This is a genomic window from Pseudomonas sp. 10S4 (genome assembly GCF_034344865.1).
Taxonomy (GTDB): Bacteria; Pseudomonadota; Gammaproteobacteria; order Pseudomonadales; family Pseudomonadaceae; genus Aquipseudomonas.
The window spans coordinates 3,847,641-3,905,311 of record NZ_CP133774.1; the positions used below are offsets into that span (position 1 = coordinate 3,847,641).

Consider the following 57,671-nt stretch of genomic DNA (forward strand, 5'->3'; position numbering starts at 1 on the left):
TTCGTTGATGGCAAAGCCAGCTGCGAAAATTTGGGTGGATGCCAAGGCAGCGGCGAGGCTAAGGGTGGTTTTGAGCATTACTTTTTTCATTATTAGAACTCCTGGTGATCACCGGGGCGAAAATTACCAAGATTTTCGTCTCGGCGCTATAGCCTGTATGGGTTGAGTTAGAGCGCTTTTGTAGGACAATCCGACCAGATTCGCGACCTGTTGCAAGATCTTGTGAAACGGGCCGGTCAGCAAGCGACTTGATTCAGGGATGAAACACAGGTTTGCCAGGCGCAGGTAAAATCGCGAAGGCGTCCTTGCGGTTGAAAGGTCTGGCGCCATATTCGGGCCATTCCCAGCACATCGTCGGGGTCAGGGAGGGAGTGTTTTGTTCTTCTACTAACAGCCAGGCGATGGCCGTGGCGTAGCGCAGGTTGACGGTCAATTCCAGGTGCGGACTGCTTAAAAAGGCGTGCTGGCTGGCCAGGCCACGAACCAGGCTCGCCCGCTCCGGGTCCAGTGCCAGGTAGTCATCCCAGAGTGCCCGGTGACGGGGCTCGGCGATTCGGTACAGGCCGTGTCCACGGCGGTCATGCAGGGCGGAGCCAAGGGCTGACTGGCTGGCGGCGATGCCCAGCAGCAGGGATTCGGCAGTTGCGCTATGGCGCCCGAGGTAAATCAATGTCGGGCGGATCACATAACGGCACAGTTCGCTGGCAGCGATACCCATAAAGCCCTCGAAACATGAAATGGGCGGCGACACCTGAAGGGGGGCTTGGCAGCAGTGAATCGACTCAGGCTCGCCGAAAGCGGATCAAGCCGCTTGAGTTGAAGTGTAGTGTCATATTCGCGCTGTAAAGGACTGTTTTTAAAATATTTCCGGCAGGCAGTTATAACCGTTATATCGGTTAGTGCTTAAGCGTTGAGGGTAAAAAGAGAAATATCAGGCAATAAAAAGCCCTGCTTTTTGAGCAGGGCTTTTGAGGTTTTCAGTCTTTCTGGCGTCTCAGGCAACCAGTGCCTGGCGAGTACGATCGATCACGGCCTGCAGCGGTTCAGCGCTGGAGTATTGATCGGGGTACAGGCGTTCGCTGTGACGAGCGATGCCGTGTTCGTTGACCAGAGTGAAGCTGAAGCAGCCTTTGCGAGCGGCCATGATCAGGCAGTTCATTGGTGCAAAAGCGTTAGTTAGGGTGCGAATGGCATCCTGAGTGTGGATTTGAGTAGACATAGTTATTGGGTGTTCCTACAAGCGACACGGATAAGATCCGTGCAAAATTAAAACGTTCCAGTGACGACGACCACCATTGGTCGAACGAAGAACCCGACTGGAACAAAGCAGCCAGTTTGAAGCGCTGATAATTGGCGCGCTTGGGCTGGCAGGTAGGTACTTAGGAGGGCAGGCAACACATCAAGGGCAAAGGTTCTGGGCCCGGGGTGAAGATCCTGATCAATTTGCAGGCTGGTTCGGTCAGCGTAAGTGAGCTTCGCAACACCCTTTGCTTTCATTTCAAAGGCAGTGTTGACGCAAGGTTTACCTGGAAACCATCGAGGTGGTCGATCCCGCTTTGTCGGTGGAGGCTTCTCAGGGAAGGCTGACCGTGGGGATTTGTTCGACCAGAATTGACTTTCAGCTTGGTACTAACGCCGCGGATACTAACTGATTGAATTTTAGAAAGGAAGTGTGTTAGCAAAAAAAGATCTTGTGCAGGGCCTTTTAGGTGCTTTCGCCAAGCGCTTCGAGGGCTGTAAACACTGGGCTTGCCCTGTAATCGCCGAGGTTTTTACCGTTTGTCGCCGCGCTGGCATGGCCCTGAATGGGTCTGGATCAGGAGTTTGTCGCGGCTTATCCCCAGGCCTGGTCTGCAAAACGCGCCGAAAAAGCGCATTGATATAACCGCCGCAAAGGTACTTGTGCACATTAGTTGCGCAGGCTGTCACACCACTGTCACCTTGGCTTCAAACGCAGTGGGTGCCTGTAATGAAAATTTAAGTCAATGAAAAACATCGCTTTTTTTAACTGGTGAAAAAATCGTCAGTTTGACTGCGAGCCCCATTCCACAGGGCTTTGCGAGAGTTCAAGGGCGGTTGTCCACTGAGTTATCCACAGCTTCTGTGGATTGTCCCGAGCGCTTGCTCTAGGACGGGCGTGCCGGGTTTTTTTCAACTTTACCTGTAGGAAAAAAGAGTAGAGTGGCGCGCCTTCCGATCTGCCCCACAGTGCTTTATGAAGTTTCGCTCAGTATCAACCTCTGTTACCGACACGCCCCCTCCTGTTACCCCACCCAAGCGCTTTTCCATGCGTGTGGCCGAGTGGCTACTGGACAGTCCGCGCCTGGGCGATAACCCCAACGTCAAACACTTTGCCGGACGCTTGCTCAAGCAACCGGCCCGGGAAGGCGTGGTGGCCGCCCAAAGTCGTCTGGGGCAGTTGATGTGCCGCGAGTGTGGCAATGCGCGGGATCGGCGCATCGGTCACGATTTGCTGCGTCAGGCCGCCCGTGCCGGTGACCGGCGCGCTCAGCAGGAACTGGGGTTGATCGAAGACTGAGCTGTCCAAGACCTGACGCCTTGGTTAACCTTCAAGCTTTATCTCATCGGCAGGAGTGGCTATGGCTATGGACTTGACCAGCATATTGCTCGGTCTGGCGGGCGCTGCATTGCCATTGTTGGCACTGGCCTGGCAAATCCAGCGCCGGGCGAGCGCCGGGCAGGCCGACGTGGCGTTGCTGGAAGAGCGGTTGGCCACGGCCCAATTGGCTCAGGACGGTTTGAACGCCCAGCTCGATGCGTGCCGCGACGAAATCGGCGACCTGAGCCAGGCCAATTCCGCCAAGCAGGCCGACCTGGCCGCTGTACGCCGTGAAGTCGAGTTGCTGCAAATCGAGCGCGACGATGCCCGCGACGCGTCCCACGCCTGGAATATCGAGCGCGCCGGCAAAGAGGCTGAGTTGCGTCGCCTCGACGCGCAGGCTGCATCCCTCAACGCCGAGCTGCGTGAGCAACAGGAAAGCCATCAGCAGCGCCTCAACGACCTCCAGGGCTCGCGCGACGAGCTGCGGGCGCAGTTCGCCGAGCTGGCGGGGAAAATCTTCGACGAGCGCGAGCAGCGTTTCGCCGAGACCAGTCAGCAGCGCCTGGGGCAGTTGCTCGATCCGTTGAAGGAACGCATCCAGTCCTTCGAAAAACGCGTCGAAGAAAGTTACCAGGCCGAGGCGCGAGAACGCTTTTCCCTGGCCAAGGAACTGGAGCGCCTGCAGCAGTTGAACCTGCGCCTGAGTGACGAAGCCACCAACCTGACCCGGGCCTTGAAAGGCCAGAAAACCCAAGGCAACTGGGGTGAGCTGATTCTTGAGCGGGTGCTTGAACACGCGGGCCTGGAGAAGGGCCGTGAGTACCAGACTCAGGTCACCCTCAAAGGCCCGGACGGCGAGCGTTTCCAGCCGGACGTCATCATTTATTTGCCCGGCGACAAGCAGGTGGTGGTCGACTCCAAGGTCAGTCTCACGGCTTATCAGCAATACGTGGCGGCCGAAGACGATGCCATCGGCCAGGTCGCCATCAAGCAGCACGTGCTGTCGCTGCGTAATCACGTCAAAGGGCTGTCCGGCAAGGATTACAAGCGACTGGATGGCTTGCATAGCCTGGATTTCGTTCTGCTTTTCGTGCCTATCGAAGCCGCGTTTTCAGCGGCATTGCAAGCCGAGCCGACGCTGTTTCAGGAGGCCTTTGACCGCAACATCGTGATCGTCAGCCCGACCACGTTGCTCGCCACGTTGCGGGTCATAGACAGCCTGTGGAAGCAAGAGCGTCAGACTCAGAACGCCCGGGAAATCGCCGAGCGAGCCGGATGGCTGTACGACAAGTTTGTGCTGTTCATCCAGGATCTGGACGAGGTGGGCAATCGCTTGCAGCAGCTGGATAAAGCCTACAGCTCGGCGCGCAATAAGCTGACAGAAGGGCGCGGTAATCTGGTCAGTCGCAGCGAGCAACTGAAGCTGCTCGGGGCGCGGGCGAGCAAGAGCTTGCCGGCGGATTTACTGGAGCGGGCAATGACCGATGTGGATGGCTTGGCCGAGTTGCCGGAGTAACTGCTTTTGTGGCGAGGGAGCTTGCTCCCGCTCGGCTGCGCAGCAGCCGCAAAGCAGGCAGCGCGGTATGCCTGACAGCCAAAGTGGCAGCATTTGGGGGCTGCTTCTCAGCCCAACGGGAGCAAGCTCCCTCGCCACAGGTTTTGGGTTAGCCCGTAGGCCTCATTTATAACGGCAAATGCCGACTCAACAACGCCCGCAACGCCGCCGGCTTCACCGGTTTCGCCAGATAATCCAACCCCGCCGCATGCACCTGCGCCACCGTCTCCGGCCGCCCATCCGCACTGATCACCACGCCCGGAACCGGTTCACCCAAACGGGTACGCAGCCAGGCCATCAACTCGGTTCCGGTTTCACCGTCGTCCAGGTGGTAATCCACCAGTGCCAACTGCGGCCGTACACCATCGCCGAGCAATGCGGCACACTCTTCACGGTTGCGCGCAGTCCAGACCTGGCAACCCCAGCGCGTCAGCAGGCTGTTCATGCCGATCAGGATGCTGTCCTCGTTATCGATGCACAGCACCTGCGCGCCCGTCGGCAATTTACCGTTCAGTTCGGTGACGTTATGCGGCGCCGCTACAGTCTGCGCCCTAGCCAGCGGCACGCTGACGCTGAACACGCTGCCATGCCCCGGCCAGGAGCGCACGCGCAAGGTATGGCCCAGCACCCGACACAACCCATCGGCAATCGCCAAGCCCAGACCCAGGCCTTTCTCGGCGCGGGTCTGGTGGCTGTCGAGGCGTTTGAACTCTTCGAAAATCACTTTCTGTTTATCTTCCGGTATCCCTGGGCCACGGTCCCAGACTTCCAGGCACAGTTCGCCGTTTCGCCGCCGAACTCCCAGCAGCACCGGGCCTTTGGCATAACGGAGCGCGTTGGTCAGGAAGTTCTGCAGGATCCGGCGCAACAGCTTGATGTCGCTGTCGACCCGCAACGTGCTGCCGCGCAGACGGAATTTCAGCCCTTGTTCCTGCGCCAGTGCCTTGAACTCGGCGCCGAGGATGTCGAACAGTTCATTAAGCACGAACGGCTTGGGGTCCGGGTTGATCTTGCCGTTTTCCAGGCGGGAAATGTCCAGCAAGTCGCTGATCAAGTCCTCGGCGGAACGCAGTGAAGTGTCCAGGTGCTGGATCAGCTTCTGTGCTTCGCTGGACAAGCCATCATCCTGATGAGTCAGGGCCGCAGAGAACAATCGCGCGGCGTTCAGCGGTTGCATCAAGTCATGGCTGACTGCCGCCAGAAAGCGGGTTTTAGACTGGTTGGCCGACTCGGCGGTGCCTTTGGCTTCGGTCAGGGCGACGTTGAGTTGCGAGAGTTCGTGGGTACGTGCGGTCACCCGTTGCTCCAGGCCTTCGTTGGCCTCGGTCAACGCCTGCTCGGCCTCGCGGAACGCGGTGATGTCGGTGAAACTCATGACGAAACCGCCGCCGGGCATCGGGTTGCCGATCAGCTCAATCACACGACCATTGGGGAAAAGTCGTTCAGAGGTGTGGGCACGACCCTGACGCATCCAGTGCAGGCGGCGGGCGACGTGGACTTCCGCTTCGCCGGGACCGCACAGTCCGCGCGTCGGCGTTGTAGCGAATGATGTCGGCAATCGGCCGACCGACGCTGATCAAGCCGTCCGGGTAGTTGAACAACTCCAGGTAACGCCGGTTCCAGGCCACCAGTTTCAGCGACTGGTCGACCACGCTGATGCCCTGGGTGATGTTCTCGATCGCCCCTTGCAGCAAGGCGCGGTTGAACTGCAAAACTTCCGACGCTTCGTCGGCGATACGGACGACGTCCTCAAGCTGCATTTCCCGACCTTCGATGGCGGCTTTTACTACAGCACGCGTCGAAGATGCGCCGAGGACACCGGCCAGCAAGCGTTCGGTATGGGCGATCCATTCACCGTCGGCGTTCTGGTTCGGATTGAAGCCTTTGCCCTGGCGGTAGGCGAAGCGGATAAAGCTTTGGCGGGCGCGTTCTTCACCGACAAAACGTGCGGCCAGTTGCAGCAGATCGTCGATTTGCACCGAAAGCATCGAGCGAGCGCTGGGCCGGGCGCTGATTTCCTGACCAATGAACCGGCCAGCCTGCCAGTGCTCTGACACTCGTGTGCGTGACAGCACCGAGACCCAGGCGAACAGAGTGAAGTTGCCCGCCAGCGACAGCACCACGCCTTGGGTCAGTGGGGTGATGGGCAAGTGCAGTGGGTTGCTGTGCAGCCAGGCCAGTCCGGGAAAACTACTTAGCGACCAACCCAGGCTGAGGGCGGTAATTGGCAAAATCAACGTGTAGAACCAGAGGAACGTCCCGGTGGCGAGCCCGGCAAATACGCCGCGACGGTTGGCCTGTTTCCAGTACAGCGCACCGAGCATGGCTGGGGCTAATTGGGTCACGGCGGCGAAGGCGATCTGGCCGATGGTCGCCAGGCTGGCGGTAGAGCCGAGCAGGCGATAGCTGACGTAGGCGAGCAGCAAAATCACCACGATGCTCACCCGGCGCACCGAGAGCATCCACTGGCGGAACACTTCGAAAGGTCGCTCGGCGTTGTTGCGGCGCAGCAGCCACGGCAACAACATGTCGTTGGAGACCATGGTCGACAGCGCCACGCTGGCCACGATCACCATGCCGGTGGCCGCCGAAGCACCGCCGATAAACGCCAGCAACGCCAGTGCCGGGTGGGCCTGGGCGAGGGGCAGGCTGATGACGAAAGAGTCCGGTAGCACCGAGCTCGGCAGCAACATCTGACCGGCCAGCGCGATAGGGACTACAAACAGCGCCGCCAATGCCAGATAAGCCGGGAATACCCACTTGGCCAGGCGCAAATCCTGAGGTTCGATGTTCTCCACTACCGTGACGTGGAACTGTCTTGGCAGGCAGATGATCGCCATCATTGCGACGCCGGTTTGCACCACCATCGAAGGCCAGTTGATGGTTTCCTTCCAATACTCTTCCAGGCGCGGGGCGAGCATGGCCTGGTCGAACAGGTCGTCGAAACCGTCGTATAAGCCGTAGGTCACGAACGCGCCGACCGCCAGAAAAGCGAACAGCTTGACCAGTGATTCAAAAGCAATCGCCAGCACCATGCCGCGGTGGTGTTCGGTGGCGTCGAGGTTGCGCGTACCAAATACGATGGTGAACAGCGCCAACACCAGCGAGACGATCAGCGCCGTGTCCTGGGCGCGGGTGCCCATGGCATCAGCGCCAGCACCGATCAGCAGGTTCACCCCGAGCACGATGCCCTTGAGCTGCAAGGCGATGTAGGGCAACACGCCGACCAGGCAAATCAGCGCCACCACCACCGCCAGCGACTGCGACTTGCCATAGCGCGCGGCGATAAAGTCGGCGATGGAGGTGATGTTCTCCTGCTTGCTGATAATCACCATTTTTTGCAGGACCCACGGCGCGCACACCAGCAGCAGGATTGGCCCGAGGTAGATCGGCAGGAATGACCAAAGCTGTTCGGCGGCCTGGCCCACGGCACCAAAGAACGTCCAACTGGTGCAATACACGGCCAGCGACAGGCTGTAGACCCAGGCACGCACACGCGGCGGCAACGGCGCGCTGCGACGGTCGCCGTAGAAGGCGATGGCGAACATGATGGCCATATAGGCCAGGGCAACGGCGGCGATCAGCCCGCTGGACAGCGACATGGAAACTCCAGACAAAAGACATCCGGGACTCCTGCCCGGTCAGACAGTCTCGCACGATGGCCGGGGTTCGTCAGTGTCGACCAAGGTCGTGGCGTGGCGGGGTGTCGCAGGCTTTGTGTCAGTTGCAGGTGGGCTGTATTCACTGGCCCCTTCGCGAGCAAGCCCGCTCCCACATTGGATCTTCTGTGAACACATAAATTGTGAACACCCAAGAGCCAATGTGGGAGCGGGCTTGCTCGCGAATGGCGGTATCACTGACTCAACGCAATCTCGATCAACCGATGCAACTCCTCAACCTCCAGCGCCGCCGCCGAGAACAGGATGCGAAACACCGTCGGCGCCACCACCATGTTGATCAGCCGATCAACGCTCGGCTTGGGCTGATCCGGGTAACGATCCAGAATCGTCTGCAACTGCGCGCCAATGATGGTCACGCAATAGCCCGGCGTTGCGCTGCATTGCACATCGCGCAAAATGTTGCGGCCAGGCTCGGAGCTCATTTCGTCCAGATACTGCTCGGCCCAGGCCCGCACATCACCGCAGCAGGCTGCCGGTGTTGGCCGGCTCGCTGTCGGGGCGCAGGCGGGCGAGGGCGACATCCGCCAGCAACACCGACAGATCGCCCCAGCGCCGATAGATTGTCGACGGCGTAACCCCGCGCGCGCGGCGATTTGCGGCACGGTCACGCTCGCGCGGTCCTGCTCTTCGAGGAGCGCGCGGACCGCCGAATGAATCGACTCTTGCACCCTGGCACTGCGGCCACCTGGGCGTAAACTAGGACCTGTCATCACTTATTTCCTGCGTCGCGCCGGGTCTGCTGTTGCGCAGGCCAAGGCGCGAGGAGTGTGGTTTGGTTTTTCCAAATGAACGACGAGCAACGCAGGCCTGCGCAACAGCAGGCCCGGCCCTTCAGGTTGCCACCTGAAAGCTGGCCATGCTGCGTTGCAGTCCTTGGCAAGGAAACGACATTACCTACGGACTGCGCCTTGCCTGGCCAGCTTTCAGGTGGCAACGCGACGCAGGAAATAAGTGATGACAGGTCCCTAATAGCCATGCGGCGGACCTTAACACAAAGAATTTGCTTTAAGCGCTAGCGAGTAGCACACTCCGCAAAAGCAAAAACTTAGCTTTTGTGGAGTGTGCCCATGCCTCATCCAACCTCAAACCGATCGAGCCTGTGGTTTCTGGCGATCACTTTACTCAGTTTTCTCGCCGCCTCCACTGCGCCGACGCCGTTGTATCACCTGTATCAGGAACACCTTCATTTCTCGGCAGCGACCCTGACCCTGATTTTCGGCGTGTACGCTCTCAGCTTGCTGGCGGCGCTGTTGACCGTCGGCTCACTCTCGGATTTCCTCGGGCGTAAACCGGTGATTTTCACCGCGCTATTGCTGAACATGCTCGCGATGTTGCTGTTTATCAATGCCGACAGCGTCGCCTGGCTGATCAGTGCCCGGGTGCTTCAGGGCTTTGCGACCGGGATGGCCACGGCGGTTTTGAGTGCCGCGCTGCTGGATACCGACCGCCAGCAAGGTCCATTGGTCAACAGTGTTGCTCCGTTGCTGGGCATGGCGGCGGGGGCGATGGGCTGCGGTTTGTTGGCCGAATTTGCGCCGCTGCCGTTGCAACTGACTTTTTGGGTATTGTTCGGGCTGTTTGTGCTGCAAGCACTGTACGTCTGGCGCCTGCCGGAAAGTGTCAGTCGGCAGCCGGGTGCCTGGGCTTCGCTGCGCCCGACCTTGCATGTGCCAGTCCAGGCGCGGCGGGCCTTGTGGTCGGTGCTGCCAATCAACACCGCGGTGTGGGCGCTAGGCGGTTTCTTCGCTTCATTGGCGCCGTCATTGGTGCGGACAGCCACCGGCTCGACTTCAAACCTGATTGGCGGCGCGACGGTCGCAGCATTGACGCTCACCGGTGCGCTGATGATCTACACCTCACGTAATCGGCCGGCGGACAAGGTGTTGCGCCTGGGCGCCAGTTTGTTGCCGGCAGGTGTCGCGCTGATTCTGGTCGCTGTTCACATCGCCAGTCTGCCGCTGTTTTTCATCGGCACCCTCATCGCCGGCTGCGGTTTCGGTGCCGGTTTCCTCGGCGCGGTGCGCACCCTGGTGCCGTTGGCCTTGCCCCATGAGCGGGCCGGGTTGATGTCGGCGTTTTATGCGCTGAGTTACCTGGCTTTTTGCTTGCCGTCGTTGCTGGCCGGGACTTTGACCCGCAGCTTTGGGCTGATCGCGACCACCGATGGTTATGGCGCAGTGCTGATCGTCCTGGCGGTGGGGGCATTGCTGGGCTTGGTGCGCCAGCGGTCTGTGAAAGTCTGTGGCGCCGATGTTCGCTGACCGATAGCCTTGGCACCGCCATTCACTATTCATTTCGACGGACCGTACGATGAAGATCATTCGCAGCAAATCCTTCACCGCCGAGCGTGCCTGGGGCGCACTGGACATCGCCAACATGAACGGCATCACCACCCGTTTGCACTGGACCGACCAACCGTACAAGTGGCACGTCAACGATGGTCAGGAAGTGTTCGTCGTGCTCGATGGCCAAGTGCAGATGCACTATCGTGAAGAGGGCATCGAGCAGCAGGCATTGCTCGACGTCGGCGATATTTTTTATGCGTCGGTAGGCACCGAGCATGTGGCGCATCCGCTGGGTGCGGCGCGGATTCTGGTGATCGAGTCTGAAGGCAGCGTATAGGCCTATATCTGCAAAACAGATAACAGTTAGAGATATTACCCGTTATATAGATATTCGATTCAGTTCTACCATGGGTTCCACCTCACCAGAGGACAGGAGTTCGCCATGACATGCCCCAACACTGCCAAACCCGGTTTCAAACCTTTCAGTCATCTACCACGCCCGCTGGAAGCGATTCGCCAGTTCACCCCGAACTGGTTCGCCGCCACCATGGGTACCGGCGTGCTCGCTCTGGCGCTGGCGCAATTGCCGGTCGCGATTCCCGGTGTGCACGCGGTTGCCGAAGCCCTGTGGCTGTTCAACATCCTTCTGTTTGTATTGTTCACTGGGTTGTATGCCGCTCGCTGGGTGTTGTTCTTCGATGAAGCGCGGCGGATTTTCGGGCACTCCACGGTTTCGATGTTTTTCGGCACCATTCCCATGGGCCTGGCGACCATCATCAATGGTTTTCTGCTGTTCGGTTTGCCGCGTTGGGGCGATGGGGTGATTCAGATCGCCGAAGTGCTGTGGTGGCTGGATGTGGCGATGTCTCTGGCCTGCGGCGTGCTGATCCCGTACATGATGTTTACCCGCCAGGAACACAGCATCGACCAGATGACCGCTGTCTGGCTGTTGCCGGTAGTGGCCGCAGAAGTGGCGGCCGCCAGCGGTGGTCTGTTGGCGCCGCACTTGGTCGGAGCCCATTCACAACTGGTGGTGCTGGTTACCAGCTACGTGCTGTGGGCATTTTCCCTGCCGGTGGCGTTCAGCATTTTGACCATCCTGTTGCTGCGCATGGCGCTGCATAAATTGCCTCACGAGAACATGGCCGCATCGAGCTGGTTGGCGCTTGGGCCGATTGGTACCGGGGCGCTTGGCATGTTGCTGCTGGGCGCCGATGCGCCAGCGATCTTTGCCGCCAACGGTTTGCCAGGTATTGGTGAAATCGCCGCGGGGCTAGGCCTAGTGGCCGGGATCACGCTGTGGGGCTTCGGGCTCTGGTGGATGCTGATCGCGGTGCTGATCACCGTGCGTTACCTGCGCGCCGGCATCCCGTTCAACCTTGGCTGGTGGGGTTTTACCTTCCCGTTGGGTGTTTATTCCCTGGCCACGCTGAAGCTGGCCAGCACTTTGAACCTGATGTTTTTCAGTGTGTTTGGCGGCGTATTGGTGGCGTTGTTGACCGTGATGTGGCTGATCGTCGGCAAGCGGACAGTGCAGGGCGCATGGCGCGGAGAGCTGTTTGTCTCGCCTTGTATTGCAGGATTAAAGAAATAACCTGCAAAGATTAGGTAATGTGTGGCCTGGATCCACGTTCGACATTCCAATAACAGTATCCAAGCCACTCTCAACGCCAATCAGGGACACACGGAAGATGAGTCACCCCTCACAGTTCACCTTGCTTCGCACCCGGCGTTTTCTGCCGTTTTTCGTGACACAGTCCCTTGGGGCCTTCAACGACAACATCTTCAAACAGTCGCTGATCCTCGCCATTCTGTACAAATTGACCATCGACGGTGATCGTTCGATCTGGGTCAACTTGTGCGCGCTGTTGTTCATCCTGCCGTTTTTCCTGTTCTCGGCGCTGGCCGGGCAGTTCGGGGAAAAATTCGCCAAGGACGCGCTGATTCGTCTGATCAAGCTTGGCGAAATCGCCATCATGTCGGTGGGCGCGGTGGGTTTCCTGTTCGATCACCTGTCGCTGATGCTGGTGGCGTTGTTCGCCATGGGCACGCACTCGGCGCTGTTCGGGCCGGTTAAGTATTCGATCCTGCCCCAAGCCTTGCGTGAAGATGAGTTGGTCGGTGGCAACGGCCTGGTGGAAATGGGCACCTTTTTGGCGATCCTCGCCGGGACCATCGGTGCCGGGATCATGATGTCCTCCGGTCACTACGCGCCCCTCGTCTCCACGGTCGCCATCATCGGTGTCGCGGTGCTCGGTTACCTGGCCAGCCGCAGCATTCCTCGCGCGGCGGCCGCGTCGCCGGAGATGCGCCTGAACTGGAACATTTTCACTCAGTCCTGGGCCACCTTGAAACTGGGCCTGGGGCAAACCCCGGCGGTGTCGCGCTCGATTGTCGGCAACTCGTGGTTCTGGTTTGTCGGGGCGATTTACCTGACGCAAATCCCGGCCTACGCCAAGGAATGGATGCACGGCGACGAGACCGTGGTGACGCTGATCCTGACCGTGTTCTCGGTCGGTATCGCCCTCGGTTCGATGCTTTGCGAGAAACTCTCCGGGCGCAAAGTCGAGATTGGTCTGGTGCCGTTCGGCTCGTTTGGTCTGACGGTGTTTGGCTTGCTGCTGTGGTGGCATTCCGGCGGAATTCCGGACAGCGTGACTGGCCATGGCTGGATCGAAGTGCTTGGTTTTGGCCACACCTGGCTGGTGTTGATCGACATCCTCGGGCTCGGGGTTTTCGGTGGTTTCTACATCGTGCCGCTGTACGCGCTGATTCAGTCGCGCACCGCTGAGAACGAGCGGGCACGGGTGATTGCCGCCAACAACATTCTCAACGCACTGTTTATGGTGGTCTCGGCGATTGTCTCGATCGTGCTGCTGAGCGTGGTCAAGTTGTCGATCCCGGAGCTGTTCCTGGTGGTGTCAGTGCTGAACATCGGCGTCAACGCCTACATCTTCAGCATCGTTCCCGAGTTCAGCATGCGTTTCATGATCTGGCTGCTCAGCCATTCCATGTACCGCGTGGAGCACCGCAACCTGGACCTGATTCCCGATGAAGGCGCGGCGCTGCTGGTGTGCAACCATGTGTCCTTCGTCGATGCCTTGCTGATTGGCGGTGCTGTGCGTCGGCCGATTCGCTTTGTGATGTATTACAAAATCTACAACCTGCCGGTGCTGAACTTTATCTTCCGCACCGCTGGGACTATTCCTATCGCCGGACGGCAGGAAGACATTCAGATTTACGAAAAAGCCTTCAAGCGGATTGCCCAGTATCTGAAGGACGGTGAGTTGGTATGCATCTTCCCTGAAGGAAAACTGACCGCTGACGGTGAGATAAACGAGTTCAAGGGCGGGCTGACGCGGATTCTCGAAGAGACACCGGTGCCGGTGATTCCGCTGGCGTTGCAAGGGTTGTGGGGGAGTTTCTTCAGCCGCGATCCGGGCAAAGGCTTGTTTCACCGGTTGTGGTCGCGGGTGACGTTGGTGGCGGGGCCGGCGGTGGCCGTTGAAGTGGCGGAACCGGCCGCATTGCAGGCGTTGGTTGGGGAGTTGCGCGGGACTGTCAGGTAGTTAGTGACTGGGCGGGCCTCATCGCGAGCAAGCTCGCTCCCACAGGGAAATGTGTTGTGTCACAAATAGTAGGCACACCATCCATCCACTGTGGGAGCGAGCTTGCTCGCGATAGCGGTCGAAAGATCAGGCGCTGATCTTGAGTCCAACCAACCCGGCAATAATCAACGCCACACTGGCCAGCCTGAACAACGCCATGGATTCCCCAAACAGAATAATCCCGGCGATCACCGTACCCACGGCCCCCACGCCGGTCCAGATTGCGTAGGCCGTGCCCAGCGGCAATTCCTTCATGGCAAGGCCCAGTAAACCAAGGCTGATAGCCATGGCGGCGACGGTTAATGCAGTGGGGAGCGGGCGGCTAAAGCCGTCAGTGTATTTCAGGCCGACGGCCCAGCCGACTTCGAACAGGCCGGCGAAAAACAGAATGATCCAGGACATGAGAGACCTCCATCGATTGACGGGGTCGTCCCCAGATTAATGACTCGATCGAGCCGCGAGGTCGTCCCCGCGTTGCGCAATAGAGTGCCCAGCATTAACCCGGGGATCAAGTTTTACGCTTACTCAGTCGCTTGCCGAGCAGCCGCTTCCCGGTCTTCTTTCTCGCTCATCCTGCGGAAATAGGTCGAGAGCAGCGCCCCGGAAATATTGTGCCACACACTGAACAACGCGCTTGGCACCGCGGCCAGTGGCGAGAAGTGCGCACTGGCCAGCGCGGCACCCAAGCCCGAGTTCTGCATGCCGACTTCCAGTGCCAGGGATTTGCGCTGGGGCAGCGGCAGCTTAAACAGGCGTCCGGTGAAATAACCCAGCAAGTAGCCGAAGCTGTTGTGCAGCATCACCACCGCCATGATCAGCAAGCCGGATTCGGCAATCTTCGCCTGACTGGCCGCGACCACCGCGGCGACGATGATCACGATGCTCACCACCGACACCAGCGGCAACACTTCCACCGCGTGGCGAACCTTGTTGCCGAGCAGCCGTTGCGCAACCACACCGAGCACGATAGGCAGCAGCACCACTTGCAGGATCGACCAGAACAACTCCATGAATGACACCGGCAACCATGCAGAAGCCAGCAGCCAGATCAGCGCCGGGGTCAGCAGCGGGGCGAGGAGGGTGGTAACGGCGGCGATGGCCACTGACAGCGCCAGGTCGCCGCGAGCCAGCCAGGTCATCACGTTGGACGAAGTGCCGCTCGGGCAACAGCCAACCAGGATCACGCCGACGGCGATTTCCGGCGGCAGGTGAAACGCCTGGCAGAGCAACCACGCCATACCGGGCATGATCACGAAATGCGCAACCACGCCCAACGCCACGCGCCACGGATGGCGAGCGACTTCGGCGAAGTCTTCGAGTTTGAGGGTCAGGCCCATGCCGAACATCACCAGCCCCAGCAGTGGGACGATGGCACCTTTCAGGCCAATGAACCACGTAGGTTCCAGGAACGCCAAAACAGCGAAAATCAACACCCAGTAAGCGAAGGTGTTGCCGACAAAGCGGCTTAAAGCGGCGAGGGCGCGCATGGCCTGATCCTTATTATGTAATTAGCACCACAAAACCAACTGTGGGAGCGGGCTTGCTCGCGAAGACGGACTGACAGTCAACATTGATGTTGAATGTTATGACGCTTTCGCGAGCAAGCCCGCTCCCACAGTTGATCCGGTTTCCTCAGCGGGAACCGGTTGTTAGATCCCTTGCGGAGTCTCTTCACCACCCAACGCTTCAACCAGTGCCGGCAGGAAGTCGCCGAAGGTCAGCATCATCAGGGTGAAGCTGGCGTCCAGTTGGCCCAGGGCCTCTTCGCCGCCGTCCTGTTCCGCCTGATCCTGCAGCAAGTCTTCGAACTTCAGGCGCTTGACGGTCATCTTGTCGTCGAGCATGAACGACAACTTGTCCTGCCAGGCCAACGACAGCTGAGTGACGACTTTGCCGGTGCTCAGGTGCAGCTGGATTTCGTCGCTGGTCAGGTCCTGACGCTTGCAACGCACGATGCCGCCGTCTTCGTGGGTGTCGCGCAGTTCGCACTCGTCCAGTACAAAGAAGTCGTCCGCAGCTTTCTGGGTTTTGACCCAGTCAGTCATGGTGGCGGTCGGGGCCATTTTCACGGTCAGCGGACGCACTGGCAGCGAGCCGATCACTTCACGCAGGGTCGACAGCAGGTCTTCGGCGCGTTTCGGGCTGGCCGAGTTCACCAGGATCAGGCCTTGTTTCGGCGCGATGGCGGCGAAGGTCGACGAACGACGTATAAAGGCACGAGGCAGGAACGCCAGGATGATTTCATCCTTGATCTGATCGCGTTCCTTCTTATAGACCTTGCGCATTTGCGTGGCTTCGATCTCTTCGACCTTTTCCTTCACCGCGTCACGCACGACGCTGCCCGGCAGAATGCGTTCTTCTTTACGGGCAGCGATCAGCAGGAAGTCGCCGCTGACGTGCGCCAGCGGAGCATCTTCGCCCTTGCCGAACGGCGCGACGAAACCGTAGGTGGTCAACTCCTGGCTTGCACATGGACGCGCCAGTTTGGTCGCCAGTGCAGTTTCCAACGCCTCGGCATCAAAAGGCAGATCTTGGGTCAGGCGATAGATAAGCAGGTTTTTGAACCACATGAGGCGAGTCTCTCCTTTATACAAAGGGGGCATTATTCTCTTCGCGGCGCCATAGGCCAACCCTTCTCTAAGCCTTTGGAAGGCCTGAGAAAATTATTTAAAAAAGTGCTTGCCAGAGGTTGGGTCGCTCCGTAGAATGCGCGCCACACCGAAGCGAAGGGTGATTAGCTCAGCTGGGAGAGCGTCTGCCTTACAAGCAGAATGTCGGCGGTTCGATCCCGTCATCACCCACCATTCGTTTTTAGTGTTACGCGCAGCGGTAGTTCAGTCGGTTAGAATACCGGCCTGTCACGCCGGGGGTCGCGGGTTCGAGTCCCGTCCGCTGCGCCATATTCGGTAACCTGGAATGCTGAACGCCAGGTCACCACGGAAAAGCCCGCTAACGCGGGTTTTTTTCTGTCTGTTGTTCCTGCGGGATGTGTCATTTCACCGGTTTTCGGATTTATTTGAAAAAATATTCAATTAAATCAACACGTTACGAAAACTTGTGGCATAATGCGCCCCGTAACGAAGGTACTGGGTGATTAGCTCAGCTGGGAGAGCGTCTGCCTTACAAGCAGAATGTCGGCGGTTCGATCCCGTCATCACCCACCATTACTTTCAATGCTACGCGCAGCGGTAGTTCAGTCGGTTAGAATACCGGCCTGTCACGCCGGGGGTCGCGGGTTCGAGTCCCGTCCGCTGCGCCATATTCGGTAATCTGGAACGCTGAACGCCAGGTCACCACACAGAAAGCCCGCTTAATGCGGGCTTTTTGCTGTCCGGGATTTGAGTAATCGATAGATTCTGGCCACGGCATAGAATATGAGCACTTTTTCTCGCCGCAAGACATGCGGGTGGGGCTGGATCGATTGCTTGTCGCTCCAGACTATTGTTTGTACCTGTCGACCCGGGGCGGTGCAGTACTGAGTTTTTGCAGCAAACAGACTGAGCAGTTACGAAAACTGATTGCCCAGCTGACCTCGCCAACACAGGGCCAAAGCGAAATCGAGCAGGCGATTGCCGAGGGCCGGATGGTGCCGGGAGCGTTCATCGATCTGGTGGCGGCAGCGGGGGAGTTGAGGGTTGAACTCCCCAGCGCGGGCTGGCCAGTTGCCGGGCGGGTTCTTCCAGACTAACGATTTATTGTTCGGCGTTGCGGCTGTGCCGATAGTCGCTGACCGCTTCGTACACCGCTTTGCGCAAGCGATTGATCCCGCCAATCGGGCGATGCGCCTCGAGGCCGAACCACGGGTTGAACGACTGATTGTCGCATTGCAGATTCAGCGCAGGAGTGTCGAAGTCCTGGGCGGGGACATTGATCCGCGCCACGGTTTCAAAGGGTGCATCGCTTTCGCGCCATTCAACGCTGGTGTCTTCGATTGGCATGTATTTGTTGGCATCCTGGCGCTGGATCTGCAAGACGAAACACGCCGGTACCCGGTCCGTCGACAGCTGCTGGTTCAGCGCATTACGCAGGAAGTTCGGCAGAGCCAGATTTTGCTTGGGCAACGCGTAGGTCGGGCAGCTCTCGGGGTCCGGCATGACGCGGAACTTGGCATTGGCATCGCCGAATTTGTAGGGCGAAACCGAAAAGTAGGTAGTCCGGGTCGGGCTTTCGGGGGCGGGGGAGAGTGTCGCCAGCGCGATAAGCAGGTGACGAGCCTGCCAACTGCGCGGGTCCCAGCTCGGGAAGAACGCCATGACCTTTTTGCCGTCAGCCTGGGCCGCCACATTCTGACGATACTCGGCGACATCGCTGACGAAGAAATTCGGATGGCTGAACATCACGAAGTCCTGCTCGTTGCGCGCCGGTTGGTCGGCCAGCAATTGTTTGCCGGGCACATTGAGCAATTTGATGGCCATACCACGGGCATCGCGAATGCTGTCGAATTGCGGGTAGGCGTTGCCATTGGACAGTCGAATGTTTGCTTGCCAGATTTTGCCGGGTTCGCTGAACACACCTTGACGCAGTTCTGCTGCCAGATCCGGCAATACCTGAACCTCGGCCTTCACACAGCCATGGGCCTTGGCGTGGGCGTCGCGCAGGTAGCGAGTGCTTTCCCGGTGCTGGTCGACGATGCGCACAGCGGTTTGAATGATGTCCTGGGTCATCGCTGATTCACCGTCCGGGATCATTTCCTGCGCGGAGACCGGGCCGCTGTGCTGCCAGGCAAACCATGCGGTGGCCAGCGCCCAGCCCAGCAACCCCAGGCCGAGCAACCAGAGCAGGGTCTTGGCTAGAAACGCGCCGAGGCGCAGCCACAGGGTGATCAGCATGGGTAAGTCCTTTTGACTGAGGGGGCGGTCATGGCAATTGCGCCTCCAGTGGGCCGCCCAGCACTTTCAGGTATTCGAGCAGCGCCCAGCGTTCCTCCGGTTGCAGCAGGCGCCCGATGACGCCATTACCGCGCTCGCCGGCGCGAAATTCATGTCCGCTGTTGTGATTGCCGGTGATGCGGGTGTCGAACACAAAGCCGTTAGTAAAGGCTTCGGTGCGATAGCCCAGGTGCTTGGGGTCGTACTCGAAGGTGCCTTTGTAGAACGTGGTCGCACGTTCGTCCTGGGGCGAGAGCAGTTGATAAATACTCGGCACCGAACCGTTGTGCAGGAAGGGCGCCGTGGCCCACACGCCGGTCAGCGGCCTGGCCTTGTAGACGCGCAATTCCTGGACACCGATCGGCAGACCGAAGCCATCGATGTCCGGTCGCTCGGCCGGCGTGACGTTGGCCTCGCGGTAAGCATGGTTCTCAACGAACGCCGTGACATACGCGAGTCCCTTGGCCACCGAGAGCTTGCTCAGGTCCAGCGGCTCGGTGGGTTTGGGATGTAACTGAACGTCGAGTGTCGCCAACTCCGCCGGGTCCCATTGCAGGGCCGTCAGATCGAAACGATGATCGGCAATGTTATTGGCGGCGGTGGGGTCGGTACCTATCGCCGCGACCGGCAGCAGTTTGAGTTGTTGTACCGCACGTCCATCGACCTGCTTAACACGCGGCACATGGCAACTGGCGCAGTTCTCGGCAAACAGCGCACGACCTTTGGCGGCCAAGGGTTTGTCGACGCTGCCGAGCAGGTCTTCCGGCCACGCCGGCGGCTTGAGCCGTTGCAGGGTTTGTTCGATCAGTTGCAAGTCGCGCACACGGACACTGGAGGGGTAGCGTGCATCACCTTTGAGCGGCTGCCCGTCGGCGTCGAAGAAATTCAGCGTGGCGCCAACACCCAGCGCCTCGCCGATATTGCGCGCCATCGGTTGCTGTGCCGAACCGGTCCACTGCACCCAGTCGAAGGTCCACATGTCCCACAGTTGTGGATAGTCCACCGGGGCGTTGGCCACGCGGTAGTTATCCGGCGAAATCGCATCGCCGAAACTGGCATTGGCGATGCGGCCGAACGCGTCGGTGCGGCCGGGGCCTTCTTCGGTCGGATAGAGCCCGCGATGGGTGTCATTCCAGGCGACTTTCAGGAAGGTATCGAGCGAGCTTTTGAAGTCCTCGCGTAGGACTTGATGCTGGGCGTCGTAGTCCGAACCCAATACGTTGCGTGCGAAACGTTCGAATTTCCAAGGGTTGTAATAAGTTGAGGCAAGACTGGCCACAAGTGCCTGGCCAAAACTGCCTCCGCGCAGGGTCGGCACGCTGGCCGGCAGAACATGCTGCGCCGAGCCACCATCGATACGCACGGCCTGGCCGTTAAAACGCAGTTCGCCGGTGTGGCAGGCGGCGCAAGTGATATCGAGGAATTGGTCCTTGCTGTCGGGGTTTTGGTGCCGGGCGAAACCTACGGGCAAGTTACCGGGGTTATTCGGTGTGGCTTTCTGAGCGGGATCGATCAGAAAACCAAAGCGCGCCATGTATTCGGGGGCGGCGAAGCGCTCTTGTGAAAAGGGCAATTCCAGTGCCGAGAACCAGTCATAGCGCAAGCCTTTGACCTGGGTGCCTTGAGGGGTGAAGTAGTAAGTCTGACGGTCGGCCGCGCTCCACTGCTCCAGGTAATGCACCTGTTGCGCAGGGGTATAGACGGGCAGTTTAGGGTTGGCGATGTAGTACAGAGCCACGGCCAGGCCCAGCCCCAGCAGTACGGCGATCAGACCCAGCAGGCGGAGTAAGAGGCGCAAGATAAACGTCCTTGTCAATTTATGGCTCTCTTATGCCTCAGCTCCTTAGGTGGCGGCAAGTGGCCATTACGCCAAGTGTTGTAGGATCCGGCATCGGCGTCTGTGAGAGCAAGATGACAGAAACTTCATCCAGCCCATTCCCGAAATGCTTTAAAAGACCTGAACTTATCAGAAGTTTCCTGCTCTCATGCCGGTAGCCATTGGTCGTGGCCGCCTGATAAGCTCGCGGCTTTATTCGATTGCCCTTTAGGCGCATGAACAAGGAAATAGCATGAAACAGCATCGGTTGGCGGCGGCGGTGGCCCTGGTAAGCCTGGTACTTGCGGGTTGTGACTCGCAGACCAGCGTAGAGCTGAAAACCCCGGCGCAAAAAGCTTCCTACGGGATTGGCCTGAACATGGGCAAGAGCCTGGCTCAGGAAGGCATGGATGATCTCGATTCCAAGGCCGTAGCCCAAGGCATCGAAGATGCCGTCGGCAAGAAAGAACAGAAGCTGAAGGACGACGAACTGGTCGAAGCCTTTGCAGCACTGCAGAAACGTGCTGAAGAGCGCATGGCGAAGATGAGCGAAGAGTCGGCAGCCGCCGGCAAAAAATTCCTCGAAGAAAACGCCAAGAAAGCCGGTGTGGTGACCACTGCTTCCGGTCTGCAGTATGAAGTCGTGAAGAAAGCTGATGGTCCTCAGCCTAAGCCGACCGATGTGGTGACTGTTCACTACACCGGCAAGCTGACCAACGGCACTACCTTTGACAGCTCGGTTGATCGCGGTAGCCCGATCGATCTGCCAGTCAGCGGTGTGATCCCTGGTTGGGTCGAAGGCCTGCAACTGATGCACGTTGGCGAGAAGTACAAACTGTACATCCCTAGCGACCTGGCTTACGGCGCGCAAAGCCCAAGCCCGGCAATTCCAGCCAACTCGGTGCTGGTGTTCGATCTGGAGCTGTTGGCGATCAAAGATCCAGCGAAACAAGACGCCGCGAAGTAATCGTCGTCTGATGCAAAAACAACGCCCCGCATTATGTGGGGCGTTGTTGTATCTGGCGTTTGGCAAAGTACAAACAAAGCGAACGGATGCTGTAGGGTGGAGTCATAGCCAGTGAAGACGCCTGTGCTAGACGTACTGCACAGCCAAGTCAATGAAATCTTGGGTTTTTTTATGTGAGTAAAAAACGCCCGATCTGAGTTCAGCCCTTATAAAACGGGGCTTCCAGCCGTGAAATGCAGCTCTGTTCACAAGGTTATCCACAATTTGTGTGGATAACATTTCAGCGGGAGGAAAAGATGAAAGCACCCTGGAATTTCGCTCGATTCCTGCCACTGGCCGGTCGCTTGTTGGCCAGAGGTCGATTGCCGACCCTGCTGTTTGCCGTGGCCAGCAAAAGTGCCAGCCAGGGCGGTCGCCTGGGTAAGCTCAAGGATGACCTGCGCCTGTTGCAGGCCCTGTGCCTGGCCTACTGGCGCGGCGAGTACCGGGCCATCAGCCGCAAATCGATGCTGATCGTGGTGGCTGGCCTGATGTACTTCCTCAGCCCTTTGGACGCCATTCCGGATTTCATCCCGGTTTTCGGCATGCTCGACGACATCGCAGTGCTCGCCTGGGTCATGAAAACCCTCGACGACGAACTCAATGCCTTCCGTGCCTGGCGCGATCGTCAGCTGCCGGAGAAGCTGGCGTCGGTCGAGCGACTGCCCGATACCCCGGAGCAACTTCAGCTTCAGGGCCCCAAAGATGACTGAGTTGTTTCAGTTTCAGCCATAGTTTCATGCCCCCGCGACCTTGGCCGCTGTTAGGATTACACTTCAAGGGAAAAGTGCCGACTCGCTAAGTGTCGTTGTCCTACGGGGAAGTCATGGATATTCAGATAATCACACGCGAAGGCGAGCCCGAATATGCGGTTCTACCTTGGGCTCAGTACCAGGCTTTACTGAAAGCAGCAGGCATCGAGCAACAACCGCCAAGGGCCGCCGTAGAGCGTCCGGCAGTCGTTGCAGACCAGATCCTTCCGGGTCTGGATCAACTCCGCAAATTGCGCGAAGGGAAGGGCATCGCCATTGAGGCGCTCGCCCGCACGGTAGGCATCAGCCCGTCTTATCTGGCCTTGATCGAAAGTGGCGAGCGTCAACCCGACGCTGCGATTCGCCGCAGCCTGGCCTGGGAATTGACGGTGCCAGGGTGGAGGGATGAATCGTGAGCGTACGCATCAGTCGTCAACATTGGGACGGGTTGCTGGGTGAACTGGATCAGGCGCGCCGCCAGCGCCATCTGCTGACTTACCGAGCGCTGCTCGAGCGATTGCAGTTGCCGACGCCGGCCATGCAAACCCTGACCGCAGCCCTTGAACACCTCGCCGCACTGGACGCCAAGGCCGAGCAGCCACTGCGCAGCTCGCTGGTGATCAGCCAGGGCGCCAGTCGCCTGCCACGCACCGGCTTCTTCGAATGCGTCGAACGCCTGGGACGTTTCTCCGGCCCGTCCGACGGCGTCGCCGCCGCGTCCTGGCATGCTTCGGAAGTGGTGCGCGTGTTCGAATACGAGTACCCAGAATCAGCGGAGGCCTGAGTGTTTTTACGCCTCAAAGCGCGGGCCGGTTACTGGCTGGCCCGCCGGTTGTTTCATTGGTCATGGTTTGTGCGACAGCCCCGAGGCTGGAAATGGCTCGAGGGCCAATTCGCCCGCATGGCCAACCTCGGCAATGTCGGCGCCCAGAGCTTCTATGGCCACATCCTGACCTTTCGCGGTGTTGGGCTTGGTGCTCGTGAGGAAGGCGTGCGATTGCTGCGTTTGGCGGCGTTGGCGGGGGATGGCAAAGCGGCGTATCAGATTGGGGTGATCAGTTTGGCGGGGACGCCGAGCAAAGCGCCGGACCCGGTGGAGGCCGCGCGGTTTTGGCGGATTGCGGTGCAGGCTGGGCATCCGTTGGCGGAGATCAAGTTGAAAGGGTTGGTGAGTGGCGATACTGCGCATTAATTGATCGTTCCCACGCTCCGCGTGGGAATGCAGCCCGTGACGCTCCTCGTTACATGCCGCTGCTGATTTCGAGTATTACATCCACCTAGCCACTGCCCCGATTCACGCTTACCATACGCCCACACTACGTATTACCGCGGCTGCTGAACCCGGTACTCACGAGGACATGACCATGGAAAGAACCCGCGCCTGGAGACGCTCACAGGCCAATAAACACGGCAGTGACAGAGCGGTTCGTCCGCTGAAAATCAAGCCAGAAAAGAACTGGAAGCTGATGTACATCCGTGCCGCCAAGCTACTCAGGGCACGCCAACTCGGCATGAGCTATCCCATCCGCACCACCCGCCAACTGTTGGATCAAGAGTGACTAACCTCCTGTTCGTCTGCAGCCGTAACCAATGGCGTAGCCCCACTGCGGAAGCGATCTGGCGCCGCCGCCCCGGCTTCGATGCTCGCTCGGCGGGCACTAGCCCAAGCGCACGTAAACCCATCGGCCCGGCGGATATCCGCTGGGCCGATGTAATCTTCGTCATGGAGCGCAAACACCTGCATCGTCTTCAGGCAGGATACGCCCGGTTGCTGGAATACAAGCGGATTTACTGTCTGGATATTCCTGATGATTACCAATTCATGGATTCGGAATTGGTGGACATGCTTGAGGAAGCGGTGACGGCCTGCCTTGCTAAATAGACTTCGTGCGAAAACTACTGTCGCGGGATAGTAGCGTGTATGCCAGTTAGACGACCGCATAACAATTGCCGTAGATTTAACTGCACTGGGCTGATGGCTCACTGTCGTGGAGGTCTGCTATCGGCCAGAAGCAATGGTCACTGGGATGCACCTGGAAAACGAGTTGATTCAATGGGTATCAGAAATGACTGTGTGTGCCGATACGATGGCTGATATTTTTCCCGCGTACCAAATCGGGTCCAATCGACGCTGATCCATCAAGGAAGATAAAAACAATGAAAATATTATTCATCGCTTCGCTAGGGGTTTTATCGCTAATTCAAACATCACTATCCTTCGCGGATAATGTTAATGGAAAAAATCTCTATTTGCAGCGATGCACCATGTGCCACGGAGTAGATCTCAAAGCAACAGGACCATTGGCTAATAAAAGCAATCCTCCAACACCTGATCTAACAACATCCGCTTTCAAAAAACGATTAAATGATTATCCGGGCGTGATTGTTTCGTCGATAATACTTCGTCCAAATGGAGACTTGATTCCAAAAACTTTGCGAGAGAATGGTGTAAAGCTATCGCCGTACTCATGGAGGATTAATGATCTGCGCGATTTAAACCAATACATGAATGGTGTGATTTCAAAAAATCGATGATTTTTGAATTGAGAGGTAGGCACAGAAATCTAAGAGCTATTTCAGGTTTGAGGGCTTGTGGGACAATGCCGGTGAGCCCGTCGACCTCTCGCGGGCACATCGCCATGAACAATCTCGGATTAATACAAGTTAAAAAAGTGGACGGATCTATTCTTCAGTGAAAAATAAATACACTCCCTTGTTTTTTGCACTTTTTCCTAGACCCCACAGGAAAGGTTTATTTAACCTCCGACACCAAAAGCCAAGCTCATGCCATAAGTTTTTGTTCTAATTCCGCGTATCTTGTCCACCATTATAGTTCGTGCTGCTGCGGGACGAACGGCCGTCGCTGTAGGTTGTATCCTGCCCGCCGTTATAGTTTGCGCTGCTGCGAGACGAAAGGCCGTCGCTGTAGGTTGTATCCTGCCCACCGTTATAGTTTGCGCTGCTGCGAGACGTGCGGCCATCGCTGTAGGTTGTATCCTGTCCGCCATTATAGTTCGCACTGCTGCGGGATGAACGGCCATCGCTGTAGGTTGTATCCTGTCCACCATTGTAATTCGCGCTGCTGCGAGAAGTTGTTCCATTATCGTAATGACAGTCTTGTCCGCCATTATAGTTTGCGCTGCAACTATCGGCAAAGGCTTGATGCAATGGCGAAGCAAACAGAATCGAACTCAGCAGAAAAACCTTCAGCTTCATGATAGTTCCTTGAGAGGTCTCGAGATCACTGGCGAAAATAATTAGGAAAACGATTGATGTATTTCATGCAAGAGTATTTGTGAGTGGCTTTTTGTCTAGAGCTCCTCAATCAGGCTAGGAAGAAAAGTCTGCTTTGCACAGCTGATCAAATCAAAAAATGGTGGCGGCCTGCCATTACTAATACAGACTGAGCATCCCAAACTAAGTTTCCGCCACGAGAACTTATTTTTAGTAAGCGCAGCGTGAACGGTGCATGCAGTAAGTATTCCCCGCCAGGACGAGACGCAGCCCATTCGATGACGTTCGTCTTGGGTCAAAAGCGGTCACCCAACGGGTGAAGGAATCAAACTCGGCTTCAGTAAAAGCTTTCGCCACATCTACTTTCTTTTTTTGGCGAATTTCTGGGCAAGGTCTTCGGAAATTTCCTTCAAGTCGTAGCGGTTTTGATGAACTGGTGCGCGGTGGATTCAATCGGTAGGCTTTGGTGGTCACTGCATTTTCAGTGACAGGGTGTAGGAACCCTTCCAGACCATGAGAAACGCTTTGGCGTCGATCCTGATTTGCGGCCGTTAACGTGCGCCCGTAATATCAGCAGCGGCGGCTGTGCGCGGGCACGCTTCGGTGTGGTCGAGTTCTCTGGTCTCGATATTCCTACCCCGCGTATAGCTGCCACCCAAGCCTGTAGGAAGGCTGATGGTAGCTCCACTGACTACCAGAGGTTAAAAGCATGAAAAATCTTCACCCCGACCCGCCGTACGAAAAACACATTCCCCACCCCAAAAACCGCTTCATGGCACTCACCAGCAACTGCAGTGAAATGCCCACCTTGTTCGTCGACACCCATGCGCCAGTTGATGTTCTGTATGACGCCGCCAACTACCGAATCCGCGCCGTCACCCAGGTGTTAGAGAACCTGTCCATGCGCGGTTCGATTGACTGTGAATCCTTCATCCTCAGCGACTTTGCTTTGCTCTGTGCCATTCCGCTGCGCGATGGGTGTGATGTGCTGGATGTGATTGGGCGGCGGTTGCGGGCGATGCCTTCGGAGTAGCGTCTAGCGCTGTTTTTGTGGCGAGGGCGCTTGCTCCCGTTCGGCTGCGCAGCAGCCGTCAAACCAAGCACTGTGGTGTGCCTGGAAAGTCTGGGGTGCTGGTTTTGGGGCTGCTGCGCAGCCCAGCGGGAGCAAGCTCCCTCGCCACAGGGTTTAGGGGTGCTGAGATATTTTTGGCGGCTTCGCGGGCTTGCGGGGCAGGTCCCTTGCCACCAGATCAAGATCAAAAGATCGCAGCCTTCGGCAGCTCCTACGGGATGTACATCATTGTTCTGTAGGAGCTGCCGAAGGCTGCGATCTTTTTGTGGCGATCACCGATGCCCGGCAACCAACGCTTCTTCGGCCATTGGCACCGCCAGGCTATCAATCACATGCACGCTATACCCCGGCACATTTTTCGCGTGGTGTTTGGCCTGTGATGCCATCTCCGCCAGCAGGCTTGCATCAAGCCCGGCACAGGCCTCAGGGTGCAAATGCACCACGCCAATCGACAACGACAACAACGGAAATTCTTGCCGTACGCCTTGGCGGTTGGGCGCGATGAAGCAGCCGGCTTCGAGGTGTTCACTGCGGTAGAAGCGCCGACATTGGCTTTGGAAATCGTCGAGCAGTTGGTTCAGGCGTTTGCGCCAGTCTTCCGGACCCAGCACCATCAGGAAGTCGTCGCCGCCGATATGGCCGACGAAGTCGCGGGATGGGTCGACGCGGTCGTTCAGGCATTGCGCCAGGCAGAGTAGGACTTCATCCCCGCGGCCGTAGCCGTAGATGTCGTTGAAGGGTTTGAAGCTGTCGATGTCGACGTAGCAGATCACCGATTCCCGCGCTTGTTGCAGCAGCCGCGTCAGGCATTGCTGGATCGGCACGTTGCCGGGCAGCAGGGTCAGTGGGTTGGCGTAGCGGGCTTGCTGGATTTTCAATTCGGTAATCAGTTTGAGCACGTCGATAACCCGGCCCAGTCCCAGGTAACCTCCGTTGAGGGTGATGATGAAGTCTTCTTCGATGCGTTGCCGGGCGCGGCTGGTGATCAGGCGGCTGACTTGTTGCAGCGACTGGCTCATCTCGACCGCGAGGAAGTCGTCGTTCATCAAGCGGCTGATGGGTTTGCGGGCGAACAGGTCGGTGGCAAACGGCTTGAGCAGTGCGTCAGAGAGCGAATGCCGATGAACGATGCCGCACGGCTGACCTAGCTCGTCGAGCACCGCCAGGGAGTTCAGGTTGGCTTGGCGGCGGAAGGCTTCCAGCACGGCGGCCGTCGGGGTGTCGCGGTCCACGGCGGGTTGGTCGTTGAGCAGGGCGCTGAGGTCGCTGCCTTCGTCGTTCAGCGCGACGGTGGTGCTTTCCTGTTTGGGCATCAGCGTGCGGGCATCCCGTGGCGGATGTTCCTGCGGGCGGCAGAGCAGATAGCCTTGCACCAGGTCCACACCCATCTCGGTCAGCACCGCGAGTTCTTCCGGCAGTTCGATGCCTTCGGCGATCACTTGCGCACGGGACGCCTTGGCGATTTGCAGGATCGAGCCGACGAACTCACGCTTGAGCGCGTCTTGGTGGATGCCGTCGATGAAGTGCCGATCAATCTTTACGTAGTCCGGCCGCAGTTCCGACCACAAGCGCAGACTCGAATACCCTGCGCCGAGATCATCCAGCGCGATGGAAAACCCCATCGCCCGATAGTGATGCAAGGCATTTTGCAGCAGCTGGAAATCGTCTGTCGGGGTCTGTTCGGTGAGTTCGATCACCACTTGGCTCGGCGGTATGCCGAAATCCTGCAGCAGTTGCAGGGTGCGACCGGGTTGGTGAGCGGCTTCGAGCAGTGATTCGGGAGAGACGTTGAGAAACAGTTTGCCCGGCAGTTGCTGTTCGTTGAACCGGCGACAGGCACTTTCCCGGCAAGCAATTTCCAGTTCATTGAGGCGCCCGGCCTGACGGGCCACGGCGAACAGCGCAATAGGGGAGTGCAGCGGACTGTTGGAGGGGCCACGGCTAAGGGCTTCATAGCCGACGATGCGTCGTTCAGAGAGGGAGATGATTGGCTGGAACAGACTGTGCAAACCGCTTTGAGCCAGAATTGAACTCAAGGCACTCAGCTGTTCGGTTGTGGTCATGGCGTTCTCTGGCGATAAAAAAAGGACTGGGCGCGCTCTTGGTTAAAGAGGGCGCCCAGTCCTGTATTTCACGACAGAATGATGACTATTTGATGACGCTCCGGGGAGCGTCAGCATTAAATTGCCATCATCTTAGTGCTTGGCCACCTGATTGCTCAGTTTCAAGTAATCCAGCAGCACCCGACCGGTTTCGCTCAGGTATGCATCGTCTTCCGGTTTGATCTTGTCCGGCTCGGCCGCGATCGCATCTTCGTCTTCTTTCTTCAGCTCTTTGAGCGGTTCTTCGCCCTTGGCTTTGCGACGGATGTTTTCCATGACCAGCTGCTTGGCTTCGATGTCGGTGTGTTGCGCGCGACGATCGGCTTCGTTGAGGCTGACGGTTTTTTCTTCCATCAGTTTCTGGGCCAAGGCCAACTTGTCGCGGATAAACACGAACTCTGCGTCTTTGGCCGAACGTACGTCGTGCTCGGATTTGAGCTCGGCGATGTAAGGCTTGAACGGGTCGACCGCAGGCTTGATGGCAGCCTTGATGGTGTCCCACGGCATGGCTTCCGGCAGGGCGCTCTCGCCGATTTCCTTGGTGTCGATGATCGACGGGAAATCAACGTCCGGCAGTACGCCCTGATGCTGGGTGCTCTGGCCGGAAACCCGGTAGAACTTGGCCAGGGTCAGTTTCAGTTCGCCATGGTTCAGCGGCTGAATGGTCTGCACGGTGCCTTTACCGAAGGTCTGGCCGCCGATGATCAATGCGCGGTGGTAGTCCTGCATGGCGCCGGCGAAAATCTCCGAAGCCGAGGCGGACAAGCGGTTGACCAGCAATGCCATCGGGCCTTTGTAGAACGCGCCCGGGTTCTCATCTTCCAGCACATCGACGCGGCCATCGGCGTTACGCACGAGTACGGTCGGGCCTTTGTCGATGAACAGACTGGTCAGCTCGGTGGCTTCCTGCAAGGAGCCGCCGCCGTTGTTGCGCAGGTCGATGACCACGCCGTCGACTTTGTCTTTCTGCAACTCGGTCAGCAGTTTCTTGACGTCGCGAGTGGTGCTCTTGTAGTCCGGATCGCCAGCGCGGAACGCTTTGAAGTCCAGGTAGAAGGCCGGAATCTCGATGACGCCGAGCTTGTAGTCCTTGCCGTCCTGTTTCAGGTTGAGGATCGACTTCTTAACGGCCTGATCTTCAAGCTTCACGGCTTCACGAGTGATCGACACGATCTTGCTGGTCTGGTCGCTCGGCGCATTGCTGGCCGGAATCACTTCCAGACGCACCACGGTGCCTTTTGGCCCACGGATCAGCTTGACCACTTCGTCCAGGCGCCAGCCGACCACGTCGACCATCTCTTTGTTGGCCTGGGCCACGCCGATGATCTTGTCGGCCGGTGCAACCTGCTTGGTCTTGTCGGCCGGGCCTGCCGGCACCAGACGCACGACTTTCACCTGGTCGTTATCGCTCTGCAACACGGCGCCGATGCCTTCGAGGGACAGGCTCATGTTGATGTCGAAGTTCTCCGCGTTATCCGGCGACAGATAGTTGGTGTGCGGGTCGTAGGACATGGCGAAGGTGTTGATGTACGCCTGGAAGATATCTTCCGGACGGGTCTGGTCCAGACGCGACAACTGGTTCTTGTAGCGCTTGGTCAGGGTTTCCTGGATTTGCTTGGAATCCTTGCCGGAGATCTTCATCCGCAGGACTTCGTCCTTGACGCGTTTGCGCCACAGGTCGTCCAGCTCTGCGGTGGACTTGAGCCAAGGGGCATCCTTGCGATCGATCAGCAAGTTTTCCTTGGTGGTGAAGTCGATCTTGTCGACGCCCTTGTTCAGCTCTGCAAGGGCGAAGTCCAGACGCGATTTGACTCGATCCAGGTAGCGCTTGTAGATGGTGAACCCGGCGTTCAGGTCGCCGCTTTTGAGGAAGTCGTCAAACTGGGTTTTCCACTTGTCGAATTCGGCAATGTCGCTGGCCATGAAGTAGCTGCGCGACGGATCCAGCAGCTTGAGGTAGCTGTCGTAGATGATCACCGAGCGCGCATCGTCGAGCGGCGGCTTGCTGTAGTGATTGCGCTTGAGCAACTCGACGACGTTCAGACTGGCGATTACTTCGTCACGATCAGGCTGAAGGTTGTCCCAGCTATTGGCTGCAAACGTATTGCTCGACACCGGCAAAAGGCCAATACCAATAAATAGGGCGAGGGCGGTGCTGGGGAACAGATGCTTCATGCTGATTCGACGCGGGGACAATTGATCACGCATATTAGGCCGTCTTTGAAGTCGCCGGTCCGTGAAGAGCCGGTCGCATAATGCAAGAAAGCCCGGCGCTACAGCTACGGGCTCAGTCCAGACTCACTATGGAGGCACTGTGAAAGCATTGCAAGGCGTTGAAGGTCGAGTGGAGTGGCTTGAAGAGCCGAGTCCTACGTGTGATGTAGGACAAGTTCGCATTCGAGTGGCGGCAGCGGGGCTCAATAGGGCCGATTTATTACAAAAAGCTGGCCTTTATCCACCACCGCCTGGGGCCAGCCAGGTGCTGGGTCTTGAGTGTTCCGGGGTGATCAGCGAGGTCGGTCCGGGCTCGTCCTGGCAGGTGGGAGACCGGGTCTGCGCCTTGCTGGCCGGGGGCGGGATGGCCGAAGAGGTAGTTGTCGACGGACGGCATGTGCTGCCGGTGCCTGAAGGTTTGTCGTTGGCCGAGGCGGCCGCGTTGCCGGAGGTGTACGCCACTGTTTGGTTAAATTTGTTTCATCTTGCCGGGCTCAAACCGGGTGAGAAAGTTCTGCTGCACGCCGGAGCAAGTGGAATCGGTTCAGCTGCCATTCAGTTGTGCAAGGCCTTTGGCAACCCGTGCTGGGTGAGCGTCGGTTCTAACGAACGCTTGGCTTATTGCGAAGCGCTGGGGGCGCAGGGTGGCGTTGTGCGCACCGGGGATCTGGACAGCCTGAATGATCTGGGGCCGTTCGATGTGATCCTGGATCCGGTGGGCGGCAATTACGCGGCACTGAACCTCAAGCTGACCGCGCTCGATGGTCGATGGGTGCTGATCGGTTTGATGGGTGGTCGCGAGGCGAAACTGGACTTGGCGCAGGTATTGGGCAAACGCGTGCAGTTATTGGGTTCGACGTTGCGCAGCCGTAGTGATCAGTTCAAGGCGGATTTGTTCAGTGATCTGAGCCAGCATGTGTGGCCGCTGTTTGCTGAAGGGCGGTTGAGCCCGCAGTTGGCCAAGACCTTCCCGATCAAGGATGCCGAAGCGGCGTTTGCGGAGTTGGCGAGCAATAAGGTGTCCGGGAAATTGGTGCTGGTGATCGACGACAGCCTGACCTGATCCATGTGGGAGCGGGCTTGCTCGCGAAGGCGGTGTGTCAGTCACACATGTGTTGAATGTGAATCCGCTTTCGCGAGCAAGCCCGCTCCCACAGGGGATCCGGGTTACTTCCAGATATGGATCGGCCAGTTGGCCTTTTGCGCGTGCTCCAGTAAAACCGGGTCCGGGTTGACCACGTGCGGGAAATCCACCTTCAGCAGCAACGGCAAGTCATTGCGCGAGTCCGAGTAGAAACTCGCGCCTTCAAGGTTCTCCTCTTCAGCATCCAGCCATTCCAGCAACCGGGCGATCTTGCCTTCGCGGTAGGTCAGGGTGCCGACCGTATGGCCGCTATATACGCCATGCGCGACTTCCAGTTCGATGCCGAGAATCTCGTCGATCCCCAGGCGATCAGCAATCGGTCGGACCAAGTGCGTGCCCGAGGCCGAGATCACCAGGATCCGGTCACCGGCCTTGCGGTGGGCGGCGATGGCTTTGGTCGCATCGCTGAAGATAATCGGTTCGATGAAGTCTTCCACCCACGGGCCGACCAAGTGGTCGACCTCGTCCGGCGTGCGGCCGATCATCGGCTCCAGGCTGAAGGTCATGTAGTCCTCCATCCGCAGTTTGCCGTGGCTGTAGGCGTCCATCAGTTCGTTGTTCTGCCGCATGAACGATTCAGGATCGACCCAGCCCAGCCGGCCCATCTGTTCGCTCCAGAGGGTGGCGCAGTCGCCGTGGATCAGGGTTTCGTCCAGATCAAAAATTGCCAGGGCCATCAGTGCAGTTCTCTCTTCAACATCAGCAAAGGCATCAGGCTACCTCACACAGGGCCGTTGGATCGATGGAAAGTGCCAGGCGCTGACCATCGGGATGCAGATCGGCCGCCGAGCGGTTCAGCACATCCACCACCAATTCCACGCCACGGGCTTCAACCCGATAGCGAATCACGTTGCCCAGCAAGCTGTGGCTGCGGACCTGCGCATCGAGCTCGCCGTTGAGGCTCAGTTCGATGGCTTCCGGGCGAATCGCGATGCGCCCGCTGATCGGCCGTTGCAGCAGTTTCGTCGCGCTGTCGGCATCCAGCAGGTTGTAGTTGCCGATGAAGCCGGCGGCAAAGACATCGATTGGCGCGGTGTAAAGGGTTTCGGCATCGCCGCTTTGTACGATCTTTCCCTGATTCATCAGGAAAATCCGGTCAGACATGGTCAGGGCTTCTTCCTGGTCATGTGTGACGAAGATCGTGGTCAGGCCGAGTTCGCGCTGGATTGCGCGGATCTGTTCGCGCAAGTGCTTGCGAATCCGCGCATCCAGGGCCGACAACGGTTCATCCAGCAGCAACAGCCGCGGCCGGGTGACCAGCGAACGGGCCAGCGCAACCCGCTGGCATTGGCCGCCGGACAGTTGATGCGGATAGCGGGCGGCGAAGTCGTTCAGCTCCACCAGTTTCAGCACTTCGGTAACGCGCCTGTGACTGTCGTCAGCGTTGACCTTTTGCATGCGCAAACCGAAGGCGACGTTCTGTTCCACGGTCATGTTCGGGAACAGTGCATAGCTTCTGGAACACCATGCCGATCCCGCGTTTCTGCGGACTCAATGGCACGATGTCGACGCCATCGAGCAGGATCTTGCCGCCATCCACCGAGGTCAGCCCGGCGATGCAGCGCAGCAGCGTGGACTTGCCGCAACCGGACGGGCCGAGGAGGGTGACGAATTCACCCTTCTGAATTTCAGTGTTGATGTCGCTGAACACCGTGGTGCCGGCGTAGTTTTTCTGTAGGTGTTGGACGCTGACATAGCTCATTCGCTTTTGTCCTTGTTCAAGATATTGGCCGCCCAGGTCAGAACCAGCACGAAGAAGAAGTAGGAAATCACCAGCGCACTGGTGAAGTGGCCGCTGCTGTTGCGCATGTTGTTGAGGTAGACCTGCAGGGTTTCGTAGCGGGTGCCGACGAGGATGTTGGCGAACACGAACTCACCGAACAGGAACGAGAACGACAGCAGCAGCGCCACCATCAAACCTTTGCGCAGGTTCGGCAGCACCACCAGGAACGCCGCTTGCCAGGTGCTGGCACCGAGCAGTTGGGCGGCGTCCATCAGGTCGCGCAGGTTGATCGCTTGCAGGTTGTTGGTGATCGCCCGGTACATGAACGGCAGCGCCACGGTGAAGTAGCAACCGATCAGAATCCACGGCGTACCGACCATTGCAAACGGCCCGGAGCCATAGAGCTGCAGCAGCCCAACCGACGACACCACCGGCGGCACCGCAAAGGGCAGCAGGATCAGGATGTTCATCAGCGCATCCAGTTTTGGGAAGTGGTAATGGACCACAAACAGCAGCGGCAGAATCAGCACCACCGACAGGATCAGCGAGCCGACACACACCAGCAGCGACTGGCCAAACGCGTCGAGAAACCGCGGATCACTCCACAGCTGGATGTACCACTTGAAGGTAAAACCGCTGGGCAGAATGGTCGCCGACCAACTGCTGGCAATCGAGTAAATCAAGGTGCCGGCTAGCGGTAGTAACAGAATGGCAAACAGCAAATACACCACGACCCGGTGATAGACACCGACCGGGCCTAATTCAGCGCGAGACATGGTAGCTCCTCTTCAACAGCAGCTGATGCACGATGGTCACCAGGGTCATCAACGCCACCAGCACCACGGCCAGGGCACTGGCCATGTTCGGGTCCAGGGAAATATCGCCGGAGACCATCGCCGCGATGCGGATCGGCAGCACGTTGAAGTTGCCGGTGGTCAGGGCATACACCGTGGCGTAGGCGCCGAGGGCGTTGGCCAGCAGGATCACGAAGGTGCCGAGCAGCGCCGGGGTCAGCACCGGCAAACCGATGTGGCGCCAGAACTGCCAGCCACTGGCGCCCAGCAGTTCGGCGGACTCACGCCAGTCTTCGCGCAATGCGTCGAAGGCCGGATAGAGCAGCAGCACGCCCAGGGGAATCTGGAAGTAGGTGTAGAGAATGATCAGTCCGGTTTTCGAGTACAGGTTGAAGTCCTGAATGACCCCGGCCTGCTTGAGCATGATGGTGAAACTGCCGTTGAAGCCCAGCAGAATGATGAAGGCGAAGGCCAATGGCACGCCGGCAAAGTTGCTGGTCATGTTGGCGAAGGCGTTGACGAAGTTGCGCAGTTTCGAGTCGACCCGGCGCAGCGAGTAGGCGCCGAGCACCGCGATGATGATCCCGAACACGCTGGACCAGAAACTGATCTCCAGGCTGTACTGGATCGCCTGCAAATAGAACTTCGAATTGAAGATCTTGGTGAAGTTTTCGATGCCCCAACCGAACTCTTCCGATTGCACGCTGTTGATCATCACCCAGCACAGCGGGGCGATCTCGAACACGATAAAGAAAATCGCGAAGGGCACCAGGCATAAGGCTGCCAGCCATTTACCACGGGTCATGGCGTTCACTTGAGCAGCTCCCGGCACACAGGTTTGTCGTGGGCCACGCCCAGCAGTTCGCAGACGGTGCCGCAGATTTCCGTCTGTTTCGGTGCGGCGCCGGCGTTGAAACTGAAGGCGTCGCCGAGGACGAACAGCGGCACTTCGCGTTCCTCTGGCAACAGGCCGTTATGGGAGCGGTCGTTGTTCATGCCGTGGTCGGCGGTCACCAGCACCTGGTAACCGGCGTCGAGCCAGGTTTGCAGGTAGTCGGCCAGGATGATGTCGGCCGAGCGGGCGCTGTTGCGGTATTGCGGGGTGTCGAGGCCGTGCTTGTGCCCGGCGTCGTCGATATTCATGGGGTGTATCAGTAGAAAGTTCGGTGCATGACGCAGGCGCAGGTTTTCCGCGTCGGCGAACAGGTGCGAGTCAGGGTAGTGATCGCTCCAGTAGAAATGCCCGTGCTGGATCGGCAGTTCCGGGTTGTCGGTGTGACGGTCCCGAGCGGCCACGAACGGCGAACGGTTGTACAGCTCGCTGATCCAGTGATAGGCCGCTGCTGCGGTGACGAGGCCGGCGTCGCGGGCGTAGTGATAGATGCTGCGCTGGTTGGACAGGCGCGAGACGTTGTTGTGGACGATGCCGCTGTCGATCGGCGCAACGCCGGTCAGGATGCATTCATACAGCGGTCGGGACAGGGCCGGCAGTTCGCACTCCAGTTTGTAGAGCGCTGCGCGTCCTGCGCCGACGTAAGCCTGCAGGTGCCCCATGGCGTGGCGCGCGACCTCGTAGTTGAGGCCGTCGAGCACGACAAGGATGACGTTGTGCTTCATAGGGGCGATGACTCCGCAAAACAGGTAATTCGAAAAGCTCAGGTTTTACTCGGTCCAGTGTGGGAGCGGGCTTGCTCGCGAAGACGGTGTGTCAGTCAACACATGTGTTGAATGTGAAACCGTCTTCGCGAGCAAGCCCGCTCCCACATTAGATCCCCAGTGTTTGGGCTACCGCGTTATTGCATATTGATAATGACTTCTTCCTGCCACTTCTGAGGCAGAGCCTTGGAGGTCTTCTCCCATGCGTCGGCGTCTTTGATCGGCGTTACTTTTTTGTACTGCTCGTTCGGCAGCAGCTTGGCTTTCACGTCTTCCGGCAGGGTCAGGTGCTCGGCACGGATCGGACGGGCGTTGCCGCGCGCCAGGTTGGTCTGGCCGGCGTCGCTGAAGATGTACTCGCGGGTCAGCTTGGCTGCGTTCGGATGCTTGGCGTATTTGTTGATGATGGTGGTGTAGCCGGAAATCACCGAGCCATCGGACGGGATCAGCACCACGTAGTCATCCGGGTTGGTCATCTTGGCCTTGTAGCTCAGGCCGTTGAAGTCCCAGACCACGCCCACTTCGACTTCACCTTTCTCCATGGTGGCGATGGTCGGGTTAGCCAGCGACAGACGACCTTGCTTGGCGATCTCGGCAAACATCAGCAATGCAGGCTGGATGTTCTTTTCGTCGCCGCCGTTGGCCAATGCTGCGGCCAGGACGCCGTTGGCGGCTTGAGCGGCGGTGCTCACGTCGCCGATGGAGACTTTGTATTTGCCGGTTTTCAGGTCAGCCCAGCTTTTCGGGGCTTCGGAACCGTGCAGCAGTTTTTTGTTCACAATGAAAGCGATGGTGCCGGTGTAGGCCAGGGCCCAGTTGCCGTCCTTGTCTTTCGCCCAGTCCGGGACTTGCGCCCAGGTGGTTGGTTTGTACGGTTGGGTCACGCCTTGTTTGACGGCGATCGGGCCGAAAGCGGCGCCCACGTCGCCGATGTCGGCACTGGCGTTGTCTTTTTCAGCGGCGAACTTGGCCACTTCCTGGGCCGAGCTCATGTCGGTGTCGATGTGTTTCAGGCCATAGGTCTTGGCCAGGTCTTCCCAGGTGCCTTTCCAGTTGGCCCAGTCATCGGGCATGCCGACGCTGTTGACGGCGCCTTCCGCTTTCGCAGCGGCTTCCAAAGTTTTCAAATCCGTATCAGCAGCCATGGCGGCGGTGCACATGGCAATGGTCGAGCCTAACAGTGATGCCAGGAAAAGCTGTTTCATCCGAAGCTCCTTTGGGCGTTTTCAACGCTGCGATTGCGGTTGTGTTGGTCTAGGTCAGCAATACCTGAGCCAATTTAAGGGCAGTGGATGACACTTTCATGTCGGTCGTCGCCCAGCAGGACTTTTATTTGCCCGGAATTGGCGGGTGCCCGGTAAGCGTAGACCATGGGCAAAGGCCCGCTACGCAAGGGACTTGGCCGATGTATTGCAGGGTTTGAAAAGAATTTAAAGATGACCGTTGGGCAGCTGTCATCTCTCAGTCATCTGCACTGCCTAGGCTTGCAGAACGTTCGATAAGCGGGTTTTGCCGCGCGGTTCTGCCCCGAAACAGTGCTGGTCTAGTCCAGATAGGTAACGTTGATGCGTGATGAGGCAACAAAAGCAGTGACAGCCATTGGCCAGGTCCTTCAGGAGCAGCTCGACCACGGCTTGCTGGCGGCTGGCAGCAAGCTGCCGGCCGAGCGCAAGCTCAGTGAGTTGTTCGGGACCACACGGATTACCGTGCGTGAGGCGTTGTTACAGTTGGAAGCGCAGGGCCAGATTTATCGCGAGGAGCGCCGCGGCTGGTTCGTCTCGCCGCCGCGCCTGGCCTACAACTTGATGCAGCGCAGCCACTTTCACGCGATGGTCAGTGCCCAGGGGCGAGTGCCGTCCACCGAGGTGATTTCAGCGCGTTTGCAGCCGGCGTCGGCGGCGGTGTGTGCCTGGTTGCAGTTGCCGGCGTTGTCGAGCGTGATTCAGATTTGCCGTGCGCGGCGCATCGACGGGCGTCTGGTGTTGTATGTGGAGCACTATTTGAATCCACAGTTTTTCCCGGGGATTCTCGAGTTTGATTTGAATCAGTCGATTACCGAGCTGTACGCGCGGCACTACGATTTGCACTACGGGCGGGTGCGGTTCGAGATCGTGCCGACGTCGTTGTCGGTGGATGCGGCGGCGGCGCTAAGGGTGTCGGTGGGGAGTCCGGGGTTGCGGATTGCCCGGGTCAATTATGATCAGCATGAGCGGCTGATCGACTGTGATCTGGAGTTTTGGCGCCATGATGCGATTCATGTGGGTGTCGATGTGGTTTGACTGACCCTGTTATCTGCGCGGCCGTGGCGACCCCTTCGCGAGCAAGCCCGCTCCCACAGGGGACTGCATTCCAACTGTGGGAGCGGGCTTGCTCGCGAAGACAGTCTGACCGCCAACCCGAATTTGTGACTGTTATTCCTTTTGTGGGCCACCGCCGGCCGTGACCACCTGCACACTCATCCGCGGCGTCGCCAGGTCCAGCCCGGCCTCATCCAGATGCCGCTTGAGCGACAAGTTAAACGCCCGTGAAACTTCCCACTGCTTGATCGGCGCCGTCTTGAACCGGGCGCGAAGAATCGCACTGCCGGACTCGAAGCTTTCCACACCCTGAATCTCCAGCGGCGACCAGATGTTGCGTCGTTGCAGCGGATCGGTGCGCATCTTCTGCCCGACTTCGCGCATCAGTTTGATCGCGTCGTCGATTTCCATGTTGTAGGGCACCGCCACCCGGAAGATCGCGTAGCCGAATTCCCGGGAGTAGTTCTTGATGCTTTTGATTTCGCTGAACGGGATCGTGTGCACGATGCCGTCGATGTCCCGCAGACGCACGGTACGGATGGTCAGGCCTTCGACGGTGCCGAGGTGGCCGCCGACATCCACGTAGTCGTCGATGGCCAGCGAGTCTTCAATGATGATGAACAGCCCGGTGATCAAGTCCGCGACCAGCGATTGCGCACCAAAACCAATCGCCAGGCCGATCACACCGGCACCGGCCAGCAGTGGCGTGACGTTCATGCCCATGTTCGCCAGCGCGACGATCAGCGCAATGATGAAGATCGCCACGAACAGCACGTTGCGGATCAGCGGCATCATGGTCTGCGCCCGGGCATTGGCCAGGCCTTTGCGCGAACGGGTGAGGGCATGATGCACCGCGGTGTCGCTGAGGATCCAGATCAGCCAGGCGAAAATCAGCGTAAAGGCGAGGCTGAACAGTTTGACGCTGACGTCATGGCCTTCGCCTTCGGTGAAGGCAATCAGTGACATGCCCCAGACTCGCAGGCCGAGTTCGATAAACACCAGCCACACAAACAGATGGGCGAGGGTGTAGCAGAAGCTTTTCAGTCGCTCGGAATACAGTGCGTGACGCTTGATGGTCCGTTGCGGTTTGAGCGAGTGCCGGCGTACCAGCCCGTTGATGACCATGCACAACACCAGCAGCACGGTGCAGATCAGCGACTGGCGCAACGCGGTGCTGGTGTCGCCCGCCGAAATGAACGTGGCAAACAGCGAAATGCACACCAGCACCAGCGCCGGCACATACCAGAAGGTGCCGAGGATATCGATGGTGTCGCTCAGGGCGCGGCGGGTCAGGCGGCGGGACAGTGGCTGGTTGCGGATCAGGTGAGCGATGGGCCGGCGGAAGCGCAGGATGAACAGCCCGGTGGACAGCGCCGCCAGTACGTTGGCGATGGTGGCGGCAGTGTGTGCCAGGTGCACACCAAGACTGGCGACCAGGCGCGGGTCGTTCAGGGCTTCGCCAAACGCGGCGAAACTGCCGATCAGCCACAACGGCCGGAAAGCCTGATGACGCAGGATGTACAAGGCGCGATGGCGGTGCGGGCCGTCGAGCACGGAGAAGGCAATCACGCAGATCGCCGAAAAACAGGTGCCGACCACCAACGCGTACGCCAGCACCATCGCCAGGCTTTTGCCCAATGACGAAGGCAGTGCGTAAGTCATATAAACCGTCATCACCAAGGCAATCAGCCACGGCCCGAGTTTGCGCAAGGCAAAGCGCAACATGTCGAGGGCCTTGGGGTGTTGCGGCAGTTCTTCGGTCAGGCCGAAGCGCATGCGCACCCGATGGCCAAGCCAGATCAGGGCGGCGGCCAGCAGGCTCCAGACCATCAGGATCATGGCGAAGGCAAAGATGATCGGCAGCCACTCATTGGCCGGCATCATCAGGGCCGACAGTTCATCCTTGGCCAGACCGAACTCTTCAGACCAGCGGGTGAGTGGGCTGTCGGCACCGGAAAATTGCTTTTCGAAACTGCTCAGGGTACCGCCGATCAGTCCGAGAACACCGACCTCGGTGGCCGGCTGGGCCTGTTTGGTGACGTCGCGCAGTTTCTTCAGGTCTGCCAGCAGTTTGGTCCGCTGCTGATCGTTTTCCAGGGACTTGATTACTTCGTCCAGGGATTGCCCCAGCGGTTCCTGGGCTTCGGGCTGGGTTTTCGCCGAGTTGCTGAGCAGCCCCGGCAAACTGACCGCTTGGGCAGGCGCCATCGGCAGCAGCGTCATCAGGCAGATTAGGAGGAAACACGGAAGGGCGAAAAGACGAGCGAACACTAGGCGGTCAACCTTAGGAAGAGCGGATCGGCCGAGTGTACGAGCCCGTCAAAATCAATGCGAGCCAGGCGCACGGATTTATTCGTTGAGCTTGGCGAGGATCTTGTAGACCACGGTGGCGAGGATCACCAGCATGCCGACCCACATGGCGAAGACGCCGGCGTTCTTGTCACGAAAGTTAAAGCCGATTGCCAGCATGATCATCCCGGCGAGAATGGGGATGAGCATGGCGTGGAACGAAGACATCGAAATCATGGGTGACTGCCTTGTCGTGGGGGATATTTAAAGTTTAGGTCGATTTCGAATCGTAGGAGCTGCCGAAGGCTGCGATCTTTTGATTTTGCTTTTTAAAGGCAAGATCAAAGGATCGCAGCCTCGTTTCCCTCGACAGCTCCTACCAGCTCCTACAGGGGCTATGGAAGCTCGTGGCAGGCGTAGAACGCGCTCAGCACTTTGACCAGGTGAGCCAGGTCGTGGCTGCCGCACAGTTCACGGATCGAGTGCATGGCGAAGGTCGGCAGGCCGATGTCCACGGTGCGCACGCCCAAATGACTGGCGGTGATCGGGCCGATGGTCGAGCCACAGCCCATGTCGCTACGCACCACGAAGCTCTGCACTGGCACTTCTTCGGCCATGCACAGATGGCGGAAGAACCCGGCGGTTTCGCTGTTGGTGGCGTAACGCTGGTTGCTGTTGACCTTGATCACCGGGCCGGCGTTGAGTTTCGGGCCGTGGTTGGCGTCGTGTTTCTCGGCGTAGTTGGGGTGAACGCCGTGGGCGTTGTCAGCCGAGACCAGCAGGGATTTCTGAATGGTGCGTACGAATTCATCACCTTCGGGCAGCACGCGACGCAAAGTCTGCTCCAGCATCGGGCCGTCAGCGCCGCAGGCCGAGCAGGAACCGACTTCTTCGTGGTCGTTGGCCACAAACACGCAGGTTTCGTCGGTTTCGGTGGTCAGCAACGCTTGCAGGCCGGCGTAGCACGACAGCAGGTTGTCCAGGCGTGCGCCGGCGATGAAGTCGCCATGCAGGCCAATGACCGCCGCACTTTGGGTGTCGTAGAAGCTCAGCTCGTAGTCGAGCACCACGTCGGCGTTGAGGCCGTGTTCGCGGGCGAGTTGGTCGGTGAGCACGGCGCGGAAGTCCACGCGCTCGTCACCGGCAAATTGCGCGAGGATTGGCGGCAGCTCGGTCTGGGCGTTGATTGCCCAACCCATGTTGGCTTCACGGTTGAGGTGAATGGCCAGGTTCGGGATGGTGGCAATCGGTGCCTTGAAGTCGATCAACTGGCTCTCGACCTTGCCGTCACGGCGGAAGGTCACGCGGCCGGCCAGGGACAAATCACGGTCAAACCACGGTGCCAACAGCGCGCCGCCATAGACTTCGACGCCCAGTTGCCAGAAACCCTGGCGTTGCAGCTCGGGTTGCGGCTTGACCCGCAGGCACGGGCTGTCGGTGTGAGCGCCGACCAGGCGGATGCCGCCGTGCAGCGGAGAATGGCGGCCCATCTTGAAGGCGACGATCGAGGAGTCATTACGGGTGACGTAGTAACGACCGTTGTTTTCGATGGTCCAGGGCTCACGCTCGTCAAGACGCGAAAAACCCGCCGCTTCCAGACGCTGAACGAGGCTGGCAGTGGCATGAAACGGGGTAGGGGAGGCCTTGAGGAAGTCGATCAGGCCTTGGTTCAACTCTTCGCGCATAAGAAACTCCAGACAGCAATGGGCGGGAGTTTAACGTATTGAAAGCGCAAAGTGCGGGGCGGGCACCGCACTTGTGCTGTGGGAAGTTTAGTGTGGCGAGGGAGCTTGCTCCCGCTCGGCTGCGTAGCAGTCGTAAAACCTGCACGCGCGGTGTGCCAGACAGAATGACATTGCTGGTTTTGGGGAGCGCTTCGCGCTCCAGCGGGAGCAAGCTCCCTCGCCACAAAAGCCCCTTCACCACAATAAACCATTCATTGCCCGTCAGAACGGTGCAGGGCACTCAAAGCGCAAACGCTCACCGCTTTGCGGGTGGGTGAAGCTGAGCATGCTGGCGTGCAGGCACAAGCGTGGCCAGGCAGCCAGGGCTTGTTCGTGAGCGTAGAGCCCGTCACCCAGCAGCGGATGACCGATGGACAGCATGTGCACGCGCAACTGATGGGAGCGGCCGGTGATCGGCGTCAGTTCGACGCGGCACCAATCGCCGCAACGCTCCAACACACGCCAGAAGGTCAGGGCATTCTTGCCGAACTCGTGATCCACCACATGCCGAGGCTTGGTCGGCGGGTCGTAGCGCAGGGGCAAGTCGATGCTGCCGCTGTCCAGTTCCGGCTGACCCCAGCACAGGGCGGTGTAGGCCTTTTCGGTTTCACGGTCGTGAAATTGCCGAGACAATTCGCGATGGGTGTCCGGGTCACGGGCCAGCAGGATGATGCCCGAGGTTTCCCAGTCCAGCCGATGGACGATTCGCGCTTCCGGGTAGCCGTTTTCTTGCAGACGGGTAATCAGACAGTCCTTGTTGTCATCGGCCCGGCCAGGGACAGAGAGCAACAGGGTCGGTTTGTTCACCACCAGAACGGCATCGTCTTGATGGATGATGTGAACGTTGGACAACGGCATTAAAACAGCCTCGTAACAAACGCCAACGGCGGCTCAGAACCCTCGATGTCCAATGTAGGAGCTGCCGAAGGCTGCGATCTTTTGATTTTGCTTTTTAAAACAAGATCAAAAGATCGCAGCCTTCGGCAGCTCCTACAAAGGCCCGAAGGGATCTGAGCCGCCGTGGCTCCTGTCTGACCGACTAGCGGTCAGGCAGGGTGATATTGAGTTCCAGAATCGAGCAGCTACCCTGGTTTTCCAGGGCGACGTGCACGTCATCGGACCCGATATTGACGTACTTGCGGATCACCTCCACCAGTTCCTTCTGCAAGGCTGGCAGGTAGTCCGGCGTACTGCGCTGGCCGCGTTCATGCGCCACGATGATCTGTAGACGCTCTTTCGCTACCGACGCGGTGCTGACCTTTTTGCTGGCACGAAAGAAGTCAAAAAGATTCATTATCTACCTCCAAACAGGCGCTCGAAGAAGCCCTTCTTCGTAACATCGAGGAAACGATGCTCCACGGTTTTGCCCAGCAGACGATCGACCGCATCGCTGTACGCCTGACCGGCGTCGCTCTGGTCGTCGAGAATCACGGGCACGCCCGAGTTGGAAGCCTTCAGTACTGCTTGGGACTCCGGAATGACGCCCAGCAGGGTCACGGCCAGAATCTCTTTAACGTCTTCGACGCCAAGCATTTCGCCGTCGCTGACGCGTTGCGGGTTGTAGCGGGTCAGCAGCAGGTGTTCCTTGATCGGCTCTTCGCCGTTCTCGGCGCGGCGCGATTTGCTGGCCAGCAGGCCCAGCATGCGGTCCGAGTCACGTACCGAGGACACTTCCGGGTTGGTCACGACAATCGCTTCATCAGCGAAGTACATGGCCAGGTGAGCACCTTTCTCGATGCCGGCCGGGGAGTCGCAGACCACGAATTCGAAGTCTTCTTTCAACGCCATCAGGACTTTTTCCACGCCTTCGACAGTCAGCGCGTCTTTATCGCGGGTCTGACTGGCGGCCAGTACGTAGAGGTTTTCCAGGCGTTTGTCTTTGATCAGGGCTTGCTGCAGGTTGGCTTCGCCGTTGACCACGTTGACGAAGTCATACACCACGCGACGCTCGCAACCCATGATCAGGTCGAGGTTACGCAAACCGACGTCGAAGTCGACGATAACTGTTTTGTGACCGCGCAGAGCGAGGCCGGTACCGATAGCGGCGCTGGTGGTGGTCTTACCCACACCACCCTTGCCGGATGTAACCACGAGAATCTTGGCCAAGGTGTTTCACCCCTAAGGAAAAAGGACATTTAGCCCCTGAAAAACATCTCTTGAAAAACTACTGCAGTCGGACAGCCTTGGCTGGAATCCGGTCCTGAGCGGCGCGTACCTGCGGTAAACACTGCTTTTGGCCTTTTTCCTACTTCGTTTGAGCCGTTTTCGCTACGTTTTAGAGATGCTTGGAAAATGCGGCAGTATCCGTTAAAGCCGAATGATGTTCAACACGTCGCCCGACAGGCTGACTTGTACGCCCGAGCCCCACAACGGATCGCGACGCAGGTCCTCGGAGACCTTGTAATGGCCCGCGATGGAGAGTAGTTCAGCGCTCATTTGCTGACAGAAAATTCGCGCTTTCGAGTCGCCCTTGACCCCGGCGAGTGCTCGACCGCGCATCGGGCCGTATACATGGATGTTCCCATCGGCGAGAAGTTCCGCCCCCGGGCTGACCGACGAAACGACGACCAAATCGCCACCCTGGGCATATATCTGTTGGCCACCACGTACTGGCGAAGTGATTACCTTCGTCGGTTTGATGGTCGGCTCAGGTGGTTTTTCCGGTTTTTTTACGACGACGCCTTCGTGTGGGTCCAGCGCACGCTCACGGGCGCCGGACGGCGGCAGCACTGGCAGGTCGACGGCAATGGCGGCGGCGATGTCTTCGATACGGCTGGCACGGATCGCGAGGGTGCGCAGGCCGTGCTGACGGCAGACGCGCATCAGCCCCGGCAAATCGACGGCGCCTTCACTGGCCGGGAGTTTGTCCAGGGCCAGCACCAGCGGCGCGTTGCTGAAGAAATTCGGCGCCTGGGCGACCTTGGCGGCCAGTTGCCGATCGAGCATCTCGAGGTCGTTGCGGGCCAGTTCCAGCACCGTAATGGCGAGCATGCTGCCCTTCAACTGGAACACGGGATCTTGGTCTAGCGGTTCGGTTTGGCTCATGGTCGGCATACAACGGCTTGTCACTAAAAGTGCCGAGACTTATAACGAGAACGCCCGCAGGCCGCAAGCCGGGTCGAACGATGTAGAATGCGCGGCCATTGTCTTTCCGGAACCTTTAATGGATCGCCCGCGTTTTCGTACAGCATTTCTTTCTCCTCGTTTCTGGCCATTGTGGTGCGGGCTGGGGCTGTTGTGGCTGATTGTTCAGTTGCCGTATCCGGCGTTGCTGTCAGTCGGTCGCGCCTTGGGTGCATTGATGTACCGAGTGGCCGGCGACCGACGGCGCATCGCCAAGCGCAATCTTGAACTGTGTTTCCCGGAAAAAACCGCTGTCGAGCGCAAGCGCCTGCTCAAGGAAAACTTCGCCTCGACCGGCATCGCCTTCTTCGAAATGGCCATGAGTTGGTGGTGGTCGCGTCAGCGGCTGGCCAAACTGGCCCATGTCGAAGGCCTGGAGCATTTGAAAAAAGCCCAGCGCGACGGCAAGGGTGTGATTCTGATGGCCCTGCATTTCACCACCCTGGAAATCGGTGCGGCGCTGCTCGGTCAGCAACATACGATCGACGGCATGTACCGCGAACACAAAAACCCATTGTTCGACTTCATCCAGCGCCGGGGCCGCGAGCGGCACAACCTCGATTCGCTGGCGGTGGAGCGCGACGACGTGCGCGGCATGCTCAAACTGCTTCGGGCCGGCCGGGCGATCTGGTACGCACCGGATCAGGACTACGGCGCCAAGCAAAGTATCTTCGTGCCGTTGTTCGGCATTCAGGCCGCGACCGTTACTGCTACCAGCAAGTTTGCACGGCTGGGCAAGGCGTTGGTGGTGCCGTTTACCCAGGAACGCCTGGCGGACGGCAGCGGTTATCGGTTGGTGATTCATGCGCCGCTCGATAACTTCCCTGGCGAAACTGACGAGGCGGATTGCATTCGTATCAACCAGTGGGTCGAAGGCGCCTTGCGCGATTGCCCGCAGCAATACCTCTGGGCTCATCGCCGCTTCAAGAGCCGCCCACCAGGCGAGCCGAAACTGTACGCAAAACGCGGTTGAATCACCGATCCCTTTAGGCACCATGGAGTGTTGCGATGCGCCCAGCTGAACCGGTTACAGGATTGATTCTTTCCGGCGGCGGGGCTCGAGCGGCCTATCAGGTAGGGGTGCTGGCAGCGATTGCCGAGTTGCTGCCGCCCGGCGCGGACAATCCGTTTCCGGTGATCGTCGGCACGTCTGCCGGGGCGATCAACGCGGTCAGCCTGGCCAGCGGCGCGATGGACTTCCGCAGCGCTATCGAGCGTCTGACGGCCTTCTGGCAGGGTTTCCGCAGTCATCTGGTGTTGCGCAGCGACTGGCCGGGCGTGATTCACCAGGCCAGCCGGTTTGTCAGCCACAGCTTGCTCGGCATCGGCAGCCAGGTGCCGGTGGCGCTGCTCAACAGTTCACCGCTGCGGGGTTTGCTCAACGACAAACTGTCGATGGACGGCATTGCGCAAGCCATCGAGCAAAAGCAATTGCAGGCCGTGGCGGTGACCGCGTTCGGTTACGAGTCCGGTCAGGCGGTGACCTTCTATCAGGGCGGCGGCACCATCAATGCCTGGCTGCGCCATCGGCGGATTGGCGTGCCGACTCAATTGACCGTCGATCACTTGCTGGCCAGCTCGGCGATTCCGCTGCTGTTCGCCCCGGTGAAAATCGGCGAGGAGTTCTTCGGTGATGGCGCAGTGCGTCAGTCGGCGCCGATCAGCCCGGCCTTGCACCTGGGCGCCAGCAGAGTGCTGGTGGTGGGTGTCAGCGGCAACCCGCGCGGGATCGACCCTGAACAGCCGCTGGAGCGCGCCTACACCGGTCAGCAGCCAACGTTGGCGCAGATCGGCGGGCACCTGCTCAACAGCACGTTCATTGACAGCCTGGAAAGCGACATCGAGTTGTTGGAGCGTTTGAACCAGTTCAGTCACCTGATGCCCGATGGCACGCCGATTCGAACCTTGGGCGTGGCGCCGGTGGAAGTGCTGGTGATTTCGCCGAGTCAGCCAATCGATGAAATTGCCGCGCGTCATCGCCAGGAATTGCCGGCCGCGTTGCGCCTGTTTTTGCGCGGGCCGGGGGCGACCAAGACCAGTGGGGCAGGGGTGTTGAGCTATCTGCTGTTCGAGGCGGGGTATTGCAGCGAATTGATTGACCTCGGGCGGCGGGATGCGTTGGCCAAGCGGGATGAGTTGTGTCGGTTTCTTGGGTTGGCGGAGCCGGTGGTTGCGGCTACTGTCAGTTCTGACAGGTAGACGCTAATAGTCATTTGCGCCAGAGTGAATCCCTCGACAGAGGGGCATGACATGAGAGCGGAGCCGTGGATTGACACGCACACACCGACCCTTTCTGCGATGGATCCCCGTGGCCTGGCAATTCGAAACATCGCCTACTGCCGCCATCCGCTGAATCCCTCCATCGAAGCCCGCATCAGCCGCAACGGCTTCGATGCCCGCCGATTATTGGTCGCTTCGTGGGATCCGCGCCTTTGGGGGTGGCGCCGACACCGAACCTCGCCACCCTCTATGGCTTGAATGGGCAACCTCTAATGAAGGACAGCGTTGATGCCGGTTGGCAACTGAGCCTGTCGAATCAGGCTGGCTCGGTACTCGAATTCCGGGACAGCCGCGGTAGCCAGCGTCGTACCGAATACGATGCGCTGCAGCGGCCGATCACCGTGACGGAGCAATTGGCCAATGAGTCGCCGCAAGTAACTGAGCGCCTGGACTATGGCGCGGTCGACGAAGACCGCGCGCTGCGTAACCAGTGTGGCCGGTTGGTCCGTCACGATCATCCGGCAGGCTCTCGTCAGGTCATTCAATATGGCTTGAATGGCGAGGCTTTGTCAGAGCAAACGCATTTTCTGCTCAGTCTGGAATCACCTGACTGGCCTCTCGAAATAATGGCTCGCAAAGAGTTGCTTGAAGAGACGGGCTTCGAGACCAATCTACGGTGCGGTCCCACAGGTGAGATGCTCGGCCAGATCGATGCCATGGAGAATCAGCGTCTGTTCGCTTACACGCGCGCCGGGGAGTTAAAAAGCACGCAATTGAAGTTGGCAGGCGCTGATGGATCCCCTGAGTTATTGGTCGACGAGATTCACTACGATGCGTCTGGCAATGTGGTTGGCGAGCGCATGGGTAATGATGTACGAACCACAGCGAGCTATGCCGCTGAGGATGGGCGCCTGCTGCAACTGATGTCTCGCGATGCCCGGGGCCAGGCTCTTCAGGTACTGGACTATGCCTACGATCCCGTTGGTAACGTTCGCAGTGTTCAAGACCATGCTCAATTGACGCGGCACTTCAACGGGCAACGGATCGAACCGATCAATCGTTTCCGCTATGACAGCCTCTACCAACTGATCGAAGCCACCGGCCGGGAGGTCAGCCAGCCCAGTCACGGCCCGGCCTTGCCCACCTGGAAAACATTGCCACTGGATCCCAACCAACTGCGCAACTACACCCAGAGGTTTGACTACGACGCCGCCGGCAATTTAATACGCCGTCAACATGGCGGCGCTGAAACTTTCGAAATGTTCACTTCGGACAACAGCAACCGTAGCGTCGCCGATAACGAGGACTTGGTTGACGGTTTCGATGCTAACGGTAATCAGCAGACGTTATTGCGCGGCCAGCCGATGGACTGGGATGTTCGCAATCAATTGAGTCGGGTCGCGATGGTCAGTCGAGAAAACGGGCCTGACGATAGTGAATGTTATTTTTATGCCAGCGCTGGGCAGCGCGCGCGCAAAACGCGCCTTACCCACACGGCCCGCCGCACGCTGTTGGCCGATGTTCGTTACTTGCCGGGCGTGGAGCTTCATTGCAATGCGGCCACTGGTGAAGAGTGGCATGTCATCTGCGTATTAGCGGGACGCAGCCAGGTGTGTGCGTTGCATTGGGTCACGAGACTGCCTAAAGGCCTGCAAAACAATCAACTTCGCTACAGCCTCAATGATCATCTTGGGTCAAGCACCGTGGAGTTGGATAAAGAGGGCCAATTGCTCAGTCGAGAGGGTTATTACCCCTATGGCGGCACCGCTTGGTGGGTGGGGCACGGTGACTCAGCGGGCGGGTACAAAACCATCCGTTATTCAGGCAAGGAAAGAGATGCCTCAGGGCTTTATTACTTTGGGTGGCGCTACTACGCACCATGGTTGCAGCGGTGGCTGAGTGCTGATCCGGCGGGTGATGTGAATGGTCTGAATTTGTTCGTGTTTTGCGGTAATAACCCGGTTAGTTACGCGGACCGGCAAGGACTGATGTGGGGAGATATTTCTTTTTCAGAAGCAATGCTGGATTTGAGATACGGAGTTATCAATTACTTGCATATGTTGCGGGGCCCGGACGCCGACGAGGTCAACGATCTAGTCACTTCCGGGTTCAGAACGGCGCTGGCGAGTTTGACCACGGTAACTGAAATGCTCAAACCTTCCGATACGTCGGATCCCGATATGAATGTTGTCAGGCACTACGCCAAAAACTCGTTCGGACCTGGATTCGATTCGGGGGCATTGCTTGAGAGGCTTGGTTTGTTGAAGGAGATGATGGAATTTTATGTCGAGCACCCCTCGCATATTGCGTTGGTCAAACGTTCGGACATCCAGACCGTCATGGGCAATGCGCGTGGGCAGGAAAAAAGCTGTATGCCGGCGTGCGCATTGTTCCAAATGATGAGTTCGATCGATTGGTCATTTCTGAGAAGGAACTTTTTAGCCCTGACACGCTGGATATTGCCTTTGTTCACGCGATGGCCATAAAAGACGGTGCACATGAAGTCGTACCTTTTGACAGGGGCTATCCAATGATAGGCGCTGGTACGTTGGCTTATGGCGACGATTTGCTAAGTGGTCGTTTCGATGCTGAGTTGGTTTCTCGCGCCGCAAAGACACTATCCAGTGCAGACTTGAAAAAATATTTTGGCACCACGGACCTGAGAGAAATGGAACTTAACTTGAAGCTGGATTCTGATGTGCGCACGCGATTTATGATGGATGACGCAGGGGTAATCACTTCTTTCGTTACGACGGTTTCCCGTGCACTACAACCACCGGCGCCACCTTCGTATCCCCATGCATTGAGAGCGCGCGCCTCCGCGTCCTATCGTTCACCCAAGGCTGCGTAATAGATGGCTTTTCAACCGTGTCGACCTGCTTGCCTATTCCTCGGGCTGGAATCAGCAAGCAGGCCGCTATAACGGTTTTGATCAGAAGTGGAACTTCACCAGCAAGCTCGTCACGTTCTGATTGGTGGTGAACGAATTGGTGTCATCAATCCCGTACTTGTTCTTCCAGTAGTCGTACTCGACACCGACGTACAACTGCTTCGCGCCGAAATTCAGCGCTTTGCCCAAGTCGTATTTGACCTGCGGGTTGAAGTGCAGGTTAGCGTGGTAATCGCCACGGGCGTTTTTATCGTTGTCGACCACCCAGTCCATGTAGCCATCGATCAGGACGCTCGAATCGCCAACCGGGATGGTATAGGACCAGACTGGTGTGATCTGCCAGACATTGTTGCCCGGACGATCACCATCAGGATGGCGCTGGTAGAAGTTCAGCTGGAAGTAGTCGAAGCCGGGGATCGCCAGGTCGAAACCCGGGCCGATCAGGTAGGACTCGACGTCGCCTTCACCAAACTCGTAAGTCATGGCCAGCAGCACGTCTTTGATCGGGCCGAACTCGATCTTTTTGTCCAGGACCTTGCCCAGCGAAATACGCGGGCTGAACTCGCCATAAGTGGAGTTCGGACCCGAGTTGGCGTCGTCCTTGCCGTTGTAGAAGATCTTGTCGACGAACAGGAAGTTATCCCCGTATTTCCAGGCGTCGGCGTGCTCAAAGGTGACGGTTTGCTGAATGGACGGGTTGACCTTGAAGCCCTTGCCGTAGAGGTAGGTCAGGCTGTTGTTCTGCCAAAGCAGCAGGTCGCCATTGTCAGCCATTGCCTGGCCCCCGGCCAACAAGGATCCCGCGAGCATCAGGCTGGTGCACGTGCGTTTCATTCGGTTGCTCCCAAAAAGTAGGTGGTTCCACGTTTTTTTCTTAGGTCGGCGCTCTGGTGTGGCGCCTTTTGTTGCAGCTGTAAAAACTCATCCAATCGGTCAGCTTTAGTGCTCTTAGCAAGAGCTGAGCCAAGGCTTTCAAAAAGCAAAAAACTCCCGCTCGGCTGTTCGAAAACAGTCGATTACGAGAGATTTTTGGATGCCTTGATACCGTCCAGAGCCGGGATAAGTTGGCTTTCTGGTCAGGAATTAAATCCGGGCTTTTTTTAGACCAGATTCGGGCGGCCGCGGAGAATACTGACTCCTTGGCCAGGTCTCAAGTGCCCCGCAACAGCGCACCGACGACAGGTTTGGGGCACGGTTGTTGGCGGTGGGCCTGGCGTCGTTGAACGACAGGCTTGAGTCGGTAAAAACCATCTGATGCTTCCTCTTGTTTTTATTGTTGAGGCGCAGGCAGTTGCTGGTTGCCACAGGGCAGCCATTTCACAGGTTTTGATCAGTGCGTGTGGGCGTGGCAGTCGTTGATGGCCGCGCGTTCTCTACCACCGAGAATGTTGAACAGCAGGTTCAACGACAGGGCGCTCAGCGTGGCCATGGCGATGCCGCTGTGGGTGATCGGGCTCATCCACAGTGGCAGGTGCGCGAAGAACTCCGGACGGACCACCGGGATCAGGCCCATGCCGATGCTCACTGCCACCAGCAGCTGGTTGCGGCGGTCACCGATGTTGGCTTCTTGCAGGATCTTGATGCCCGTGGCCGCAACCATGCCGAACATCGCAATGGCCGCGCCGCCCAGTACCGCCGGCGGAATCGACGCCACCAGGAACGCCGCTTTCGGCAGCAGGCTCAACACCACCAGCAAACCGCCGGCGACGATGGTCACCGAGCGGCAACGCACGCCGGTCATCTGCACCAGGCCGATGTTCTGGGCGAAGGAGGAATGGGTGAAAGTGTTGAAGAAACCGGCGAAAAACGAGGCGCCGGCATCACACAGCAAGCCGCGACGCAGCATCCGTGGGCAGACTTCCTGACCGGTGATCTTGCCCAGGGCGAGGAACATCCCGGTGGACTCGACGAAGATAATCACCACCACCAGGCACATCGACAGGATCGGTGCGAGTTCAAATTTCGGCATGCCGAAGTGCAGCGGCGTGACGATCTGCACCCATGGCGCTTGAGCCATGCCGCTGAGATCGACCATGCCGATCACGCCACAGAGCGCGTAGCCCAGGCACATGCCGATCAGCACGGAAATGTTGACCCAGAAACCGCGCATAAAGCGGTGGATCAATAGAATGGTCGCCAGCACCAGCGCGGCGATGGCCAGGTAAATCGGTGAACCGAATTGAGTCGCGCCAGCACCGCCGCCGGCCCAGTTCACGGCCACGGGGAACAGCGACAAACCGATCGAGGTGATGACGGTGCCGGTCACCAGCGGCGGGAAGAAGCGTACGACTTTGGACATGAACGGCGCGATGATCATGCCGAAGAATCCGGCGGCGATGGTCGCGCCGAAGATCCCTTGCAGGCCGATACCGGGCATGCCGGCCATGGCGACCATGCTGCCGACGGCCGCGAAACTGGCGCCCATCATCACCGGCATGCGGATGCCCATCGGGCCGATCCCAAGCGATTGCACAACGGTGGCAATGCCGGCGACCAGCAGGTCGGCGTTGATCAAAAAGGCGATTTCTTCACGACTCAGGCCCGCGGCCTGTCCGATGATCAGCGGTACCGCGATGGCGCCGCCGTACATCAGCAGTACGTGTTGCAGACCGACCAGGATCAGTTGCAAAAGAGGCAAACGCTGAATCGCGGGTGCGTCGGGGATGCGCGCTTCGGATAGCTCGGACATGCAACACCTCGGATCTTTTTTATTCTTGTGATTTTTTTCAGGCGAATCTGTGGCGAGGGAGCTTGCTCCCGCTGGGGCGCGAAGCGGCCCCGCTTTTCTCCAATAAGAAAGGGGACTGCTGCGCAGTCCAGCGGGAGCAAGCTCCCTCGCCACAAAAGCCCGCTTGTCACAGGCTTTTGTGTTGCTTAGTTGACTTGAGCTCCCTGATTGATCCAGGCACCAATCAGGTCACGTTCCTGCTGGGTCATCTGTGTGATGTTGCCCAGTGGCATGATCTGGCTGGCGACGGCTTGCGCCTGAATCCGCGGGGCCAATTGCTGGATTTGTTGCGGGGTATCGAACATCACGCCGGCCGGTGCTGCACTGAACAGCGGGCTGGTCGGTTTGGCCGAATGGCACACGGCGCAGCGTTCCTGAATCACGCTGTGCACTTTGTCGAACGCCGGGCCCTGGCTCGACGCTTGCGCCGGTGAGGCGGCAGGCGCGGCAGGTGCTGCCGGCTTGGCCGCTTCAGGTTTGGCACCACCACCGAGGGCAGTTTCCGGCAACGGTTGGTACTCAATGGCGGCAGGGGCCTTCGCGACTTCAGGCGCAGTAGGCATCGGCGACGGGCCAGTCACGTAAGCCAGGCTGATCATGCCGACGGCTGCAACCGGCAGGGTCCAGGCAAACTTGTGGCTGTTGTGACGGGTGTTGAAGTAGTGACGCACCAACACCGCCAGCACCGCGATCCCGGCCAGGATCAGCCAGTTGTATTGGCTGCCGTAGGTGCTCGGAAAGTGGTTGCTGATCATGATGAACAGCACGGGCAAGGTGAAGTAGTTGTTGTGACGCGAACGCAGCAAACCTTTGGCCGGCAGCGCCGGATCGGGTGTGCGGTTCTCGGCAATCGCCGCGACCAACGCACGTTGCGCCGGCATGATGATGCGGAACACGTTACCGACCATGATGGTGCCGATGATCGCGCCAACGTGCAGGTACGCACCACGACCGCTGAACACTTTGCTGAAGCCGTAGGCCGCGCCGATGATCAGCACGAACAAAATTCCGCCGAGCAGGGCAGGGCGTTTGCCCAGGGCCGAGTCGCAGAGGAAGGAGTAGATGAACCAGCCGATGAACAGCGAGCCGATACCGATGGCCACGCCTTCAGGACCGCTCAGGCTGCTGCCCGGAGCCAGCAAGTACAGCGTCGGGTTGGAGTAGAACACCACGCACAGCAGCGCGATCCCCGACATCCAGGTGAAGTAGGCTTCCCATTTGAACCAGTGCAGGTTGTCCGGCATGGTCGGTGGAGCCAATTTGTATTTTTCCAGGTGATAGATACCGCCGCCGTGGATCGCCCACAGATCGCCCGCCAGACCGCTTTTCGGGTTGACCCGATTGAGGTTGTTTTCCAGCCAGACGAAATAGAACGACGCACCGATCCAGGCCACGCCAGTAATCATGTGAACCCAGCGCACGCTAAGGTTCAGCCATTCCAACAGATGTGCTTCCACAGTCTTTACCTCTCGCCCGTCACTTTGTTGTCAAGTGATCGAACCTTCTCTTATTGGTGGGGGGCAAGGATCAAACGCTCATCCTCTTTGAAAAAATGCTCATCGCAGTTATTGCCTGTGCCACTGCGATCAACCACCAGGAAGTCATCCCGCTTTTCGATCGTCAGCACCGGATGGTGCCAAACGCCGCGATGGTAATTAATGCCCTGCCTGCCGTTGGTGACGAAGGCGCGGACCAAGCCTGATACAGGTTCATCGCCAAGTGGCGCGACCACGATCAGAAAGGGGTTGCCGAGCAGCGGGATGAAAGCCTGGCTGCCCAGCGGGTGACGCTCCAGCATGCTGACGGTCAGCGGCATGTCCTGCGCGTCGGCGCGGAAGATGCTGATGATCGCGTTATCCTCTGGCGTGGCGGTTTGCACCGTCGCCAGTTTATGGAAGCGCATGGTCGAACCGTTGTTGATCATGAAGTGATCGCTACCGTCGGTTTCAATCACGTCACCGAAAGGGGCGAAGGCTTCTTTGGTCAGCGGTTCAATCGTCAATGTGCGCATGCTGGTCTTCTTACCTTGAATTCTGTGTTGTTTATTGTGGCGAGGGAGCTTGCTCCCGTTGGACTGCGTAGCAGTCCCCTTACTTCCTGGAGAAAAGCGGGGCCGCTTCGCAGCCCAGCGGGAGCAAGCTCCCTCGCCACAGGTTCAGCGCTTATTTAGCGACCTTGCCCAGTACGCGCAGGCGGCTCACACCACCATCCGGGAACACGTTCAGGCGGATGTGGGTGATCGGGCCCAGCGCCTTGATCTGCTCGGCGAGAGCGGTGTTCAGCGTGCATTTCCAGTTTCTGCGCTGGCAGCAGTTCGCGCCAGAACAACGATTGGGTTTCGATCTGGCTGTCAGTGCCGCCCTTCACAAAAGCGCCCTGGATCGAGCACGTGTCCGGGTAGTTGCCCTTGAAGTGCAGGGTGTCGACGATGACTTTCTCGACTTCACCGGCATGACCCAGCGCGACGATCACCCAGTCATTGCCTGGCGTGCGACGACGTGCGGTTTCCCAGCCGTCGCCCATGTTGATGCCACGGCCCGGGTTGAGGATGTTGCTCATGCGGCCGAAGTGTTCATCGGAGCAGGCGAGGGCGCGGCCACCGTTGAGGGCTGCGGCCAGGTCGATCTGCTCGTTGTCGCCAACGGCCGACCAGTCGCGGTGCGGAACGCCGTACACACGCAGACGCGCTACGCCACCATCCGGGTAGATGTTGAAGCGCAGGTGGCTGAATGCCCGGTCGTTGTTGATTTCGTGGAAGTGATGGCTGTTGCCTTGCAGCTCGACAGCCGACAGCACTTCAACCCACTGGGTGTTTTCAGTCGGTTCGCCTTCTGCCAGGAAGCAGGCTTCCAGGGAGGCCGACGGCGGGAAGTTGCCGGTGAAGAATGAAGTATCGATGTCCACGCCTTTGATCGAACCTGGTACGCCCAGGCGGATCACGGCACTGTCATAGCCTTCGAAGCGCTTGCGGCGCGATTCCCAGCCGTCCATCCACTTGCCATTGTCATCGAACACGCCTTCTTTCCACACAGCCGGGGTCGGCTGGAACAGGCGGTTGGCATCAGCGAACCAGTCATCGGTGACCGAGATGATTTTGGTGCCCAGACGGGCATCGGCCAGGTTGACGAACTTCTCGAAAGGTACGGCGTAAGCTTTCATTCTTCTTGTCTGCCTTTAATAAGTTGGCTTGGGATGCTTGCAGGGTCCTGGGTGTATTTCGCGTTTTTAAACACTCGGGCCAAGCTTGCTAGAGAGTCAGTAATCGGAACAACGCTATCTTGTTGATCTCCGCCAGCGCGCATTTGAATTCGGTGTCTGCCGAGTTGTGAATGCGCGTTTCGAACGCCGCGAGGATCTGATGCCGGTTGCTGCCTTTTACCGCCATGATGAAGGGAAACTTGAACTTGGCCTTGTAGGCGTCATTCAGCTCGGTGAAGCGTTGAAACTCATCGCTCGAGCATTGGTGAATACCGGCGCCAGCCTGTTCATTAGTGCTGGCTTCGGTCAGTTCGCCCTGGACGGCAGCTTTGCCGGCCAGGTCGGGGTGAGCGACGACCAGCTCAAGCTGGCTTTGGTGATCAGCGCTCAACAAAATGTCGCTCATGCGCTGGTGCAGGGTTTCGATCTCGTCGATCGCAGCGTCCTGGCCCAGGTCGAAAGCCTTTTCGGCCACCCATGGCGAATGTTCGTAGATGTCGGCAAAGGCGGCGACAAACGCATCGCGGCTCAGGGTCGACGGTTTCAGTGTCTGGAAGGTGCTCATTTGGCAGCCCCTTGGTACGGGTGGGTTTCGTGCCAGTGGCGAGCGATGTCGACGCGACGGCTGAACCACACCTGTTCATGACTTTTAGCGTATTCGATAAAACGCTTGAGCGAGGCCAGACGCGCCGGACGGCCGATCAGTCGGCAGTGCAGGCCGATCGACAGCATCTTCGGTGCTTCGGCGCCTTCAGCGTAAAGCACATCGAATGCATCTTTGAGGTACTCGAAGAAATCGTCGCCCTTGTTGAAACCCTGGACCTGGGTGAAACGCATGTCGTTGGTGTCCAGCGTGTACGGGATCACCAAGTGCGGCTTGCCGGTCGGGTTGTTCGGTTCCCAGTAGGGCAGGTCGTCGTCGTAGGTGTCGCAGTCGTAGAGGAAACCGCCTTCTTCCATCACCAGCCGACGGGTGTTCGGGCCGGTGCGGCCGGTGTACCAGCCCAGTGGGCGTTCGCCTGTGAGTTCGGTGAGGATGCGGATCGCTTCGAGCATGTGCTCGCGTTCCTGCGCTTCGTCCATGTACTGATAGTCGATCCAGCGATAGCCGTGGCTGCAGATTTCGTGGC

General features: G+C 58.6%; 50 protein-coding genes, 4 tRNA genes and 5 pseudogenes (2 of these 59 cut by a window edge). 26 read left to right on the forward strand and 33 right to left on the reverse strand.

Features of this window, described 5'->3' with window-relative positions:
* The 3 genes and pseudogenes from RHM58_RS17970 to RHM58_RS17980 all read right to left on the reverse strand — a co-directional run.
* On the reverse strand, positions 1-90 hold the 5' end (the start) of the coding sequence (locus RHM58_RS17970; protein WP_322267815.1) for an OmpP1/FadL family transporter. Its footprint begins 1,182 nt before the window's first position; the window shows 90 of its 1,272 coding nt (coding positions 1-90); it begins with the start codon at positions 88-90; its stop codon lies beyond the left edge, outside the window.
* 146 nt (positions 91-236) lie between these two features.
* Positions 237-718 (reverse strand): annotated as a pseudogene (locus RHM58_RS17975) (hypothetical protein).
* Between the two features lie 276 nt (positions 719-994).
* The gene (locus RHM58_RS17980; RefSeq protein ID WP_003214941.1) at positions 995-1,219 is read right to left on the reverse strand and encodes a hypothetical protein; all 225 of its coding nucleotides are present in this window, start codon (positions 1,217-1,219) and stop codon (positions 995-997) included.
* A 996-nt stretch (positions 1,220-2,215) separates the two neighbouring features.
* On the opposite strand from RHM58_RS17980, the gene RHM58_RS17985 reads away from it, so the two are divergent.
* Together RHM58_RS17985 and rmuC are read left to right on the forward strand one after the other, a co-directional pair.
* Positions 2,216-2,539, forward strand: coding sequence for a sel1 repeat family protein (locus RHM58_RS17985; RefSeq protein WP_201201922.1), 324 nt, complete (start codon positions 2,216-2,218; stop codon positions 2,537-2,539).
* 175 nt (positions 2,540-2,714) lie between these two features.
* On the forward strand, positions 2,715-4,079 hold the full coding sequence (rmuC, locus tag RHM58_RS17990) for a DNA recombination protein RmuC (RefSeq protein WP_201255961.1): 1,365 nt from the start codon (positions 2,715-2,717) through the stop codon (positions 4,077-4,079).
* 166 nt (positions 4,080-4,245) lie between these two features.
* Here rmuC and RHM58_RS17995 read toward each other — a convergent pair.
* Both RHM58_RS17995 and RHM58_RS18000 read right to left on the reverse strand, forming a co-directional pair.
* Positions 4,246-7,720: pseudogene (locus RHM58_RS17995) on the reverse strand (NahK/ErcS family hybrid sensor histidine kinase/response regulator).
* Between the two features lie 251 nt (positions 7,721-7,971).
* Positions 7,972-8,508, reverse strand: a pseudogene (locus tag RHM58_RS18000) (TetR/AcrR family transcriptional regulator).
* 357 nt (positions 8,509-8,865) lie between these two features.
* On the opposite strand from RHM58_RS18000, the gene RHM58_RS18005 reads away from it, so the two are divergent.
* The 4 genes from RHM58_RS18005 (at position 8,866) to RHM58_RS18020 (ending at position 13,652) form a co-directional block, all read left to right on the forward strand.
* Positions 8,866-10,059, forward strand: coding sequence for an MFS transporter (locus RHM58_RS18005; RefSeq protein WP_322267816.1), 1,194 nt, complete (start codon positions 8,866-8,868; stop codon positions 10,057-10,059).
* 49 nt (positions 10,060-10,108) lie between these two features.
* Complete coding sequence (locus RHM58_RS18010) at positions 10,109-10,420, forward strand: cupin (protein ID WP_201201928.1); 312 nt, start codon at positions 10,109-10,111, stop codon at positions 10,418-10,420.
* A gap of 105 nt (positions 10,421-10,525) precedes the next feature.
* Entirely contained in the window at positions 10,526-11,677 is a 1,152-nt protein-coding gene (locus RHM58_RS18015) for a TDT family transporter (protein ID WP_322267817.1), read from the forward strand.
* A gap of 97 nt (positions 11,678-11,774) precedes the next feature.
* Entirely contained in the window at positions 11,775-13,652 is a 1,878-nt protein-coding gene (locus RHM58_RS18020) for an MFS transporter (RefSeq protein ID WP_322267818.1), read from the forward strand.
* A gap of 126 nt (positions 13,653-13,778) precedes the next feature.
* Here the strand turns inward: RHM58_RS18020 and sugE are convergent, their stop codons facing one another.
* The 3 genes from sugE to rdgC all read right to left on the reverse strand — a co-directional run bounded on the left by sugE (position 13,779) and on the right by rdgC (position 16,261).
* Complete coding sequence (sugE, locus tag RHM58_RS18025; protein WP_123599434.1) at positions 13,779-14,093, reverse strand: quaternary ammonium compound efflux SMR transporter SugE; 315 nt, start codon at positions 14,091-14,093, stop codon at positions 13,779-13,781.
* Positions 14,094-14,212: 119 nt separating this feature from the next.
* A complete protein-coding gene (locus RHM58_RS18030; protein ID WP_322267819.1) occupies positions 14,213-15,178 on the reverse strand; it encodes a bile acid:sodium symporter family protein in 966 nt (321 codons plus the stop codon).
* 162 nt (positions 15,179-15,340) lie between these two features.
* Complete coding sequence (gene rdgC / locus RHM58_RS18035) at positions 15,341-16,261, reverse strand: recombination-associated protein RdgC (protein ID WP_201201932.1); 921 nt, start codon at positions 16,259-16,261, stop codon at positions 15,341-15,343.
* A 158-nt stretch (positions 16,262-16,419) separates the two neighbouring features.
* Here rdgC and RHM58_RS18040 point away from each other — a divergent pair.
* The 5 genes from RHM58_RS18040 (at position 16,420) to RHM58_RS18060 (ending at position 17,379) form a co-directional block, all read left to right on the forward strand.
* Positions 16,420-16,495: transfer RNA gene (locus RHM58_RS18040), tRNA-Val, on the forward strand.
* 19 nt (positions 16,496-16,514) lie between these two features.
* Positions 16,515-16,591 (forward strand) — tRNA-Asp (locus RHM58_RS18045).
* A gap of 188 nt (positions 16,592-16,779) precedes the next feature.
* Positions 16,780-16,855 (forward strand) — tRNA-Val (locus RHM58_RS18050).
* Positions 16,856-16,873: 18 nt separating this feature from the next.
* Positions 16,874-16,950, forward strand: a tRNA-Asp gene (locus RHM58_RS18055).
* Between the two features lie 186 nt (positions 16,951-17,136).
* Positions 17,137-17,379, forward strand: a complete 243-nt coding sequence (locus tag RHM58_RS18060; protein ID WP_322267820.1) for a hypothetical protein — start codon at positions 17,137-17,139, stop codon at positions 17,377-17,379.
* A 4-nt stretch (positions 17,380-17,383) separates the two neighbouring features.
* Here RHM58_RS18060 and RHM58_RS18065 read toward each other — a convergent pair whose 3' ends face one another.
* Positions 17,384-18,520: a catalase family protein gene (locus RHM58_RS18065; RefSeq protein WP_322267821.1), complete on the reverse strand. Its 1,137-nt coding sequence runs from the start codon at positions 18,518-18,520 to the stop codon at positions 17,384-17,386.
* Between the two features lie 28 nt (positions 18,521-18,548).
* Positions 18,549-20,357, reverse strand: coding sequence for a di-heme-cytochrome C peroxidase (locus RHM58_RS18070; protein WP_322267822.1), 1,809 nt, complete (start codon positions 20,355-20,357; stop codon positions 18,549-18,551).
* A gap of 271 nt (positions 20,358-20,628) precedes the next feature.
* On the opposite strand from RHM58_RS18070, the gene RHM58_RS18075 reads away from it, so the two are divergent.
* From RHM58_RS18075 to RHM58_RS18110, 8 genes are all read left to right on the forward strand, one after another.
* Positions 20,629-21,342, forward strand: coding sequence for an FKBP-type peptidyl-prolyl cis-trans isomerase (locus RHM58_RS18075; protein ID WP_201194840.1), 714 nt, complete (start codon positions 20,629-20,631; stop codon positions 21,340-21,342).
* A gap of 296 nt (positions 21,343-21,638) precedes the next feature.
* Positions 21,639-22,094 (forward strand): YkvA family protein, encoded by a 456-nt coding sequence (locus RHM58_RS18080; RefSeq protein ID WP_201201937.1) that lies wholly within the window; start codon positions 21,639-21,641, stop codon positions 22,092-22,094.
* A 113-nt stretch (positions 22,095-22,207) separates the two neighbouring features.
* On the forward strand, positions 22,208-22,549 hold the full coding sequence (locus RHM58_RS18085; RefSeq protein ID WP_201201939.1) for a helix-turn-helix domain-containing protein: 342 nt from the start codon (positions 22,208-22,210) through the stop codon (positions 22,547-22,549).
* Positions 22,546-22,917: a hypothetical protein gene (locus tag RHM58_RS18090; protein WP_003223109.1), complete on the forward strand. Its 372-nt coding sequence runs from the start codon at positions 22,546-22,548 to the stop codon at positions 22,915-22,917. The genes RHM58_RS18085 and RHM58_RS18090 overlap by 4 nt, the downstream gene beginning before the upstream one ends.
* Positions 22,918-23,325, forward strand: a complete 408-nt coding sequence (locus RHM58_RS18095) for a sel1 repeat family protein (RefSeq protein WP_201255954.1) — start codon at positions 22,918-22,920, stop codon at positions 23,323-23,325.
* Positions 23,326-23,497: 172 nt separating this feature from the next.
* The gene (locus RHM58_RS18100) at positions 23,498-23,692 is read left to right on the forward strand and encodes a hypothetical protein (RefSeq protein ID WP_322267823.1); all 195 of its coding nucleotides are present in this window, start codon (positions 23,498-23,500) and stop codon (positions 23,690-23,692) included.
* Positions 23,689-24,015, forward strand: a complete 327-nt coding sequence (locus tag RHM58_RS18105) for a low molecular weight protein tyrosine phosphatase family protein (protein WP_201255953.1) — start codon at positions 23,689-23,691, stop codon at positions 24,013-24,015. The genes RHM58_RS18100 and RHM58_RS18105 overlap by 4 nt, the downstream gene beginning before the upstream one ends.
* Positions 24,016-24,290: 275 nt before the next feature.
* Complete coding sequence (locus RHM58_RS18110; RefSeq protein WP_201255952.1) at positions 24,291-24,668, forward strand: c-type cytochrome; 378 nt, start codon at positions 24,291-24,293, stop codon at positions 24,666-24,668.
* Positions 24,669-24,935: 267 nt separating this feature from the next.
* Here the strand turns inward: RHM58_RS18110 and RHM58_RS18115 are convergent, their stop codons facing one another.
* Positions 24,936-25,349: a hypothetical protein gene (locus RHM58_RS18115; protein WP_201255951.1), complete on the reverse strand. Its 414-nt coding sequence runs from the start codon at positions 25,347-25,349 to the stop codon at positions 24,936-24,938.
* Between the two features lie 727 nt (positions 25,350-26,076).
* On the opposite strand from RHM58_RS18115, the gene RHM58_RS18120 reads away from it, so the two are divergent.
* Positions 26,077-26,400, forward strand: a complete 324-nt coding sequence (locus RHM58_RS18120; protein ID WP_201255950.1) for a hypothetical protein — start codon at positions 26,077-26,079, stop codon at positions 26,398-26,400.
* Between the two features lie 311 nt (positions 26,401-26,711).
* Here the strand turns inward: RHM58_RS18120 and RHM58_RS18125 are convergent, their stop codons facing one another.
* A complete protein-coding gene (locus tag RHM58_RS18125; protein ID WP_201255949.1) occupies positions 26,712-28,502 on the reverse strand; it encodes a bifunctional diguanylate cyclase/phosphodiesterase in 1,791 nt (596 codons plus the stop codon).
* Between the two features lie 132 nt (positions 28,503-28,634).
* Positions 28,635-30,716: a carboxy terminal-processing peptidase gene (locus RHM58_RS18130; protein WP_201205182.1), complete on the reverse strand. Its 2,082-nt coding sequence runs from the start codon at positions 30,714-30,716 to the stop codon at positions 28,635-28,637.
* A gap of 139 nt (positions 30,717-30,855) precedes the next feature.
* On the opposite strand from RHM58_RS18130, the gene RHM58_RS18135 reads away from it, so the two are divergent.
* The gene (locus RHM58_RS18135; protein WP_201201944.1) at positions 30,856-31,818 is read left to right on the forward strand and encodes a zinc-binding dehydrogenase; all 963 of its coding nucleotides are present in this window, start codon (positions 30,856-30,858) and stop codon (positions 31,816-31,818) included.
* A 104-nt stretch (positions 31,819-31,922) separates the two neighbouring features.
* On the opposite strand, the gene RHM58_RS18140 is transcribed toward RHM58_RS18135, so the two are convergent.
* From RHM58_RS18140 to RHM58_RS18165, 6 genes and pseudogenes are all read right to left on the reverse strand, one after another.
* Positions 31,923-32,576 carry an HAD family hydrolase gene (locus tag RHM58_RS18140; RefSeq protein ID WP_322267824.1) on the reverse strand — a complete coding sequence of 218 codons (654 nt, stop codon included), beginning with the start codon at positions 32,574-32,576 and terminating at the stop codon, positions 31,923-31,925.
* A gap of 34 nt (positions 32,577-32,610) precedes the next feature.
* Positions 32,611-33,601 (reverse strand): annotated as a pseudogene (locus RHM58_RS18145) (ABC transporter ATP-binding protein).
* Positions 33,598-34,398, reverse strand: a complete 801-nt coding sequence (locus RHM58_RS18150; RefSeq protein ID WP_008005677.1) for an ABC transporter permease — start codon at positions 34,396-34,398, stop codon at positions 33,598-33,600. The pseudogene RHM58_RS18145 and the gene RHM58_RS18150 overlap by 4 nt, the downstream one beginning before the upstream one ends.
* Positions 34,385-35,221 (reverse strand): ABC transporter permease, encoded by an 837-nt coding sequence (locus tag RHM58_RS18155; protein WP_201205184.1) that lies wholly within the window; start codon positions 35,219-35,221, stop codon positions 34,385-34,387. Before RHM58_RS18155 ends, RHM58_RS18150 begins: the two co-directional genes overlap by 14 nt.
* Positions 35,222-35,226: 5 nt before the next feature.
* On the reverse strand, positions 35,227-36,033 hold the full coding sequence (locus tag RHM58_RS18160; protein WP_322267825.1) for an alkaline phosphatase family protein: 807 nt from the start codon (positions 36,031-36,033) through the stop codon (positions 35,227-35,229).
* A 176-nt stretch (positions 36,034-36,209) separates the two neighbouring features.
* On the reverse strand, positions 36,210-37,277 hold the full coding sequence (locus tag RHM58_RS18165) for an ABC transporter substrate-binding protein (protein WP_201255948.1): 1,068 nt from the start codon (positions 37,275-37,277) through the stop codon (positions 36,210-36,212).
* Positions 37,278-37,637: 360 nt separating this feature from the next.
* Between RHM58_RS18165 and RHM58_RS18170 the strand changes: the two genes are divergently transcribed.
* Positions 37,638-38,351 (forward strand): UTRA domain-containing protein, encoded by a 714-nt coding sequence (locus tag RHM58_RS18170; protein WP_201201950.1) that lies wholly within the window; start codon positions 37,638-37,640, stop codon positions 38,349-38,351.
* A 132-nt stretch (positions 38,352-38,483) separates the two neighbouring features.
* Here the strand turns inward: RHM58_RS18170 and RHM58_RS18175 are convergent, their stop codons facing one another.
* The 7 genes from RHM58_RS18175 to minC form a co-directional block, all read right to left on the reverse strand.
* Positions 38,484-40,640, reverse strand: coding sequence for a mechanosensitive ion channel domain-containing protein (locus RHM58_RS18175; protein ID WP_201255947.1), 2,157 nt, complete (start codon positions 40,638-40,640; stop codon positions 38,484-38,486).
* A gap of 78 nt (positions 40,641-40,718) precedes the next feature.
* Positions 40,719-40,895, reverse strand: coding sequence for a hypothetical protein (locus tag RHM58_RS18180; protein ID WP_201201957.1), 177 nt, complete (start codon positions 40,893-40,895; stop codon positions 40,719-40,721).
* Positions 40,896-41,053: 158 nt separating this feature from the next.
* The gene (locus RHM58_RS18185) at positions 41,054-42,343 is read right to left on the reverse strand and encodes a M18 family aminopeptidase (RefSeq protein WP_201201958.1); all 1,290 of its coding nucleotides are present in this window, start codon (positions 42,341-42,343) and stop codon (positions 41,054-41,056) included.
* A gap of 261 nt (positions 42,344-42,604) precedes the next feature.
* Positions 42,605-43,240, reverse strand: coding sequence for an RluA family pseudouridine synthase (locus RHM58_RS18190; protein ID WP_201194812.1), 636 nt, complete (start codon positions 43,238-43,240; stop codon positions 42,605-42,607).
* A 181-nt stretch (positions 43,241-43,421) separates the two neighbouring features.
* On the reverse strand, positions 43,422-43,676 hold the full coding sequence (gene minE / locus RHM58_RS18195) for a cell division topological specificity factor MinE (protein ID WP_007898843.1): 255 nt from the start codon (positions 43,674-43,676) through the stop codon (positions 43,422-43,424).
* Entirely contained in the window at positions 43,676-44,488 is an 813-nt protein-coding gene (minD, locus tag RHM58_RS18200; protein WP_150631077.1) for a septum site-determining protein MinD, read from the reverse strand. The genes minE and minD overlap by 1 nt, the downstream gene beginning before the upstream one ends.
* Positions 44,489-44,689: 201 nt before the next feature.
* A complete protein-coding gene (gene minC / locus RHM58_RS18205; RefSeq protein WP_322267826.1) occupies positions 44,690-45,427 on the reverse strand; it encodes a septum site-determining protein MinC in 738 nt (245 codons plus the stop codon).
* A 118-nt stretch (positions 45,428-45,545) separates the two neighbouring features.
* Here minC and RHM58_RS18210 point away from each other — a divergent pair, with 118 nt between their 5' ends.
* The 4 genes from RHM58_RS18210 to RHM58_RS18225 all read left to right on the forward strand — a co-directional run bounded on the left by RHM58_RS18210 (position 45,546) and on the right by RHM58_RS18225 (position 50,576).
* Positions 45,546-46,478 carry a lipid A biosynthesis lauroyl acyltransferase gene (locus RHM58_RS18210; RefSeq protein WP_201201960.1) on the forward strand — a complete coding sequence of 311 codons (933 nt, stop codon included), beginning with the start codon at positions 45,546-45,548 and terminating at the stop codon, positions 46,476-46,478.
* Positions 46,479-46,513: 35 nt separating this feature from the next.
* Positions 46,514-47,704, forward strand: a complete 1,191-nt coding sequence (locus RHM58_RS18215; protein ID WP_201255946.1) for a patatin-like phospholipase family protein — start codon at positions 46,514-46,516, stop codon at positions 47,702-47,704.
* Positions 47,705-47,997: 293 nt separating this feature from the next.
* Positions 47,998-50,211: an RHS repeat-associated core domain-containing protein gene (locus tag RHM58_RS18220; protein WP_322267827.1), complete on the forward strand. Its 2,214-nt coding sequence runs from the start codon at positions 47,998-48,000 to the stop codon at positions 50,209-50,211.
* On the forward strand, positions 50,139-50,576 hold the full coding sequence (locus tag RHM58_RS18225; protein WP_322267828.1) for a hypothetical protein: 438 nt from the start codon (positions 50,139-50,141) through the stop codon (positions 50,574-50,576). The genes RHM58_RS18220 and RHM58_RS18225 overlap by 73 nt, the downstream gene beginning before the upstream one ends.
* Positions 50,577-50,657: 81 nt before the next feature.
* On the opposite strand, the gene RHM58_RS18230 is transcribed toward RHM58_RS18225, so the two are convergent.
* The 7 genes and pseudogenes from RHM58_RS18230 to puuE all read right to left on the reverse strand — a co-directional run.
* The gene (locus tag RHM58_RS18230) at positions 50,658-51,449 is read right to left on the reverse strand and encodes an outer membrane protein OmpK (RefSeq protein ID WP_201201967.1); all 792 of its coding nucleotides are present in this window, start codon (positions 51,447-51,449) and stop codon (positions 50,658-50,660) included.
* Positions 51,450-51,945: 496 nt separating this feature from the next.
* Positions 51,946-53,304 carry a nucleobase:cation symporter-2 family protein gene (locus RHM58_RS18235; RefSeq protein ID WP_322267829.1) on the reverse strand — a complete coding sequence of 453 codons (1,359 nt, stop codon included), beginning with the start codon at positions 53,302-53,304 and terminating at the stop codon, positions 51,946-51,948.
* Positions 53,305-53,489: 185 nt separating this feature from the next.
* Positions 53,490-54,800 carry a urate hydroxylase PuuD gene (locus tag RHM58_RS18240; protein WP_322267830.1) on the reverse strand — a complete coding sequence of 437 codons (1,311 nt, stop codon included), beginning with the start codon at positions 54,798-54,800 and terminating at the stop codon, positions 53,490-53,492.
* 50 nt (positions 54,801-54,850) lie between these two features.
* Complete coding sequence (locus RHM58_RS18245; protein ID WP_010456681.1) at positions 54,851-55,354, reverse strand: ureidoglycolate lyase; 504 nt, start codon at positions 55,352-55,354, stop codon at positions 54,851-54,853.
* 151 nt (positions 55,355-55,505) lie between these two features.
* Positions 55,506-56,502 (reverse strand): annotated as a pseudogene (gene alc / locus RHM58_RS18250) (allantoicase).
* An 88-nt stretch (positions 56,503-56,590) separates the two neighbouring features.
* Positions 56,591-57,106 (reverse strand): 2-oxo-4-hydroxy-4-carboxy-5-ureidoimidazoline decarboxylase, encoded by a 516-nt coding sequence (gene uraD, locus RHM58_RS18255; protein WP_322267831.1) that lies wholly within the window; start codon positions 57,104-57,106, stop codon positions 56,591-56,593.
* Positions 57,103-57,671, reverse strand: the 3' portion of a protein-coding gene (puuE, locus tag RHM58_RS18260) for an allantoinase PuuE (RefSeq protein WP_163909161.1). The gene runs 358 nt beyond the window's last position; only the last 569 of its 927 coding nucleotides appear in the window; the start codon falls outside the window, past its right edge; it ends in the stop codon at positions 57,103-57,105. Before puuE ends, uraD begins: the two co-directional genes overlap by 4 nt.

Coding starts and splice junctions, on each gene's coding strand:
- RHM58_RS18115 (WP_201255951.1), bottom strand. CDS start 25,349: ATGAAGCTGAAGGTTTTTCTGCTGAGTTCGATTCTGTTTGCTTCGCCA.
- RHM58_RS18245 (WP_010456681.1), bottom strand. CDS start 55,354: ATGCGCACATTGACGATTGAACCGCTGACCAAAGAAGCCTTCGCCCCT.
- RHM58_RS18210 (WP_201201960.1), top strand. CDS start 45,546: ATGGATCGCCCGCGTTTTCGTACAGCATTTCTTTCTCCTCGTTTCTGG.
- RHM58_RS18010 (WP_201201928.1), top strand. CDS start 10,109: ATGAAGATCATTCGCAGCAAATCCTTCACCGCCGAGCGTGCCTGGGGC.
- RHM58_RS18235 (WP_322267829.1), bottom strand. CDS start 53,304: ATGTCCGAGCTATCCGAAGCGCGCATCCCCGACGCACCCGCGATTCAG.
- uraD (WP_322267831.1), bottom strand. CDS start 57,106: ATGAGCACCTTCCAGACACTGAAACCGTCGACCCTGAGCCGCGATGCG.
- RHM58_RS17980 (WP_003214941.1), bottom strand. CDS start 1,219: ATGTCTACTCAAATCCACACTCAGGATGCCATTCGCACCCTAACTAAC.
- RHM58_RS18020 (WP_322267818.1), top strand. CDS start 11,775: ATGAGTCACCCCTCACAGTTCACCTTGCTTCGCACCCGGCGTTTTCTG.
- RHM58_RS18015 (WP_322267817.1), top strand. CDS start 10,526: ATGACATGCCCCAACACTGCCAAACCCGGTTTCAAACCTTTCAGTCAT.
- RHM58_RS18030 (WP_322267819.1), bottom strand. CDS start 15,178: ATGCGCGCCCTCGCCGCTTTAAGCCGCTTTGTCGGCAACACCTTCGCT.
- RHM58_RS18150 (WP_008005677.1), bottom strand. CDS start 34,398: ATGTCTCGCGCTGAATTAGGCCCGGTCGGTGTCTATCACCGGGTCGTG.
- RHM58_RS18160 (WP_322267825.1), bottom strand. CDS start 36,033: ATGAAGCACAACGTCATCCTTGTCGTGCTCGACGGCCTCAACTACGAG.
- RHM58_RS18180 (WP_201201957.1), bottom strand. CDS start 40,895: ATGATTTCGATGTCTTCGTTCCACGCCATGCTCATCCCCATTCTCGCC.
- RHM58_RS18215 (WP_201255946.1), top strand. CDS start 46,514: ATGCGCCCAGCTGAACCGGTTACAGGATTGATTCTTTCCGGCGGCGGG.
- RHM58_RS17985 (WP_201201922.1), top strand. CDS start 2,216: ATGAAGTTTCGCTCAGTATCAACCTCTGTTACCGACACGCCCCCTCCT.
- minC (WP_322267826.1), bottom strand. CDS start 45,427: ATGAGCCAAACCGAACCGCTAGACCAAGATCCCGTGTTCCAGTTGAAG.
- minE (WP_007898843.1), bottom strand. CDS start 43,676: ATGAATCTTTTTGACTTCTTTCGTGCCAGCAAAAAGGTCAGCACCGCG.
- RHM58_RS18220 (WP_322267827.1), top strand. CDS start 47,998: ATGAAGGACAGCGTTGATGCCGGTTGGCAACTGAGCCTGTCGAATCAG.
- RHM58_RS18100 (WP_322267823.1), top strand. CDS start 23,498: ATGGAAAGAACCCGCGCCTGGAGACGCTCACAGGCCAATAAACACGGC.
- RHM58_RS18085 (WP_201201939.1), top strand. CDS start 22,208: ATGGATATTCAGATAATCACACGCGAAGGCGAGCCCGAATATGCGGTT.
- RHM58_RS18185 (WP_201201958.1), bottom strand. CDS start 42,343: ATGCGCGAAGAGTTGAACCAAGGCCTGATCGACTTCCTCAAGGCCTCC.
- RHM58_RS18065 (WP_322267821.1), bottom strand. CDS start 18,520: ATGCTGATCACCCTGTGGCTGCGCCTCGGCGCGTTTCTAGCCAAGACC.
- rdgC (WP_201201932.1), bottom strand. CDS start 16,261: ATGTGGTTCAAAAACCTGCTTATCTATCGCCTGACCCAAGATCTGCCT.
- sugE (WP_123599434.1), bottom strand. CDS start 14,093: ATGTCCTGGATCATTCTGTTTTTCGCCGGCCTGTTCGAAGTCGGCTGG.
- RHM58_RS18170 (WP_201201950.1), top strand. CDS start 37,638: ATGCGTGATGAGGCAACAAAAGCAGTGACAGCCATTGGCCAGGTCCTT.
- RHM58_RS18075 (WP_201194840.1), top strand. CDS start 20,629: ATGAAACAGCATCGGTTGGCGGCGGCGGTGGCCCTGGTAAGCCTGGTA.
- RHM58_RS18005 (WP_322267816.1), top strand. CDS start 8,866: ATGCCTCATCCAACCTCAAACCGATCGAGCCTGTGGTTTCTGGCGATC.
- RHM58_RS18140 (WP_322267824.1), bottom strand. CDS start 32,576: ATGGCCCTGGCAATTTTTGATCTGGACGAAACCCTGATCCACGGCGAC.
- RHM58_RS18120 (WP_201255950.1), top strand. CDS start 26,077: ATGAAAAATCTTCACCCCGACCCGCCGTACGAAAAACACATTCCCCAC.
- RHM58_RS18155 (WP_201205184.1), bottom strand. CDS start 35,221: ATGACCCGTGGTAAATGGCTGGCAGCCTTATGCCTGGTGCCCTTCGCG.
- RHM58_RS18110 (WP_201255952.1), top strand. CDS start 24,291: ATGAAAATATTATTCATCGCTTCGCTAGGGGTTTTATCGCTAATTCAA.
- RHM58_RS18080 (WP_201201937.1), top strand. CDS start 21,639: ATGAAAGCACCCTGGAATTTCGCTCGATTCCTGCCACTGGCCGGTCGC.
- RHM58_RS18230 (WP_201201967.1), bottom strand. CDS start 51,449: ATGAAACGCACGTGCACCAGCCTGATGCTCGCGGGATCCTTGTTGGCC.
- RHM58_RS18125 (WP_201255949.1), bottom strand. CDS start 28,502: ATGACCACAACCGAACAGCTGAGTGCCTTGAGTTCAATTCTGGCTCAA.
- RHM58_RS18165 (WP_201255948.1), bottom strand. CDS start 37,277: ATGAAACAGCTTTTCCTGGCATCACTGTTAGGCTCGACCATTGCCATG.
- RHM58_RS18130 (WP_201205182.1), bottom strand. CDS start 30,716: ATGAAGCATCTGTTCCCCAGCACCGCCCTCGCCCTATTTATTGGTATT.
- RHM58_RS18190 (WP_201194812.1), bottom strand. CDS start 43,240: ATGCCGTTGTCCAACGTTCACATCATCCATCAAGACGATGCCGTTCTG.